Here is a 43,473-nt window from a genome sequence, read left to right on the forward strand (position 1 = left end):
CGCATCCGGTCGCTGCTGCACTGTGGATCTCTTGCACTCTAAATCCGGAAGAGCCCCTGAAAACCCTGATAGGTGAAAACCATCATCGTCCCGTTGCTTACACGGGAATCGTGACAGGCTCGCGCCGACGGGGGACGGTCGCTTCACGATTGCTCGGCGGACGGCAGGTCGACTCCATTCCTGATCACCTCACCCAGTCGGGGGTGAGGGCTCAGGCCTGTGTTGCCGGGCACGGCGCGGCCTGTTCCCCGACCCGCTCGTCACGGCGCCACCCACACCTTCGCCTGGTCGAGCTGGTCGAGCGGGAACGCCCGAGCTGTCCCGGAACGAGCGCGGAGAGCACCCGCAGCGCCGGCCGCAGCCAGTCCTGATCGCTGACCACTGCGACACGCTCCTAGGACGTGGCGTGACGCGCCGCGAACTTCAGCTCCTCGGCCAGCGCGTCGCCCTCGTACTCGCGCAGTTCGGGACCGAGCAGGTAGAGCATCCGGATCGCCCTGCCGGCGGCGATCTCGCGGCGAAGGACGGGCTCCACGACGTCCTCGAAGTCGTCGTCGTCGAATGTGCCGACCGCCTCGAACCCCAGCGCGCCGGCCGGCATGATCCCGATCTGCCGAAGCATCAGCCGGCCACCTTCAGGCCGGCACCGATCTCGCTGACAACGCGGTTGTCGCGGTTGCGGGCCATGACGTGACCGAGTCCCAACAGCCCCGCGATCGGCAACGGGATCACCTCGAAGGCGGCGAGCGCACCGACGGTGATCAGGTAGCTCAGGCTGCCGGTAAGAGGCCAGCCCACGGGTCCGATGTAAGGAATCTCGACGTGCCACTCCCAGCTGTGGTCCTCGGCCTGGTCCACGGGGCCGGGGGAGGTCGCGGGTGGTTCGGCATCAGACGTCATCATCGCTCCCAAGCGCGCTCGGCCCTCGTCGTCAGACACCGTGAGGCCCGTGGCCGCGGCCGGTCCTCACCCACCACGGATGACCGCCGGGTGATCTCCGGTCCGGCTCGGACCGACGCCGCGTGCGACCTGCCTCCGGACCTCACCCGCTCCGGGGGAAACTCATGAGTTCGTGTCCGTCCGCGATCACGCTCGATCTCCAGTCGATCCCGCGCCGATAGTGCCGGCACGTCGTCGAGCGCCGAGCGCGAGGTCGCCCTGTCGCGAGCCGCACTCGGCGACGAGGCAGTGACTCCGGTCACGAGCTGCTCCAGGCGGATCAGCCCCGACATCACCAGGATGACGGTCGGCGGCAGGAGGAGCGGCACCCAGATCAGGTCGGTCACGGATGCCCCTCGATCCCGCGGTCCTCGCGGTGCCCGCCGCGTCCCGTCGGCCGGACCTGTGCGCGTTCCCGCTCGACGTCGGGTGTCGTCGGGGGTGGCACCTGCACCTCGCGCGGTCCACCGCCGTCGGCGTCCCGGAACGAGTGCGCGTCGGCGCCCGGGATGTTGTCTGTGCTCTGCCGCCGTACCGTGTCGAGGTCGATGGCGGCGAGCAGCTCTTTCCATCCGAGAAGAGACATGCCGCTGCCGCCCGGGGTCGCTCAGGCCGCGCGACGCGGTCGTCGTGACCACCCGGTGCGGCGCCGGAGGGCGAGCGCGGGCCAGACCGCGAGGACGAGGACGACCAGCGACTGGCCCAGGAGCCCCAGCACCACCAGCACCGCCGCCGCCGCCACGAGGAACCCGACGCACACCACGAGCGCCCACACCGCGAGACCCCGGCCCAGCCGCGGGCCACGCGAGGCCAATCGGCGAAGGTGCGGGTCGTCGAGGAGGCCCTGCTCGATCTCGTGCAGGAGGCGCTGCTCCCGATCATCCAGCATGGCGGCACGCCTCCGGAGTCCGCGATGGTCCGGCCCGAGCCTGATCGACTCCTCTCCCGGTGGCATCCCCTCCCGCGGGTGATCCCCGTTCGGATCAGACGGGGGTGGAGAGCAGGCCGGCGCGACGGGCGCGGGCGACGGCGTCACGCCGGTTCGTGGCGCCGAGCTTGTGATAGATGGACCGGGTGTGGGTCTTGACGGTGTTCGCCGAGACCGTCAGTTCCGCGGCGATCTCCTCGATCGACTGAAGCGTCGGCAGGAGCTCGAGGACCTCCCGTTCCCGCTCCGTGAGGGTGTGCGCCGGCAGCGCGGCACCGTCCCGTACGAGCGCCAGGACGCGGGCCACGACCGGTTCCCGGTCACCGAAACTCCCCCGCCCTCTCTCGAGGTACGCGTGCAGCTCCGGTGGCGCGCACAGCAGCGGGCGCACCGTTCCGTGCTCCTCGGCGTCCCGCAGCGCCTCTCGCATGCGCAGACGGGCGACGGGCTGCTGCCCGGCGGCGAGAGCGATCTCGGCGTCGAGCACACGCGCCTCGGTCGCGGCCATCGCGGTGAGGAAGGGGCGGCCGCCGCCGAGTGCGGGCAGGAGCTGACGCCGGCAGGAGGGGTCCCGCGTCGTCGACCAGCGGTGCCGTGTCCGGATCACGTCGCCGTCGCCCGTGCCGTCGAGCCGGTTGTCGACGGCGTGCGCGAGCTCGGCCGCCTCTCGTCCGCGCCCGAGCGCGAGCGCCGCCTGCTGCTCGAGCAGGGCCGCGATCGCGACGTGCCGCTCGTCGAGGCCCTCGGTGAGGACTTGAGTGCGCGCGACACGCAGGAGCTGCCATCCGGCGGTCCGCTGACCGCCGTCGAACTGCGTGGCCCCCTGCACGACGGCCAGGGTGTGCCGGTGGTGCGAGTGGTGCATCGCGGCGACGGCCTCGGCCTGCGTGACGTCGGCGAGGGCCTGGTCCGGGCGGCCACCGAGTAGATCGGCCAGCGCGAGCACGACGAAGGCCTCCGCCGGCCAGGGGGTGTCCTTCCACCCGTGGGTGGCGGCGAGGTCGAGGACCGCGCGGGCGTGCTCCACCGCGGTGGCCACCTGGCCGTCGAGGATCAGGGAGGAGGCGAGCGTGGTCCGGGCCTGGGCGACGAGGTACGGCCACTCGCGGTGCCGCGCCGCGGCCAGGGCCTGCTGCGCGTCCTCACGGGCCCGTTCCGGGTCCGCGGTGGCCGCGGCGTACCCCCGGGTCGCGAGGGCGAGGGTCCTCAGCGGAGGCTCCTCGACCGCCTGCGGCGCCAGACGTCGAGCGACCGTCGCCGCGTCGCGGTGCTGCCCGCGGGCCAGCGCGAGGCGGGTGACCGCGATGTCGCGCAACAGGGCGGTTCCCTGGTCCTCGTCGTCGGCGGCCGGCGGCGCGTTCTCGAGCAGCGCGGCGGCGTGGTCGACCTTGCCCGTCTCGAGCGCCGCGAGGCAGAGGACGATCCGCGCGCGGGCGTCGGCGCCCCGGGCCCACAGGAGCTCGTCGGAGTGCTGCAGCGAGGAGAACGCCCCGACCCCGAGGAGCTCGGCGGCACGGGTGCGGAGCAGTCCCTCGGTCGCGGGGATGTCGCCGCCCAGCGCCGCGAAGCGGACGGCTTGCGGGAGGTCGTCGTGGGCCTCGAACCACGCCGACGCGCGCCGGTACAGGTCCGTGAGGCGATCGGCGTCAGAGCGACGCAGCCGGGCCTGCACGTGCGACCGCAGCAGCTCGTGCGCCTGGTAGGAGTGGCCGCGCCGGTCGGTGGCCCGGACCATGGCCGTGGTCGCCTCCAGGTGCTCGAGGACGTCGGCCGCGGCGTGGTCGTCGGTGAGGGCGCGCGCGAGATCGACCGAGACCGGCGAACATACACACGCGACCTCGACCACCCGCCGCTCCTGGACGCTCAGGGCGGAGAGCACCTCGTCCACCAGGTACTCCGCCACCGAGCGGTCGTCGCCGGCGAAGTCGGCGAGCACCGCCGACCGGTCCGGCGCATCCCGCAGCGACCGGGCGACCAGGCGTAGGGCTGCCGCCCAGCCCTCCGTGCGGTCGACCAGCGTCACGGCCTCGTCCTGGGTGAGGGGCAACGAGGCCAACGTGAACAGCCGGGTCGTGTCCTCGACGGAGAACGCGAGCTCGTCCACCCGCAGCTCACCGAGCCGGCCGTCCAGCCGCAGACGATCGAGGCCGACCGGCGGGTCGAACCGGCTGCACAGGACGAGGGTCAGACCGCGGACGGGGTGCCGCGCGAGAGCGCGAAGTGCCTTCTGGGCGTGGTGGCCGACGATCTCGTGCACGTCGTCGAGGACCAGCCGGACCGGCACCGGGAGCTCGTCCAGTGCCTCGAGCACGGTCGCGGCGAAGGCATCCCGGTCCCACGGCTCCTCGACCGGGACGGTGTACCCGAGACCGTGCAAGGCGCTGTCCTGCGGGACCGACGGGTTCTCGGCCAGGGCGCCGAGGATCGTGCGCCACCAGGCGACCTCGTCGCGGTCCGCGCTGTCCAGGGTGACCCACGTCGTCGGCCGGTCGGGCGTGGCGGTGACCCAGTCGGCGACCGCGACCGTCTTCCCGTACCCGGTCGGGGCGCTGACCAGCACGATGCGGCCCTCGTCGGGCGAAGCGCCGTGCTCGTCGAGGACCGCCCGGATCGGCGCACGATCGACGAAGTGGCGAGGACGCGGAGGCACCACGCCCTTCGAGTGCCTCATGCGATCCCCCCTCCCGAGCCCGTGCGTCTGCGCGCGGGAGGCCGCGGTCCATCAACGGGCCCGGCGGTGGGCCCTCGCTCTCCGCAGCCTCATCACCGTCGGTGTCGTCCGCTGCTCCCTCGTCAGCTGTCCCGGTCGGCGCCGTCCTCGGATCATCGTGAGCGCGCAGTGATCCGGAGTCCTCCTCCTGGCGGGATGAGATCCGGGACGTCGACGTCCGGGGCCTCGCACGGCTCATCGCTACAGCAGGCCGAGGGAGCGGGCGATGCGGAAGGCGTCCCGCCGGCCGGTGGCTCCGAGCTTGCGGTAGACGGACCGCTGGTGCGTCTTCACGGTGTTCACCGAGACGTAGAGCTCGGTGGCGATCTCGGCGTTGCTCAGGGGTCCGGCGAGGTAGTGCAGCGCCGTCAGCTCGCGCTCGGTGAGCGGCCGGACCTGGGCGCGCCGCCGGGCGAGGTCGTGCAGCGGCCCCGGCGCGAGGCGAGCGACGAGGTCCTCGGCGAATCGGCCCGCCACGCCGCCTCGCATGGCCGCCGCGTGGAGCAAGGGGGTGAGGCCGGGTCCGGTCAGGAACGGTCGCTGCAGACCGGTGGCCGCGGCCGTGAGCAACGCCCGGTCGAGCACGCTCGACGCCCGGTGGCCGTGGCCCGCCAGGTCCTCGGCAAGAGCCACGACGATCGCCGCACCGACCGACGTCCGCGGGGCTCCAGCGGTCGCGAGGGGACCGATCGAGGTGGTGATCTCGGTCGGCTCGCACCGCTCGAGGCGGAGCCGCAGCGCGGCGAGCGCGACGCGACCGTCCTCGGTGGCCGCCGGCCCGTGTTCGTCGACGACCGCCCCCGCGGCGCCCGTGTGTCCGTCGAGGGCGAGCAGCGTGGCCTCGGTCAGGGCGCGCCGTTCGGCCAGCGGCGGCGGAGGCACCCACGGGGTGCCGTCGGCGGTGGCGGCACGGAGCTCGGCGAGCGCGCCCGCGAGATCGCCGACCCTCTCGCGGCGGTCGGCGAGGAGCAGTGACCGGGCGAGGCGCACGTGGGGCTCGCGCACCGTCTCCTCCTCGGCCAGGGGCACGAGCCATGCGTCGACCCGCTCGAGGTCATCGCGGTCGAGCGCGACCGTGGCCAGGGTCAGGTAGGCGGGTGCGACCTGGACCGCCCGTGGCCAGCCCTCGGCACGTGCGGCCTCGACGGCGTCGCGGGCGCGGGTCTCGGCGAGGTCGAGCTCTCCGCGGGCGCACGCCAGCAGGGCGAGGTGCGCCATCGCGTTGATCTGCGGCAGGGACGGTCGGCCCAGCTGTGCCTCGGCGGCCTCGTGGAGGTGGGCCGCGGCGGCCGCCGTGTCGCCGAGCCAGAATTCGGAGGTCCCCAGGTTGTTGATCGCCACGACGGGGACCATGCGGGCGTCCGCGATGCCGCACCGGGCCAGCACCGGGACCTCCACCGGAACGCTCCGGTACGCGCGGGCACATCCGTCAAGGTCGCCCCGGGCGCGGGCGTGCGCGCCCTCGACGACGTCGAGCAGGATGTGCAACCGGGCGCGCCGCATCGGGCCGAGCTCGGTGCTGCGCACGCGGGCCCCGTCGAGCAGAACGCGGACGCCGGTGCGGCGTCCCTGGGCGGCGACCGCACCGGCGAGGGCGACGGCCAGCTCGGGACGCTCGAGCAGCACGGGGTACGGCACGTCGGCGAGCACCCGTTCGACCGCGCGCGGGGAGCCGCGCAGCACGATCGTGATCAGCTGGCCCGCGACCACGTCGGCCGCGAGTGCCCACAGCTGCCCACGGACGGCCGCGCGCAGCGCCTCGAGTTGCGAGTCGTTGTGTCGGAGCCACTCGGCGGCCCGCCGGTAGCGGTCACGCCGCACGCGCTCGGCGACCGGCCGGGCCCGCAGCAGGTCGAGCATGAGGGGATGGATCCGGAACCAGCACGAGCCCCGGTGGTCGAGAGCCTCGACGAAGAGGTGCGACGCCGCGAGCTCGGCGAGCGTCCGCGCTCCGTCGTCCCGGCCGGTGAGGGCGTCGGCCAGCTCCGCGCAGACGATGTCGCTGACACTGATCGTCTCCAGGAAGCGCACGAACTCCGCCGGGAGGACGTCGAGCACCTCGGAGGCGAGGTATTCGGACACCGCGTGGGCGACGCCGGAGAACGCGTCGACCGCGGCCTGCACGTCGCTGGTGGTCCCGAGATCGAGAGCGGCCAGGCGCAGGCCCGCCGGCCACCCCCCGGTCCGCACGACCATCTCCCTGACCTGGTCGGTGGTGGTGTCGACGCCGAGCTGCGTGAAGAGTTCGGCGGCCTCGGCGTCGTCGAACGCGAGGTCGCGTGGTGCGAGCTCGCCCAGGAGGCCGGCAAGGCGCAAGCGCGCCAGCGGCCACGGCGGGTCGTGGCGGGTGGTCGCCACGACCGTCAGGGGCGGAGGGGGGCGCGAGATGAGGCGGCACAGGCCCTCGTGCACCTCGGTGGACGTCACCTCGTGGAGATCGTCGAGGACCAGCACGACACGGCGGTCCGCGCGCCACAGGGCCTGGGCGAACGCTCCCGCCAGCTCTCCTTCGGTGAGGGTCTGTCCGCCGAGGGCTTGCAGTCCGCGAGCGCTCTCTGCGTCGACGTGGGGTGCGACCGCCTGCGCGAGGATCGACCAGAACCCGCGGGGCTCGTCGTCGTGTCCTCGCAGGTTGACCCAGGCGGTCGCGTGGTCGGCCGTGAGGCCGGCGAGCCACGAGCCCACGAGCAGGGTCTTGCCCCAGCCGGCCGGACCGCAGACGAGTGTGGCCGGGCGAGCGCTCAGGGTCTGCAAGGCGGCGTGGAGCCGCGGTCGCTCCACCACGTGGGTCGCGACCGGCGCGGCGAACATCGGCTCGGTCGCCCCATCGGACGTGCGACGTTCGCCGTGGCCCGACCACGGCCCCGCGACGACTGACCCGTCGCCGGACCGGGAACGCCCTGTGCTCATGACGAGGTCGTGCCCATGTCGAGGCCGCACCGGATGGTCGAACTATCAACCACGTATCGGGGTCGCGGGGGCACAACGCCTCTCGAGTGCCTCATGCGATCACCCCGCGCCGGCTGCCCGTGCTGGACACCCTCGATGTCGTTCTAGCGGAAGTGAGCGCGTCGGGGAACCACCCGGGGTGCGAAGCGAACACGGTGTGTACCAGCCGTTGGGCCGACCGGAGGATGTTGCTAGGACCGGGCGCGGCGGTGCTCACTCCTCCGTTGAGTGCACACGGGCCATGCCACGGCGCGCGGCCCCGACGACGGCCTGCAGCACGAAGCCGAGGATCACCAGGTCGGCCAGCATCTGCACGGCGACGACGATCCGCGTACCCGCCGAGACGGGGCTGATGTCCCCGAACCCCACGGTGGCGAAGACCGTGATCGTGAAGTAGAGCGCGTCGACGCGGTCCAGCAGCTCCGAGAACGATCCGGGTTGCGCCTGTGAGGCTAGGTAGTAGCCGGTGGCGAAGAGCAGCAGGAACGCGGTGATCACGATCGTCAACGTCTGCAGCGCCCGCACGCCGGGGTGCCGGGCCCGGTCGATCACCCGCACCTGCCAGACGATGAGCACGCCGAGCGCCACGAGCCCGACCGCCAACAGGACGAGCGTCACCGTGTCCGGCCGCGAGCTCAAGGGCAGCAGGAAGTAGGCGAGCACGAGGACCGCCGACGTTGCAACCGCCCTCAGCGCGACCAGGACCAGGCGGCCGCGCGAGGGCCGCACGCTCGGGTATGGGTGGAGGAACGACGCCATCAGGGCTCCCGCGGGGCGTCGTCGTGGTCGCCGGACTCGGCGCCGGTGTCGGCGTCGCCCTCGGCCGTCGTCGACGCCGGGCGAGGCCGCTGGGCGAGCGCGGCCCCGAGGAGCGCCCCGCCGAGCAGCACGATGCTGAGGGCGATTAGCCAGGAGAGCATCATGAAGACAACCCCGATCGGCCCGTACTCGTCGTGCTGGGTGGTGATCGAGGTGGACAGCAGGAGCCCGGCCCCCACCCCGAGCGCGACGAGGCCGAGGGCGATCGTCACGGCTCCGGGCAGCAGGGGCCGCCAGGCGATCCGGCCGCTGAGCAGGAAGTGCTGGGTCCACCAGGCCCACACGAAGAGGACGGGAACCCCCAGCACCACCACGGCGACGCGTCCCGCCACCGAGGTCACCACCCAGGAGCGCGACGACGACGATGATCGCGACGACGCTGCCCGCCCAGACCACCGGCCGCCACAGCTGCCGCAGCCCGGCACGGGGCAGCCCCCAGACGAGCTCGTAGCCCTTCTGCAGGGTCAGCGGCCAGGAGAACGCGCAGAGCACGGACAGGACCACCCCACCCCAGGTGGCGCCGCTGTGCGCGGTGGCCTCGGACGAGAAGAGCTGCTGCAGGTCGTGCGTGGCCTCCGGCGTCAGGCCGACCCGGGCGGCGAAACCGGCCGCCACACCGCCGTCGTCGCCGAGGGGCACCAGCGCCGCGAGGCTGATGAGGATCGGCACGACGAGGAGGAACCCCAGCGCCGCGAAGACGAGCGCCTGGTGCAGGACGTCGACCTCAACGGCGCGGCGGGCCACGTGGACCGCGGTCGTGCCCTCGAGCCGCCGGCGGGTCTCCTCGTAGCGCGCGCCGACCCGGGTGGGTCGCACCCGAGCGGGCTCCGGCTGCTCCCCCTCGGCCGCCTCGGTCATCGGGTCACGTCCGCGGCGGCGTGACGCTGTCCTCCGCGGTCGGCCGATGGCCGTTGCCGATGTGGCGGGCGCGCTTGGGCTTTTCGGTCTTGGGCTTGGGAGGATCGGCGCCGAGCAGTGCCTCCACCCACCGGGCCCGGGGATCCGAGTCGACGAGGACGGCCTTGACCAGCAGCGTCACCGGGATGGCCAGCAGCGCCCCGAGCGGGCCGAGCACCCAGGCCCAGAACAGCAGGGCCAGGAATGTCACCGTCGCCGAGAGCCCGACAGAGTCGCCGATGAAGCGGGGCTGGATCAGCGACTGGATCACCATGTTCAGCACGCAGTAGACGACCACCACGGCCAGGGCCAGCTGCCAGCCGCCGGTGAGCAGCGCGAGCAGCGCCGGCGGCACCAGCCCGATGATGAAGCCGATGTTGGGGATGAAGTTGGTGATGAAGGCGAGCACCGCCCACAGCAGCACCAGCGGGATGCCCATGATCCACAGTGCGATGCCGTCGAGCACCGCGACGATGCCACCGAAGACGGCGGTGACGACCAGGTAGTTGCGGGTGCCCCGCACGAACCCGTCGAGGGCGGCGATCATGTGGGGCCGCTCGTCCGCGATCATGGCCATCCGGCGCGCGGTTCCGCTGGACTCCGCAGTCAGGAAGAGCAGCAGCGCGAGGATGAACACCAGGCTGCTCAGCAGCGACCCCAGCCCCGAGAGCAGGCTGCCGAGCGAGGCCGCGAGCTTGCTCAGGTCCGCCGAGCCGGCCGTGTTCCGGGCCTGGGTGGGGTCGACGCCCAGTTTGGCCAGCGCGGCGGTCAGCGACGCCACCAGCTGCTGGGCCTTCGCCTCGTTCTGCGCCAGCAGCGCGGAGAGCTGGCTGACCGACGCGACGAGGAACGCCGTCAGGACGAGCAAGGTGCCGTAGATGACGACGACCAGCGAGAGCGTGGCCGCCCAGGCCGGCCAGCCCACACGGCGCAGCCAGGTCTGCAACGGGCTCACCGCGATCACGATGACCAGCGCCAGCAGCAGCGGCCCGAGCAACCACGACCCCGCGTACATCCCCACTACGACGACCACCGCCGCAGCCGCCCCGAGGAGGATCACCACACCACGCGGCACCCCGGCAAGCGCTCCGCCCGGACTGCCCGTGGCGGACGGATCGGCCACCGTCGCGCCGTCCACCCCGTCGGCCGAGGGCTCGACGTCATCACCGGCCATGGTCCCCCTCCTCCTCATTCCGGCAGGCTGCGCAGGGAGACGACCTGGAGGCCGAACGCCTGGAGGCGCGCGAGGACCCCGTGGAGGTGGGCCTCGTCGACGACGTCCCCGAGCATGATCGTCTCGACCGGGGCCTCGCTCAGGTCGAACTCCTCGAAGTCCTCACGGACGTCCGGGGACAGCCGTCCCTTGATGCGGAGCTCGTAGCGGGTTGGCGGCATAACGTTCCTCGTCGTCCTGCGCATGGTCATCGCCGCCGGCGTCCGACGGGCAGCCCGACGACGAGCCCGATGACCAGGGTGATGGTCAGTGCCGCCCACAACGGCATGAACACGACCGGGATCAGCAGCCGGATCTCGGTCAGCTGGCGGTTCTCCAGCACGAACACCACGGCGAGCGCCAGGAGCACCACCGGGACGAGCCACCGGGATGCCAGGACGCCCCCGCGCTGTCCGGAGGTGGGTCCGGAGGCCGGGGCGCGGCCTCCGGACGGTGTCGAGCCCTGGGTGGTCATCGTCGGTCCTCCCTGCTCCCGGCGCGCGGCGCGGCGATCGGTCAGGCGAAGACCTCGCGCAGGGCCTTCTCCTGCTCGTCGGACAGGTTGGTCTGGATGAGCTCGGCCTGATGGCCGGCGAACGCGTCGTGGACCTTGTCCAGAACGGCGCCGGAGGTCATGGCGAACAGCGCCGAGGTGCCGGGCGTGACCTCGTTGCGGATCCGCTTGATGAAGTCGTCGTCGATCCCGACGTCGGCGAGCGACCCGCTCGCGGCGCCCATCGCGGCCCCCAGTGCGGCACCCAGCAACGGGACCAAGAAGATCAGTCCGAAGAGCATGCCCCAGAACATGCCGCCCATGGCGCCCGCGCCGACCGTGTTGTGCAGCTGATTCGTCTTGGGCTTCTTCGCGCCCGGCTCCCACGACACCGTCGCCGCGTCGTGCAGGCTGATCAGCTGCTGCTTCTCCAGGGACTGGAGCGTGCTCACCGCGGCGTCGGCACCGTCGACGGTCGGGAACTTCCACACGGTCAGAGTCGCCATCGGGCGCACATCCCTTCGACTGGAGCGGTCCTGGGGAGCATGTGGTCTCGGTGGACGTGCGGTCCTCCCCCACAGCGGGTGACCCGTGCGTCCGAGGACGTCGGCGCGGCTCACCAGGGCGTGGTCCCTCCGCCGACGCCGGTGCCTGCGGCCGAATTCCATGTCCGCGGCGCTCCAGGGGGCACGGCCTCATCCGCTGTGGGTGAGGACCCGACCTGACCGCCGACGGCAGCGTGGACGGATCACCCCGTTCCGTGTCCGTTCGAGGAGACGACGATGACCAACGACCAGGCCTCCACCACGTCCGGCGGGTCCACCCCGTACTCCCGCGGGGCTGCCCCCCGTCCATCGGGTGCGTGGACCGGTTGGGTGCAGTTCGGCGGCATCCTCATGACCATCGTCGGGGCGTTCGCCGTGATCGAGGGCTTCCTCGCCCTCTTCCTGCCCACGACCTACGTGACCACGGACGCGGTGGCGCTGACCCTCACCTTCGTCGGGTGGGGCTGGCTGCACATCATCCTCGGCGCCCTCGTCCTCGTCGTGGGCCTCAGCCTGCTGCGCGACGAGATTCCCGGCTGGGCCCGCGGCGTCGCCATCGTGCTCGTCGCGCTCAACACGCTCGTCCAGCTCGCGTGGCTGCCCGCCTACCCGATCTGGTCGATCCTGATGATCGTGCTGGACGTCGTGATCATCGCTGCGCTCGTCGCCGTCGGCGACCGTCAGGCCTGGTCTGCCTGAGGCCCCGACGCCCGCTCCGGAGCCGATGATGTCGAGTCACTCCGCGATGGCCGCACCCCGGGTGCGGCCATCGCGTCACCCCGCCGAGGTCCCGTTCTTCGTCCTCATGGTGGTCCTCAACCTCGCGATCGTCGTAGCGATCGTGCGCGCCGCGATCGTCGTGCCGTTCCTGCCCGAGTCGCTGCAGTCCTCGCCCGGGGCCAACGCGATCCGCGCCGCCCTCGTGGCGCTGCTGCTGTTCGTCCCGGCCCTGGTCGTGGTGCGCGAGGTGCAGCGGGCCACGGTGCGGGGCACCGCGGTGCTCCTCTCGGACCAGCAGTTCCCGGAGCTCTACCGCACCGCCGAGGACTTCGCCGCCGCCCTGGGGCTGTCCCGCCGGCCGGACATCTTCGTCGCCAATGGCAACGGCACCCTCAACGCGTTCGCCGCCCAGGCCGCCGGCCACGACTACGTGGTCCTCAACAGCGAGCTCTTCGCCAACCTCTACGCCCACAACCGGGAGGGCCTGCGGTTCGTGCTCGGCCACGAACTGGGGCACATCCGGCTCCACCATGTGTCGCTCTGGTACCAGCTCGCGGTGGCCTACTCGTCCCGCATCCCGATCCTCGGGCCGACCCTCTCCCGGCTGCGCGAGTACTCCTGCGACCGCCACGGCGCCGCGGTGGCACCCACCGGCGCCACCGGACTGGTCCTGCTCACCTCCGGTCGCCACACCGAGGCCGTCGTCGACGTCGACCGGCTCCTCGAGCAGGGCCGCCACCTGCGCGGCTTCTGGGTCGGCCTGGCCCAGCTGCCCCGCTCCCACCCGTTCACCGTCCGGCGGCTGGAACGCCTGGTCGGCCTGGGCCTCCTGCGCCCCCCGCTGACCGTCGTGGACGGGCCACACGCCTCGGCGGGATGACAACGGCGGCGAGCAGGAGCTCACCCACGGAGGACGACGCGCCGGCGCCCGGCTCCCCGGTGAGCTGAGCGGCACGGGAGACGGAGGGCGAGAAATGGTCGAGCACCGGGACATCGGAGCGGTCGAGCGCCGGGACGCCCGGCGGGACCGGCGGCGCGACGACGCCTGGGTACGTTTCGGCGGGGTGATGATGACCGTCGTCGGGGCGTTCTCCGCGATCGAGGGCGTGCTGGCGCTCGCCGCGCCCACGACCTACCGGTCGACCGGCGGGACGGTCCTCGCGATCGACCTCGTCGGGTGGGGTTGGATCCACCTCGTCCTCGGCGTCGTCGTGCTGGGCATCGGACTGCTGCTGCTCCGGACGGACCCGCCCGGCTGGGCACGCATCGTCGGCATGCTGGTGGTCGGACTCGGCATCGTGGTCCAGCTGGCCTGGCTGCCCGCGCAGCCGATCTGGGCAATCGTCGTGGTCGCCCTCGACGTCCTCGTGCTCCGCGCGCTCGCGCTCACCTGGAGTGAGGACTACGTGGGCGCGAGATGAGCGCCGACGTCCGGCACCGGCCACGCCGCCTGACCCTGCCGGGCTGCTGGGGAGCGCTGCTGGTCGGGTGCCTCTCCTTCACGCCGCTACGGGCTGGGGGTGCTCGCGGCCGCGATCTGGCGCGGGTTCGCCGACCGCGACGCCCGCGAGCCGAGCCGCACGGCGTGTGTTGACGGTGGCCGCCGTGGTGTGCGTCGTCGCGTCCGTGGCGCTCAGCCAGTACTCGCAGGCCGAGATCCGCCGCCTCGTCGAGGCCGGCCCGGTCGACGTCGCGACCCTCGCGGCGATGCCGGTCGTCGCGGCGCTCACCTTCGGGGTGCTCCTCGCGATCGCCGGGGGCTTCCGGTGGACGCCGGATCGCCGCGCTGCTCGCCCGTCGGATCGGCCCGCGGGCGGCCGCCACCCTCAGGTGGCTCGCGGCCGCGGCGCTGACCTACGCGGTGGTCAGCGGCCTGCTGCTCGACGGGTCGTCGCCGCGGCCAACAACGCGTTCTCGCAGAACGAGGACTCGGCGACGGTCGCCCTTCAGTACTCCTACCTGCCGTCCTGGCTGTCCTTCCTCGTCGACCGTTCCGCGGCCCGCCAGGCGGGCCGGGCGATCGTCGACGCGGTGTACGGGGTCTGGTCCACCTTGCCACCGAACGCCCGACCGCGCCTGTACTTCGCCGGCGAGAGCCTCGGGTCGTTCGGCGCCGAGGCCGTCTCCAGCGGGGAGTACAACCTGGCCAACCGCTCCGACGGGGTGCTCTTCGCCGGACCACCCAACTTCAACCCGCTCTACCGCGAGTTCACCGACGGCCGGGAGCCGGGCGGTCCCGAGGTGGCGCCGGTCTACCGGCAGGGCCGGATCGTGCGCGTCGCCGCCGACCCGAGCGTCGCTGCCCCGCCGGCCGACCGGCCGTAGCCCGGCCCGCGCGTGCTGTACATGGTCAACCCATCGGACCCGATCGTCTGGTGGAGCCCGCGGCTGATCCTCCACGAGCCCGACTGGATCGCCGAACCACCGGGCCGCGACGTCCTCGAGGGTGTCGTCTGGCTCCCCTTCGTCACCTTCTGGCAGGTCACCGCGGACCTCCCCTTCGCCATGGACGTCCCCGGCGGGCACGGGCACAACTACGTCTCGCGTACGTGGACGGCTGGACCGCCGTGCTGCCGCCGACCGGCTACGGCCCCGACCAGCTCGCCGCGCTGCGCGCGGTGATCGGGTGACGACCTCACCTGCCGTGGGTGACGCCGCCCGCCGTCCGGCCGGGGCAGGGTCCCGGCGTCGGCAAAACGTCGCCCCGCGGCGCGGGCAGGGAGGAGTGGCCGTGACAGCGTCAGCCGTCCCAGATGAGCTCGGCCGACCACCGGCCCCGGCGCGCCGCGCCGAGGCCGTGGCCGCCCACATCCGGGAGCTGCACGAGCGGCACCGCTCGGCGCCCGTCGATGTCGTCTCCTACTACCCGCCCGACGCCCGGTCGTCCGGAGGTGTTCGGCCTGACCGGGGTGCACGTCTCGGGGGTGCGCGTCTCGTTCGGGGAGAGCGAGGAGCGGTTCCCGCTGCAATCGATCTCCAAGGTCTTCACCTACGCGCTCGCCCTCGAGGACAACGGGCGCGCCGGCACCCAGGCCCGGGTAGGTGTGGAGCCCTCGGGCGACCCCTACAACGCGGTCACCTTCGACGAGGCGCACCACCGTCCCCACAACCCGATGATCAACTCGGGTGCTCTCGTGGCCTCCGCCCTCGTCAACGGGGGTGACCGCGAGGAGCGCGTCGCGCGCCTCGTCGAACGCGCCCGCGTGTTCGCGGGCGACCCCACGGTCGACGTCGACGCCACGGTGCTCGAGGACCAACTGCGGCACACCGACCACAACCTCGGTCTGGCCTATCTCATGCGGGCCGCGGGCATGCTCGACGGGGATGTCGAAGACACCCTGGTGGTCTACCTGTCAGCCTGCTCGATCACCGTCTCCACTGACCAGCTCGCGCTCATGGGCGCGACGCTCGCCAACGGCGGCGTCAACCCGGTCACCGGCTCCCGGGCGATGCCGGCCCCGTACGTCCGGGACGTCATCAGCGTGATGCTCACCTGCGGCATGTACGACGGCGCGGGCCAGTGGTTCCACGACGTCGGCATCCCCGCGAAGAGCGGCGTCAGCGGCGGCATCGTCGCCGCCATCCCCGAACGGATCGGCATCGCGGTCTACTCCCCCGGGCTCGACGCCCACGGCAATTCCGTCCGCGGGGTCAACATCTGCCGTGACCTGTCCGACCACTACGGGCTGCACGTCTTCGCCGGCCCCGACCAGAGGGCCTTCTCGTGACCCGGGCCCGCGTCCACGGCGACCTCGGCCTCGTCGTCCGCGCTTACGTCCGGACGGCGCTGACGGGGTCGATCTTCGCCATGTCCGTCCTGGCCTACCTGGGCGACCACGAGACGACCCTGGCCACCGCGGTGCTGACGGTGATCGGCACCGGGCTCGTCATCTTCTTCGGCGAGGCCTACGCGGGTCTGCTCTCGATGGCCCTGTCCTCGGAGCAGGCGTTGCCGCGCGGCGAGGTCCTCCACGAGCTCGGCGCGTCCGCCACGGCGGCCGCCCCCGGGATCGTCGCCGGCCTCTTCCTGCTGGGCGCCGACCTGGCCGGGCTGACGGTCGCGACCGCCATCGACATCGCCCTCTGGCTGGGCGCCCTGACCTTGCTCCTCTGCAGCGTGGTCGAGGCGCGGGGCTCACACCGATCCCTCCCGATTCGCGTCGCGTCGGTCGTCGGCTCGGTCGTGGTCGGCGTCGGGATCATCATCCTCAAGGCCAAGCTCCACTGACACCCCGACCGCCCTGAACGAGCTTGTGCCCGCCCCGGCACCCCGGGGCTCGTCAATCGCCCGCGTGATCAGCCGTTCTCCCCGCCGCCCGAAGATGCTCTACAGTTCCGCGAGTTCTCGGGCGACGAGCAGTCCCGGTTGCGCCGCCCTGTGTCCACTCCTGCCTTGTATGGAACGAGAGCCCGACCCGTAGTAGTACCGAAGGAGACGGGCGGTGTCTCCACTGCTGGCCGACTCGCGTCGTTCAGGTGGCCCGACTGCGACACCCGCGGAGCGCGCCGCGGCGACTCATCCGCGACGGATGAGGTCCCGCTGGGGCGCCAGGGGGATGGTGACGACCTGACGCCGGAAGGCGGATGGGGCGCTTCGCACACGCGATGCCCCGAGCCGGGCCCGCAGATGGGATGGACCTGATGCCCCACACACGCTACGAGCTGCGGATCAAGGGGCGGCTGTCCGAGGAGGTCTCCCAGGACTTCGAGGAGTTCGTCGTCCACGAGGCGCCGCCCGAGACGGTGATGTATGGGGAGATCATCGACGACGCGCACCTGCACGGGGTCCTGGCGCGGCTACAGGCGCTGGGCCTGCAGGTGACCGCCCTGCGGACGGTGCCGGAGTAGATGACGTCGCAGCCCGCGTCGCGGCGACTGGTTCCGGACTGGCAGCGCACTACCGAAGCCGTTGGCTGGTGACCGATGTCATCGGCGGTCTCACTGCCGCGGCGGTGGTCGTCCCGCAAAGCGCTGGTCTCACGATCGCAGGCCTCCCGGGCCTCTGCACTGCATGGTCCCCACGGTCGTGGACGTCGTGCTGGGTGGATCACGGACGCTCTCGGTGAGCACGACCTCCACCGGGGCGGTGCTGTCAGGGTCGGCGTTGCTGGCCGCCCGCGTGGCCGCTGGCAGGCCGAATCCCTACGGCACCCGTGCCGTGGGGATCGGGCTGCTCGCGGCCCGGCGGCTAGACGAGCGTCCAAGTCCCGAGTGACAGGCGCGCGACCTGCGTGTCGCGCGACCTCGGCGCGGCTCCGGGGCATCACACCGCTCTCGGCGACCTCGTCTCCTCCCCCTAGTCGGCTTCAACTGCCACCCTTGGGCTCATGACGCTCGTCGAATCGGACGTCGCGTGCATCCCACCGGGAAACGTGCGTGTGCCAAAGATCGCCTTCGTTGAGCTCTGGCAACTCGCGAACGACCGCGCGGCCGAGCAGGGGGAACGTGGCGTCACTGACTGGTATGTCGGCGCGATCGCGCTTACGTGTCGGTGGTTGGCGACAGCGCCGGTACGGACCTCCCGTGGTGGTGGTTTGGTTAGTTCGCCTGCGACGAGGAGGCGGTCCCTCGCCTACGAGGAGTTGATCGAGGAGGAGTACCTCGCAGCGCAGGACCTTGAGATGCGGCGACCTGACCTCGCTGCTCGTCCTGGTTGGTGCGAGGGGGTGCGGGAGACGCTTCAGTGGGCATGGCGTGCGGAGGGTCCTCCCCCGCTCGAGCTGCCACCGGCAGCCGAGCCCGACGTTTCGGCTCACACCCCATCCTGATCGAACACGCCGACGTCATCTTGGTCGGCGCCCTCGTCGGTGCCCGTCCCGTCGCCATGGTCGGTCTCATCGTGCGCTCGCCACTCAGCGAGCTGGTCGGCGCGGTGTTGCTCTTCCTCGCGTCCGTCCATCTCGTTCCGAGACCGCATCTCGGCGAGAGCTCGATTGGCGCGCTCGATGGCTGCTGATGTCTCGTCGGCAGTTGGGACTCGAACGTTGTCCTCGGCCACCTGAGGCGGCTCCGCCTTCGCGATTTCGCGGATGTCAGGCCCGGGCGGGGTGTGGCCACCCGGCTCTTCATCGGTAGCCGGCTGGTCGTCAAGGACCTCGTTGGCGTCGGGCTGCTGCCGCGCGGCTTTGCCCTCGCTCTCCGTGTCGATGACCGCGATGTCCGCGGGTCGGTCTGTGACGTCGGCCCCGGTCACTTCGCGATGGGTCTCCTCGTCCGCGACGGCCTGGCAGTGCGCTGCAAGCCACTCCTCCGCGGTGACCTCGGGTTCGGGCGCGACATCGTCGGCGTGGCGGGCGGCCAGCTCGGCCTTCGCGCGTTCGGCCGCGGCGCGAGTCCCGGCCGTGTGCGCGAGCCAGTGCGAGCGCGCCTCATCGATCTCGGCGAGCTCGCTGGCGCGCGCTGTCAACGTCCCGGCTAGCGCCTCAGTCGCGTCGGCCGTCTCGCGCAGGCGGGTCTGCTCGGCTTCGTCGGCGACGGCCCGCGCTTCGACGCGGCGGAGCTCGGCGTCCTGGCGGGCCCGGTCGGCTGCCTGGTGGGTGCCAGCGAGCTCGTTGGCGACGTAGCGGGGCGCCCAGGCGGCTTCGCGCTCGTGCGCGCGCACGCGGACCCGGAGTTGGCCGTCGGAGAGCTCGAGCTCTTCGCGGTCGATCTCAGGTCGGCCGAGGGCCCGCCACGCGGCGCGGTAGGAGGCGTAGGCCTCGACCTTGCCTGGTGCGGGCGCGGGACCGAGGGCGTCGTCGGGATCGTCGTAGCCCTGCAGCTCGCGCCAGTTGGCGACGGTGCCGGCCGCGGCGAGCCACTCCTCTCGTTCCTGCGGCTCGGCGGGGGCTGGTCCAAGCGCATCGATCAACCAAGGCGGAGGTCCATCGGCGAGCTGCTCGGCCAGCTCGGCGGTGCGCTGGTCGGCGGCGTCGGCGAGGGTCTCCAGGTATCGATTCCAGTCGGCGCGTCCAGTGGCGGGGCTCCATTCGCACCAGGTCGTGCCCTGCGGGTCGAAGGTGTGGGCGTCGCGGATGCGGGCGTGGATGACGTTGGTGAGGTTGCGGGCGCCTTCGAGGGGTCGGTCGGTGACCGAGTCGCGGAGAACCTGCTCGGCGTCCTTCCCAGAGATCTCGGCTCGCCGCAGGACGCGGGTGAGGCTGGCGGCGCCGTCCTCGGCGGCGAGCCGGGATCGGTCCTCGCCGGTGATCACTCCGTCGGCGGCGAGGCTGTCGAGCCAGCGACCGGTGCGTTCGGTCGCGGCCAGGGTCGCGGCGTCGGCGAACAGCTCGCCTGCGGTGCGAGTGGTGACCGCGTCGGCGGCGGACTCGGTGGCGATGGCCAGCGCGGACTTCGCCTCGAGCCCGTCGTCCTTGGCCATGACCGCTGCGAGCACGGCGATGGGGTCGCGGTGGACGGAGTGGTCGGCGGCGAGGCCGCGGGCGGGGTCGGTCGGGCCGGTGATGGTGGCGACGTGGGCAGTGTTGGCTTGCTGGCCGCGGCTAAGCCCGACGTAGGCGGCGGCGCGGCCGGTGGCCGGGGTGATGACCTGGTGGCTGGTGTCGACGTTGGCGCCCTGCGCGGAGTGGACGGTGCCGGAGTAGGCGAGGGAGACGTCCGCGTCGACGTACTCGGCAGGGAGCACGATCGGTCGCGCCGACGACGGTTCGAGCGCGGCCTCCTCGTCGGTGCGGAGGACGGTGAGGGAGCCGTCGTCGCCGACGGCGGTGACGCGGTAGGTCTCGCGGTTGATGGGTCCGCGGTGGTTGCCGGCGTGGCCGGTGAGCTCCCAGCCGTTGCGGCGGGCGGCGACGAGGTCGCCGACGCCGGCGTAGGTGCCGTCGCGCCCGAGGAATGCGCCGTGTTCGGCGACGCGTCCGAGGCGGACGAGGTCGGCCCGGAGGGAGGCGTTGAGTCGGGCGGCCTGGTCGTTGGTGTCGACGATCAGCAGTGAGCGGCGGCCGGCGAGGGTGTCGGCCAGCCAGGCACGCGAGGCGGAGGCCTCGGCGTCCTCGAGGCGGCCGCCGTCGATGAGTCGCCCGTGGCGGTGGTAGTCGCGCAGCACGGTCTCGTCGCCATCGCGAAGCCGGAGGGACGCGGGGCCTTCCCACTCGCTGGCGAAGCGGCGGGCTTCGGCGAGCTCGTAGCGGGTGCCGGTCTGCGCGACGAGGTCCATCGCGCCGCCGGCGCCGACAGCCGCGAGCTGGCGGTGATCTCCGACGAGCAGGAGCTTGGCGCCGCCGGCTTCGGTGTGGGTTCGGACGGCGGTGAGCGCCGAGGTGTCGGACATCGCCGACTCGTCGACGACCACGAGATCACCGGGCGCCAAGGTCCACGAGGCGTCGGCGGGGTGCGGACGGTCGGCCTGCGCGAGGCGTTCTTGTGTCTTGAGCCAGCGCTCGATGTTGCGCGCGGTCAGCCCCTCGTCGGTGAGGACGTCGGTGGCGACCTGGCTGGTCGCCAGACCGAACACGCGACCGGCGGCGGCACCGCGCAGCTCGGGGTCGGACCACGCCTTCGCGATGGTGCCGACGACGAAGCTCTTGCCGGTCCCGGCGGGCCCGACCAGGGTCTCGACCTTCGCTCCGGAGGTGAGGACGCCGCGGACGGCGGCGGCCTGGTCGACGCCGAGTTCGACTCCGGCTTCGCGTAGCTGAGCGAGGAATTGGTCCGCGGCGAAATGAGGTGCTGCTGCGGCCTCACCGCGCCGAGCGGCGGCGATCATGGCCCGTTCTGTGTGCACATGATCGGGGGTGGCGTACAACCGAGCCCCTGGCGCTTGGTAGGCCGACGAGCCGTCGGCCAGTCGCAGCTCGTCGGGCAGCGCGTCGTCGCCGGGGAGGGCGGCGTCGAGCGGTGTCGCGAGGGCGATGCCCTGGTCGGTGAGTCGGTCGAGCAGGGCGGTGACGTCGTCGCCGTCGGCGACGCCGAGAGTGTCGGGGAGAGCGTCGTTGATCGCGCGGGTGAGGTCGGCGCGGGTCCAGCCGGCCTTCTTGGCCTGGACCTCGGCCAGCGCGGTCTCGAGCACCGCGGTCGGCGACCACGAGTCGACCGCGGGCTGCGCGTCGGTACCGCGTGCGGCGAGGACGTCGTCGGCGACGCCGCGCAGGCCGCCGGCGACCTCGTCGCGCAGCTGGCGGTCGATGCGGTCGAGCAGCTGCTCGCGGGTCTCGCCCTCGTGGGACTTCGCGCGACGGGTGACCATGGTGGCCTGACGCGAGAGCCGGTCACGTTCGAGTCCGTGGGCCTCGCGGTCCTGGCGGGCCTCGAAGTCCGCGATGAGCTCGGCGGCCTTCGCGGTGACCGCGCGCCGGCGTGAGGAGAGCAGGTCGGTGGCGGTCTCGTCGACACCGATGACCTCACGGGCCTTGCCGTCGGGGCGCATCGCGAGCCGAACCCCGAGGGTCTCGGTGAGCCGCTCTTCGGTGGTGCGCTCGCCGACCGCGGCGGCGGCCGGGCGGAGGCGGTAGATGCTGCGCCCATCGAGGGTGCGCCACTGCCCGTCCGGGCCCTCGACGCGGTTGAGGATCGGGTTGTGGATGTGCAGTTGCGGGTCGTGGTCGCGGGAGTCGTGCTGGAAGAACGACGTGACGACCCAGTCGTGGGCGTCGACGTAGCGCCCGGCCGCGCCCCCGTGGTGCCCGACGCGGGCGTAACCGGCCTTCTCCGAGAGGTAGGACAGGGCGGCGTTGTTGCCGGCCCAGATGGCGTCCTCGACGGCCTGCCGGTACTCGCCCCACGCCGCCGCGGCCTCGGCGTCGCCCGCGGCCCGTGCCGCGACTTCCTGCGCTTCGAACGCGGTGTGCAGCACGGTGACGCTCTTCTGAACGCTGAACGTGGCGTCCAGGAAGGCGACGTTGTGGCGGGCCTGCTTGCCCGCCTCGACCTGGAGTTCAGCGCGGCGTTCAGCCGACGCGTCCGGCTCGCGTTCAAGCGCCGCGGCGTACAACTCGTCCTCGCTGGCATACCGACGGCCGCGATGACCCAGGGTCGGGACCTCGTCCCACCGGTCCGGGTCACGAAAGGCCTCGTGGCGCGGGTCGAGGAAGTGCTCGTACACCGCGCGCATGTCCTGGGGATCGACCAGGCCCGTGAGGCCGAGCTTCTCCGCGCCTCTCCCCCACCAGCGGCCGGGCGGTTCGCCGTCGGTGACCGCACCGGTGTAGTAGTTCTCGCGGCCAGTGGCCACTTCCTTGAGCAGGTAGTCCGGCGAGTAGCCCGACGCGACGCTCAGCATTCGGACGACCTTCTCCGCGGCACCTCTGGCCGCTGCTGAAGATCAAGAAGTCGGGATGGTCGCCGACGGCGTGTTTGGGGCCGGCCGGAGGCCGGCCGGTGCCCGAGGATCGTGATGCATAGGTGTGCGGCTCTTGATCTTTCCCTTGATCTTTTCGTCCTTCGGTCCTGTTGCTCGTGTCTTGTCGTCTGTTCGGCGTAGTGATCGGTGTCGGTAAGTGGTCTTGCTCTTGGCTCTTGTTCTTGTCCTGGTTCTTGGGTCGGGTCGGTTCTCGTGGTCGCGGTGATCGGCGCTTCGGTGGTCACGTGTGGGCCTCGTCGGTGGCGTCGGGGTCGGCGGTGTTGATCAGGTGCAGGGGCAGCGGTCGGTCGCGCAACGCCTTGAGCGCAGCCGAGGCGGTGCCGCGCGAGACGCCGGCGGCGGCCTCGAGCTCGCTGACGGTCGGCCAGGCGCCGTGGCGCTGCGCGTGCCACGACGCAGCCGCCTCGGCGCGGTCGCGGGCCGGTGACGACGCCGGCCGGGATGCCTGAGCGTCCGTCGCCCTGTCCTCGGTGGGTGCCGTAGCCGTCGGATCGCCCTGGTCCGACAGCCCCGGCTGAACAGTTGCCCCCGGCGGCTCGGGCTGAACGCTGAACGCGCTGAACGGCGGACGTTGAATGCCGCCGCGCTGAACGGCCGACGGGCCGAACTCGCCGATGAGCGCCGCACCTGAGTGAACAGAGTCGGCCTGGGCGGGTTCGGCGGTGGCGAGCAGGTAGAGCAAGTGGGCCACGACGGCAGCGGCGACAGCGGGCCAGGCGCCGACCCCGAACCGCAGAGCAGGCGCGACCTCGACCGCTGGGCCGCCGGCGAGATACGTGGCTTGCGCGAGTCCGGAGAGCCCCGCGGCGACGACGACGACGGCCCAGGCGTAGCGAGCCGCGCCGTCGCGAAGGCGGGCGGTGGCGCTGTATGCCACCAGTGCGAGCCCGTCGGTGATGAGCGGATAGAGCCAGGCGATCCCGACCGGCACCCGTGCAGCGACCGCGACCTCGTAGAGGCCGTGGGCGGTGGCGGCTGCTGCGCCGAGGGCGACCGCCAAGCCGGGCAGCCAGATAGCAGCGCGGACGGCCCGTGCAGCCGGCGGGTTCGTACCGTGGGCGCGGTCAATCATCGACCTCACCGGCTCCGTCGATGTGGACGCGACCGAGCTCCGCACGTGACGCGGCACCATCCGCGCCTTCACCGCAGCCACGGGCGCTCTCGAGGCGCTGCTGAGCACGAGCGACAGCGAGGCGTGCTGCCACTTGCGGGCCGCCGTCCGACGACGCCGACGCTTGAGTTCGGGCAGCGGTCCGCTCCGGAGGCGTGCGCTCGGCGCGGCGTTCGAGGTCGGCGACGGTGCGGCGCAGATCGTCGAGCGTGCCGCAGAAGCATCCGTAGTTAGGCCAGAGCTGCCCGAGGCGCTTGATCAGGGCGTCGTGCTCGGCCCACTCCGCCTTCTCGCGCGCTCGCTGCTCTCGGCGGGAGAGGGTCGGCTCCGCCGACGAGCCAGCGGAGCTCATCGGTGCCCTCCATTGGCTCCGAGGCCAGGGCCGGTCAGCCAGTCGTGGCTCTGGTCGGACCGCCGAGCGGGCTCTGGCCCGGGCTCGTCGCGGGAGTGCGCCCACCACGAGGCGATGGACGCCGCCGCGTCCAGCGAGGGAACGGCGGTGGCGCCGCCGGGTTGGTTATGCCACCCGGGCCGCGTCTGGTGGTTCTCCCGACTGCACGACCCGGCGGCCTGTCGGACCCGGCGGACGACCCCAGGGCGCTGGCGGTCGTGCCAATCCCCCGCGAGCTGCACCGACGCCCCGCGACCTTCGTAAGCGGCGCGCCAGGCCTGCATCAGCCAGAGCAGCTCCTCGACGACGTCGGGATGCCACAGCCAGCACTCCGGTAGGGCCGCAATGCCATCCGGGTAGCGCAGAAACACCGCGTGCAGCCACGCCATGAGCTCCTCGAGAAGCTCGGCGACGGCCTGAGGATCCGCCGGCGCCGCCAGCCAGGACGGTGCGACGGTCGGCCCTGGGCGCGCCGGCACGGCGGCGACCGCGTCGGCGAGCTGGGCGACGGTGCGGGCCAGGTCGTCAACCCTGGTCGGCATACCCGCGACGGCCTCCAGACCACGGCGCAGTCCGTCGACTTCCCGGGCGAGTCCGGCCAGGGCCTCGATGCGCGCAAACTCAGCGTCGCCGCCGGGTTGCTGGGGCGGGCGACGTGTCATCGGTCCTGCCCCGGGCCGCCATCACCTGCTGCAGTCTCATCGCCGGTGTCAGCGTCGACGCGATCAATCTCGCTCGGTTCGAGGGCGCTGCGGTTGAGTCGGCCTGGGGCGCGGTGCCGGGATTGTTCCCGGTCCGTTTCCCCAGGCCGCTCGCCGAACCCGCCGTGCGCGTCTCCACGCAACGGGCTCTCCACGGTTTCTGCCGTATGGGTGTTGACGGATTGGACCCACGGGTTGGGGATCTTGCTGCGGTAGCGGTACCGGGTCACCCACACCGCGCCCATGTCGAACAGCTCGATCCCGTCCGCCGCCGGCCGTCCCCATCGACCGGTGGGGTCGATGAGCCGGCGGCGGAGGTCGACCCGCTGCCAGCGGTGGCGTTTGCGCATCATCGCGACCACCCGTCGCCAGGCGAACACGGCGATCTTGGCGAAGGTGCGCTTGGCCACCGCATGACGGAAGTAGGTCGCCCAGCCGTGCATGATCTGGTTGAGCCGTCTCAGCACTTTTCCGAGGTCCTGCTGGGAATTCCTGTTGGTCAGGGCGCGAATCTTCGCCTTCACCGACCGGACAGGCCGGTCAGCGATGAAGGTGTAGACGTGCCACGTGTTCGCCCCTTTCTTGCGGCGCCACTGGATGCGGAACCCCAAGAAGTCGAACCCCTCGCCCATGTGCACGACCGCGGTCTTGACTGGTGACAGCGCAAGACCCATCGGAGCAAGCACACGCGCGATCTCCTCGCGCACCGTCTCGGTGTCGGTCTGGGTCCCGTGGACCAGAACGACAAAGTCATCGGCATAGCGAACGATCCGCCATACCGGTGACCCCCGATGACGACGCACCATGCGTCGATACTTGGTGGACATGACCCCGCCGGGCTGCCACGGCCGGTGCAAGTGCTCGTCGAGCCCCGACAAGGCAATGTTGGCCAACAGCGGAGAGAGAATGCCCCCTTGCGGCGTGCCGGTCGGGGTGTCGCGTTCCTCGCCGAGCTCGCTGAGCAGCCCAGCCTTGAGGAACCCCTTGACCAGCACCAGGACGCGCTTATCGCTCACCCTCGCCCGCTCCAGCAGCGCGGCGTGGTCGATGGTGTCGAAACACGCCTCGATGTCCGCGTCCAGCACCCACCGGTATCCGTTGGTGCCGAACAGGTGAATCTCGGCGATCGCGTCGTGGGCCCGCCGCTTGGGCCGGAACCCATAGGAGACCGGCATGAAGTCGGCCTCGAAGATCGGTTCCAGCACCAGCTTCAACGCCGCCTGAACGACCCGGTCCGCGACCGTCGGTATCCCGAGGCTGCGGACCTTGCCCGACCCACCCGGCTTGGGGATCTTGCGCTCCCGCACCGGCAGGGCCCGGAACGCACCCGTCTTGAGCTGGGCGCGCACCTCGTCCAGGAACACCTCGGCCCCGATGTTCTGCTCGATGTGGGTGGCCGTGCGGCCATCCACCCCGGCAGTGCGGGCTCCGGTGTTGCTCGCGACCCGGTCGAACGCCACCTTCAACGTCGCCGGGTCATGCACCAGGTTGAAGAGGTCGTCAAACCGGCGACCAGGATCGATCGCCGCCCACTGGTGAAGCTTGGCCTGCATCCCCGATACCCGCGCCCACGACCCCTGGTGGGCCGCTAGAGCTGGAGCGTCGCTGTTCAGCGCCGCGTCTTTCGGCATTACAGCCTCCTCCCTTCTCGAAACCGCTGCCGCCCTTCCCCATGTGCACGGGCTCTCCCCGGCTCGGAGTACTACGGCGGCTCCGCCCCACCCCGGACCGATCAGCGGTCGATGCGCTCAACCCCGCCCGCCGCGTCGGCAACGCGGAAAGAGGGCAAGACCCGGGTGGTTCCCGTGTTCACTGGTGATTCGCTCGATGGACTAGGAGCCCGACTCTGTCCCTGCGGCATCGCCACGAGTACGCCGCAGACATTCCTCGTGGCCTCCCGGCTGGAGACGACAGACCAGCCCAGGAGTTCCCCCAACCCGTCATGAGGGGCGGGGTGCGCACCGCGACCGGCCCATATCCGCCAGGTTTGAGCCGGTGGCACGTTAAGAGACGTAACGCGCCGGTTCCTTGCGTACTCCTTTCCATCACGCTCGCCGAACCCGCACCATCTGGCAGTACCGGCACGTCCCGGCTTTGTCAGGGCTGCTCCCGCCATTCCCGGCATCACCCGGGTCTGGCTGCCCTCAGCTTCACCGTTCTGCTGCGACAGAATCAGTCGCGGAGGTCTCCCACCTCCGCTCGAATCCCCAGCGCCTCACGGCGCACGTCGTCGTCGTGCCAGCGGTTGAGCTGCGCGCGCCGCTGCTCCGCCTCGGTCTCGTCGGGGCTGGCCGCATCGAGCTCACACGCTGCGAAGCCCGACCGACCCCGAGTGCCATCCACCTCCGGGTGCTCTGCAGTTCGTGGCGCCACCAGGCGGTCGTGGTCGCCGTCGGCGTGGAGATCGTCGAGGGCGTCGCGCTCGTCCGGAAGGGGCGCGAGGCTGTCGAGGGCGAGCAGACGCTCGTACTCGGCCCAGGCGCGAGGGTCGTGATCGTGAGCGCGGTAAGAGAGCACCGCGCGCTCGGCGGCATCCTCGATCGCGTCCTCGACCTGCGTGAGCGGGCGGGGCGACCATCCCGGCGCCGACGGGAAGCTGTCGCGGACGTAAGCGGTGCGGGCCGCAGCCTCCTCGTCGGAGGCCGGCTCCCGCCAGCCGGCGTCGCCGTACTCCGCGGCCGGGTCATAGAGCATCCCCTGCCCGGACGCGGCATCCGGCCGACTATCGAGGTAGGCCACATGCTGGTCCGCGTTCCAAGCGCCTGACCCGCTCGGGCGGGCGTCGTCGACGAGCACCTGGCGTTCGTCAGCGGTCAGGGCGCGGAAGCCTCCCGGGACGGTCGGGTCCAACGCGACGTGTCCGTCGCGTTCGGCGATCGCGGCCGCCGAATCCCAGTCAGCCAAGCCTCGGCCGTCCGGCTTCCCCACCGCGGGCGCCTGCTCGGCGGCGAGATCGAGCGCAGGCGGAACGAGCTGATCGGAGGGGGCATCGAGGACGCGCTCCGCGGGCGGGAGGACGGCGTCGAGCTGGTTCCGCCACGTGGCGGTCTCGGCGGCGAGGGCGTGGTCGTAGTCCTCGCGGACCAGGCCGATGTAGCCGGCAACCTGGGCCGGCAGGCTCGCCGGCGGGTGGTGGGCGGCGCGGTGTTCGGCCTCGTCCCACGCCGCGTCGAGCTCGCGCAGCGCCGACACCCGGTCCACGGGCGTCCCCGTGTGCGCGACCTCGTCGCAGTACTCGGCACGAGCAATGAGCTCCCTGTCGGTGAGCTGCTCGAGCGGCACCGTCGGGTCCGGGGTCGGCCATGGGACGTCGACCTGTTGCGCGACGGAGCCGTGGTCACTGCCGTTGCTGGTGGTGTTCGGTATGAACGGTCCGCCGTCGAAGGCGCGGGCTCTGGTGTTGTCCGGTGCCGTCGCTGCGTCGCGGCCGACCGGGCTCTCGACGGCCGGCACGTTCCACCTCGGCCCGGTCACCGAGACCACCCGTTGTCGCCAGGCCGGTCACGCGGGTCGACACCGATCACGGGCTCCACGACCGGATCGACGTCGATGACCATCGGCGCGTGCGCTCCCGGCCGGGGGCGCGGGACGGGCGAGGTGGTGCGGCGAGGGGTGGTGATGCGCCGCCTAAGGGCGTTGAGACCGACGTCGGCCCAGGCGCGGGCCCGCCGCCACCGGCCTCGCCAGTCGCGCCAGCCTTCAGCGGATCGTTGCTGGTGGGCGCGGACGTCGGCGCGGGTCCAGGCCATGGGGGCCCGCCCGATGACCGGGGCGATGCCGCGGCGGTAGGCCACGACCTTCCCGGCCGGCAGGTTCGCGATCTGCGCCGGCGCGAGCACCGGCACCCTGCGCACCGTCCGCGACGCGACCCGGCCGTGTAGGTCAGTGGTCTTGATGCGCTCGTCGCGATCCCCGGCCAGGGTGGACCAGAAGTGCAGGTCGGCCTGGTCGCGGGTGCCGCCGAACAACAACACCGAGCCGGTGTTGTTGAGGATGGTGGCGGTCTTGTGCTCGCCGTAGCGGGCGAGGAGCTGGGCGCGGGACTGGAACGGCGCGATGATCGTGACCCCGCGCCCGCCCATGTCCGCGGTCCAGTTCTCCAACGGCACCGGCGAGATGAGCGCCGCCTCGTCGAGCGCCACCAGCAACGGCGGGTCCAGCCGCCCCGCCGGCTTGGCCACCGCCAGTCGGCGAGCTTCTCGAGCGATGTGCCCGGTCAGCGCGCACACCAGCGGCCCGGTGTCGGCCTCCTCGGCGCCGAGCAGGAATACCGTGGCCCGCGCCTCGAGCAGATCCTCCACGTCGAAGCCGGAGCCCGAGGCGGCGGCCGCGGCCGCGGGATGGTTGAGCCAACCCAATGCAGGCATGATCGAGTTGGTGATCGAGGTGCGGGTGCGGTCGTTGGTGGTGACGAACTGCTCGGCCGCCTTGTCGAAGGTCTCCACCTGACTGCGCCGCAGCAGCGCTGGGACTTCGCGCGCGGCGCGGTCGTTGTCGGCGACCCAGCCCAGCACGTCGCGCATCGATCCGCCGCCGAGCGCGGCGGCATGCAGGAGGGCCGCGAGGACACGGCGAGCCTGAGCGTCCCACCGCTCGGCGTCCCCGCTGCTCGCTCGCGAGGTCGCCGCGATCATGTCGGTCGCACGCTCCACCGCCGTCACCGGGTCGTAGCAGCCGGTCAGCGGGTCGAAGCTGATCGTGGAGCGCAGTCCGCCGAGCCCGACTGGATTGAACACGAACACTGGGCCGCGGGACTTCTGCCGGATCGGGGCGCAGAGCTCGAGCAGGTCCGTGCGGGTGGAGGTCACGACCGCGGCCCCCGGCGCGTCGAGGACTCGGCCGGCGAGCCAGCCGGTCTTGCCGGTACGTGGACCACCGAAGACCAGGGTCACGTCCTCGATCGACGACCACACCCGCTGCACCCCGACGCGGCACAGCTCCACCCCGACCGCGCTGGTCGGCACCCCGAGTCGCTCCCGCCGCGTGAGCCGAGCCAGCGAGGGACGCACCGTGCACGCACGGCGGCGCGTCGCGACGGTGCCGGCGTGCCGAGCCACGTCGAGGGTGGACGCGACGCCGGCGCGACGCCGCGAGCGCGACGACCAGCGGCTGACGATGGACCGCGAGCGAGACCAGCGATGCCACCCGACCAGGCCGAGCACGAGCGCCGCCAGGAGCAGTGTCGGCCACGACAGGGCCTGAAGCAGCGTCGTCGCCGGCAACGTCGCCAGCGCCCCGCACACGACCGCGTGACGGATCGCGCCCCGCATCACGAACAGGGCCGTCGCCCCGAGCAGCAGCACCAGGACCAGCAGCGTGACGATCACCGCGACCACCCGCCGCCGCCTGGTCGCGGACCCGTGAGCTCACCCTGTTTGGCAGCCTCGGCGAGCCAGTAGCCACCTCCGCGGTGGGCGAGCTGGAAGCGCACGCCGTCGCCGAGCATCCGCCGGGCCCACGCCTGCGCCGCCTCGTCGGTCAGCGCCTCGTCGGTGCGCCCGACGAGCACGGCATCGACGAACAGGGCCCACGTGACGGGCCCGCCACACGGCACATCGCCCAGCGCCAACCCCAGCACGGTGGTGGCTACGTCGGATCGCACCAGCTCGGTGCCGAGCAGCAACGGCGCCGTCTGCCCCAGCCCGACCGTCGACACCGTCGTGGTGCTCCGGTTCCTAGACATCCGTGTCCCCCTCCATCTCGCGTCTCCAGGCCTTGAGGGAGCCGAGGCGGCGGGTGCAGTCGTCGAGGTGGCCGTTCTCGCGGTCGTCCGGATGTGACGCGAACGGGCCGGTGTCGCGGACCCGCGCTCGGCAGGTCGTGCACGTCCAGACCGCCGACCCTGGTCGACCGACCTCGCGGGCCGGAGCCGGCGGCCGGTGCTCGACCAGCCACTCCCACGCCGCCTCCGCGCGGGTCGAGCCGTCCGACGGCCCGGGCAGCTCGAGAGCCGCACCGACGGCGTCCCAGCTCCAGCCGTAACCCCCAGGCCGCAGCGCCCACTCGCGGACCGCGCCCGCGGCGACGTCCGCCACCAGTCGCCCTGCCCGAACACCGGCCAGCGGGTCGTCGAGCACCGACCGCGACAAGCCGTGGAACCCCTCGATCGGCTCCTGGGCCTCGGTCGCGCCGTAGGCGGCGACCGCCACCCGACGCACGTGCTCGCGCGTCGACGTTGCCGCCTGCGTCCGGCGACTCACCTCGAGCGCGCTCACCGGGAACCATCGCCGACGCCTGCAGTTCCGTGGTCCTGCTGCCGAGCGACCCATCGCTCGACGGTCCGGATGCTCACGCCGCACTCGTGGGCGACCTCGCGATGCGAGCAGCCGGCCTCGAGCAGCACGAGCCAGCGGGGCCTGCGGCCCATGCCCATCCCCCGCACCGTCCGCAGTCGACGACGGTCCTGCTCGGTCAACCCGCCTGCAATGCCGTGCGGCAACCGCTTCATCGCGTCAACCAGGCACCGCTCGCGCACCGGGCACGGCCGGCACACCGCCTTCGCCGCCGCTACCTGGGCCTTGACCAGCGGCTCGTCCGACGGCTCGGGGAAGAACAGCTCCGGGTCCACGCCCCGGCACGCCGCCCGGGCACGCCAGTCCCGCACCGCGCCCTCGTCGAGGTCGTGCGCGCTCACCGCGGGCCGCCTTCGGCACCCGGCGTGCCGGCCAGTGCCGGCGTCGTCGCCTGGTCCACCGCAGACATGAAGGCCGAGATGGCGTCCGGCAGGCCCTGCCCCACCGGTGTGCCGATGAACAGCACCAGCGCGACCAACGAGAACGCGACGGCGCCGGCCGCCGACCTCGTCTTGGCGCAGATGAAGGCACCGAGGATGGCTCCCAGGATGAGGAGTCCGACGCTGCCCATCACCGACCCACCCCTCGCGTCTGCGAGGTCCACTCGGCCGCGTCGACGAGCGAGCCGTGGGAGACGGTCGTCGCCGACATCGCCTCGAGTGCGCTGGCGGGGACGATGAGTCGACCGCGAATTCGAACGGCGGGAAACTCGCCGGCGCGAATTGCGCGATACAGCGTCACCGGTGCGGCGCCCAGGATTCGAGCTGCTTCGGCCACGCTGTAGAACCGCGGGACTGAGGCTTCATCGGTCGTAGCCATGCTTGATCCCTCCTCGCCCCGCGCGGTTCGGCCTCGCGGGAAGTCGTGGGATCGAGTAGAGCTAGAGGGAGCCCTCCGGACCCGAGTCCTATGCAGAGCTGAATAACGCCACGACGGTCTGCATAGCCGCGCTACTCTCATCACGGCTCGCGCGAGAGCGGCAGGGGGCGCCATGGACGACGAGAAGGCCATTGTTGCGCAAGCGTTACTTGATCAGAGCAATCGCGCCGCAACCGCAGCAGGACACGTCGGCGCCATCATCCGTGCTGCCCGCCTCGCCCTCGGCCTGAGCCAAGCCGGTCTGGCGGCACGCGTCGGACACGTCTCGCAGGCGACGATCTCGAGGATCGAACGGGCCTCGACGCGGGCCGCCAAGGACGCCAGCGTCCTCGGCGACCTCGCGCGCGTCCTCCACGTACCGCCCGGAACTCTCGGCGTCAGCCCACCGCCATCACCCACCGCTGGCAGTACGCTCGACGACGTGAGGCGGCGTGACTTCCTCGGCGGCGCGGCGGCTCTCACGGCGGCCGCGCTCCTCCCGGGGAGCATCGCGTCGCTGTCGGCCATCGGCCAGCCGGACGTGGACCAGGCCTGGCGCGCCCTCGAGCGTCTCTTCGAGCTGGACGATGTCCAGGGTGGCGTCCAGCTGTACGAGGTCGCCGACGCGATGTCTCGGAGACTGGGCGACGCGCTGCGGTCGGGTCGCTACGGCGAGGACGTCGGTGCTGGTCTACGCGCCGTCACCGCGACCACGATGGAGCACGCCGGATGGCTCGCCTACGACGCTGGTCAGGGCGCAGTGGCCCGGACCTGGTGGCTGGAGACGATCCACCTCGCCCGCGACGTGGGCCGCGTCCCCACGGCGCACGTTGCAGCGCTGGCGTCGATGTCCCTGCACGCGAGCGGCAGCCTCAGCCACGTGCGCGAGGCGGCGCCCCTCGCCGAGGCCGCCCGTCGAGCCGCGCAGGAGAGCCCTTCCAGCCCGACCCTGCTCTCCGTCCTGGCTGCTCGAGAGGCGGTCGGGCACGCACAGACCGGAGACCGAACCGCAGCACGGGAAGCGCTCATCCAGTCGCGGAAGCAGCTCGAGCGTGGCCCGCGCGCGTACGACCCGCTCTGGCTCCAGTTCTGGAGCCCCGCAGACTTCGCGTGTCACGAGACCCGTGTTGCCCTCGCCTTCGGCGATGGCAGGCTCGCAGAGCGATCGGCCAGAGCCGCCCTGGCCTCGGCGGACGAGGCCCGCTTCCCGCGTAACCACGCCATCTACTCGGCTCGTCTCGGCGCCGTCCTCGCTCGCACCCGTCAGCTGGACGAAGCGATTGCCGTCACCAGCGCAGCGGTGAAGCGCATCAACGACCTCAACGGGTCGAAACGCATTCTGGTCGATCTAGCCGCGACCGTCGATCACCTCGCTGCACAGTCGTATCCACCCGCTCGGCAATTCGCGAGTGCTGCCCGCAGATTGATCTCGGCCGCATGACCGCGTCGACGGAAGCGGTCATCACCACGTATGGCGCGGAGGAGAGCGCGCAGACGTTCGACGTCGTCACCTCGATCTACAGCGAGGTCTACGCCGAGGCGCCTTACCACGAAGGACCTGACGATTTCGCTGGCTTTGCAGAATCGTTGCCGCATCGCGCGAAGGCTCCGAGCTTTCGCGTCGTCATCGCGGCCGTCGCGGGCGAGGCAGTCGGCTTCGCGCTCGGGCACCAACTCACCCCGAACACGAAGTGGTGGGACGGCGCGCTCCAGCCTCTGCCGAGAGACCTCACGACGGAGTGGCCGGGCCGGACCTTCGCAGTAATCGAGATCGCGGTGCGCGGACAGTCGCGTCGGCGGGGCTACGCCGCCCAGCTCCATGCCCATCTCATCGCAGGGCTGGCCGAGGAGCGGTTGACTCTCCTCGTACGTCCCGACGCCGAGCCCGCTCACCGGGCATACACGTCGTGGGGCTACGAGCGGGTCGGGCAGATTCAGCCGTTCGACGACGCTCCGGTCTACGACGCGATGATCCGCCCGTTGAGAGATGCGCCCTGCTGAGCTGCGAGACCACGATCACCTCACTCGCGGGCGTGACGTCGCGGGCCGTCGACCCGTTGTTGTCGGGGTGCCTGCCTAGCGTGGGCGGGTGCCTGACGATGAGCTCGAGGACCGCGCTGGTCGCCCCGTGACCGTGCTCGACCGCCTCCTCGGCGCTGGGCTCTCCGAGGACCGCGCGCGGGAATGGATCACCTCCGGTGGGGCGAGGGTCGACGGCGAGGTGGTCGTCGACCCGAAGGCACCCGCCTCCTCTCCGAGCCGCGTGGTGCTGTTTCCCGCCTGAGGTCTACCTCCCTCGAGGTCTCGACCTTCCGGCGGCATGTAGCTCTCCGATGAAGCGATCGAACCCGAGCCGGGCGTAGACGTCCCTCGTGTCGTCACCGCGCAGCCCGAGGAGCACCCGCGCCTCGGGTAGCACCTCGAGGAGGCGATCAAGGCAGGCGAGTCCGGCCTCGTCGTTATCGGGCACGATCACCACGTCCACCCCGGCGAGAACCCGGGCGAGGATCTCCAGAGGCGGGCTGCCGGCACCGCCTGCCCACGTAGTCACGTACAGGCCGCGGAGGGCGTCACACGAGGACTCGCTCTCGCAAAGGACGACCGTTTCTCCGGCCGCCGCAGCGATCCGCACCTCGTCCTCGCGGTATAGCGGCAGGTCGGCCTCGCGGGTGCCGAGGAGACCGGGGACCCACTCTCCGCGCGCGTTGCGGGATTCCCAGTGGATGGCCTTCGACCCGTCGGGCCGTCGGAGACGCTGCTTTGCGTGGTCGGCGCCGTAGGAGTGCCAGGCCTCGTGACGGTAGCCGGCGCCCTCGGCACGTCCAGCCGGGTTCTTCAGGGCAGGCCACTCCTGGTGCAGGCCCTTCAACCGGACGTACCGGGACGGTGTGACCCGAGGCGGGCGCTGCAGGTGATTACCGCGCAGTCCAAGGACGCGCAGGACGGCGGCGACGGTGCAACCCGCGTGGCAGTGCAGCCACGCCCCCTGCCTGTCGTCGCGGCGTCCAATCGCCAGGGACGCGGAGTGGACCTCCGTGTGTGCGTGGGCTGGGCACTGCCATTTGCGACCCGATCGCCGACATCCCATCGCGGCCAGCACCTCCGCCAGCCATTGATCAGCGAACGGCGTCGGGGTGTCAGGACCGCCACGAGGGTTCGGGACCCGCTGGCCCACCTCGGTCGTGCTGTTGGCCTCGTAATCGGCCATGTGGCTCTCCTCCGCTTCGCTCCTGGAGTTCCCCGGTGTGGGGTGTTCAGACCGGCGGGCGGGACGGCCACGCCGCCCGCCCGCCATCCGCCGTTCAGCCGGGATCGAGGGCTGTGGTGATCAGCCCGCCGCGCGAGACCGCGGCGGCCATCTGCGTGCGGGCGCGAGCGCATCGGCTCTTGATCGTGCCGATCGCAACGCCGAGGACATCTGCCGCTTCCTGGACGGACAGTCCGCGCAGCCACACCAGGGTGATCGCCTCGCGGTGCTGCGCGGGCAGCGCGTCGAGCAGCCCGGCTAGCACCAGGCGCGCGTCGGCGGCCGAGTAGTCGTTGATGCTGATCGCCGGGTCGAGGCCGCGCGGCATGCCGGTGGTGGGGCGGCAACGGGCTCGTCGCAGCCGGTCGATCGCCTCGTTGCGGGCGATGCTCCACAGCCAGCCCCGGACGATGCCGTGGACCTCGTGCTCGGGTCGTCCCAGAGCGGTCAGGACGCGGACCCAGGTGGTCTGCGCGACGTCGGCGGCGTCCTCGTCGTGGCGCAGGATCCGGCGAACCATCATGCGCAGATCCGCGTCATAGCGGCGGACGAGGGCGGTGATCGCTCCGAGGTCGTCGTGGTGACGGTAGAGCTCGATCAGCTCGAGGTCGGTCAACTCGCGGTGACGGTCCTCGTCGGTGGAGGGGTCGGTCATCTCTGCTGTCCTCCCGGACGCGACGTGAGCCGGGGCGAGAAGCCAGCACCAGCCGCCCTTCCCAGGCCGCCGCTGCCATTTCCTTCGCCCCGTGGGGCGCGAGTCGCGAAGAGGGGTCCGGGGCAGGTCCCGGAGGGACCGTCGGGGGTTCGGCCTCCTCCGACCCGGTGGGCCCGCCATCGGAAGGCGGCCGGCAGGCCACAGCCGAGCTACTCGGCGCGGGAGGGCTGCGGCGGGGTCACCGGGTCGGTGCGGGGCCGGCTCATCGACGGCTTGCCTGCTCCGGGCCCCTCAGACTCGGGACGCCCCACGGGGAGAAGAAAGGCACTTGAGCAGCGCCGCGAAGCGGCTCCGTTCAGGGCCGAAGGCCCACGGCCGCCCGGCCTTGAGGAGCCCTGACCCGGCCGACCCGTCGTCGCCCGGAGCTCGGACCTACGTGCGCCGAGCTCTACAGAGGACGGCCTCGAGCACGGCAGCGATCACCTGGTCGGTGGCGGCGACGTCCGCAGGGCGCGGAGCACCGGTGTGCACGGGCATATCGCTACAGGCCAGAACGCAGAGGAGTTCCGCGGCTCCGTCATGGTGCACGGCGAGCTCTCTCAGCTCGTCCTCGGCGCGGCCGTGCCCGCCGAGAGCCAGAGCGAAGAGAGCGCAGACATGGTCGCGGTGCAAGTAACCGGGTTCCAAGGTGGTCATGCAGGGCTCGACGCACCCGGTCTTGTCCCGGTTCCCCCGACTTCTCGCTGAGCCCCGCTCAGCGCCCGCCGCCGTCGGCGGCGGCCAGCTCGTCGGGGTCGCGGTCGGGGCGCAGGCCTCGCCAGCTCGGGTGGCGCAGGTGGCCATCGTCGGTCCAACTGCGAAAGCGGGCTTCTCCGACGAGCCGAGGTGCGCACCACCGTGCCGCTCGCTCCTCGGGCACGGGGCCGGCGAACGGGCTGTTGGTGACCGCCTCGGTGACGAGCTGGTCGCGTAGCCGGTCGCGGGTGGCGTGGGTGAAGCCGGTACCCACGTGGCCGATGTACCGCAGGCGTCCATCGGCGTCGGGGAGCCCGAGCAAGACCGCACCGAGGCTTCCGTGGTTGCGCCCGCGGCCTGGGGCCCATCCGCCGATGACTGCTTCGACCGAGCGCCAGATCGGGGTCTTGATCCAGGTATGCGAGCGGCCTGACCGATACGGCGCGTCGCGGCGCTTGGCCACGACGCCTTCCATGCCGTGTTTCTCAGCCAGCGCGAGGGCCGCCGCCGGCTCGATGCCCTCAAGCCACGGGGAGGTCGTCAGCCGCGGGTGGGCGTCCAGACCCAGCCCGTCGAGTAGCCGGCGGCGTTCCTCCCACGGCTGGTCGCTCACCGACTCGCCGTCGAGAGCGAGCACGTCGAAGGCCACGAGGGTCACCGGCACCTCCGCGCGCAGCGCTGCCGATGGCCGGACCACGCCCATGCGCAGCTGCAGCCGGTCAAAGCTCGGCTTGGCCAGCGATCCGGTCGCAGGTACCGACAGGGCCACGACCTCACCGTCCAGCGCGACCTGCCGGGTGCCGACGGTGTCAGCCAGCGCCGCCGCAAGCTCCGGGTAGGAGCCGGTGACCGCCCGCTGGTTGCGGCTGACCAACGTCACTGACTCGAGCTCCGGGCTCTCGACGTAGGCGAGGGCCCGCATCCCGTCCCACTTGAGCTCCAACGCCCACCCCGGCCCCGTCGGCACCTCCCCTGCGGTCGCCAACATCGGGGCGACGCGCGCCAGCCCCGATGACGAGCTGAGCCGAGGACGGGACACCACACCGGGTCTACCACCACCTCGGCCAGACCGGCGGAGCCTCGGAGACCGTCTCACGGTGTCGGGGAGGGCGGCTACAACTCGTGTGCGGCGCCGCGGCTGCGGCGCTGTGCGATCCTGGTGCTGCTGCGCTCCCCCCCGCGGCAGACGCCCGACGTCTGCCCGAAGGGAGTGCACGCCTTGGTCACCCACCACGACGTACAACGACGAGCAGAACGCGAAGCCCAGGCAGCTGAGATGTACCAGGCGGCCGAGAAGGTTCGCGTGCGCGGACCGGGCGGCTTCGCTGGCCTTGACCGAGTATCCGCAGCGGCCGTGTCCGAGTTGCTCGAAGAACTGGCCTCGGGTTGGCGCGATACGCCAGCTGCACCCCGCATATGAGAAGCTGCCTCGCGCGTGGCGGAGCGGGTGCTCGGCCCGGAGCACGACCCGGCGCCACGTTTTCCAGGCCCCGCTCCAGCCGGCCACGAGAACCCGAACATCAGGCGGGGCCTGCTGGACGGCTGACCGTCCCGTGCCTCCGAACCTTGTCGAAGTCGCCCCGTCATGTTGTGTCAACGGCGGCTGAACCTGGACTGGCGACGGCCGAAAATGGACCCCCTGCCTGGTTGTTGATCTCTTTAGTCGTCGGTCTTGCCGGCGGCGGGGACGCGGCCGAGGTCGCGGTCCTTGAGTCGGTAGCTGTCGCCCTTGAGGGAGACGACCTCGGCGTGGTGCACGAGGCGGTCGATCATCGCTGCGCCACCGGCTTCGCGTGGATCTCAGTGCGGACGCGGGCGCGCTGCCCTGGCTTCTCGCCGATGCGGGCGCGCGCCTGCTGACCGGCACCATGACCGACCGCCTCCGTCGCTGCGCCAACCACGACGCTTGCGTCCTGGTCTTCCTCGACACCTCCCGCAATCGCGCTCGCCGTTGGTGCTCCATGGAGATGTGTGGCAACCGCAGCAAGGTCGCGGCCCACGAGTCGCGAGCCCGGCAGCGGCGCGCCCAAGGGGCGCGGGCGACCGAGTGACGAGCGACGGGCTGGAGACCTTCCACCGGCAACCACCCGCGAAAGACCCGCTACGCGCCGAACAGTCCCACCAGCTCCTTTCCACTCCGTACCGAAGTCCGGACGCCGGGGTCCGGCGAGCGCCTCGAAGGTCGCCCCACGGTCAGGAGTGAGCGGCTGACCGAGCTGAGTTTTCGGTCGGACCTGCCGTTCGAGAGCGTAGGTGCGCGGGATGACCATCGACCAACAAGCCACCAGCGCTCACGGAGCCACGCCCGGCCGCGAACCCGACCCTCGAGCGGCAACGTCGTCCTGCTCGGCGCACGTCGAAAACTTCCCTGTCAGCTTCGGGCGGACCGGGCGGGGGCCTTGACGTCCAAGCTCAACCAGTAAGGCCAGGCGCTTGCACAGCGAGAAGGGTCGGTGGTAGCGGCGACCCGTGCCGCAGCTCGCGAGAACCATGACTCATGGTCGCCGTGGCACGGGACATGGCACGAACTACGGGACCCCGGGGGTCACGGGAGGCACTTGGCGCGAAGACGCGGCCGCCAGAGGACCAGGTAGGACGCCTGAGAAGTCAAGGTCGCCCGGCCTCCGGAGGCGGGAGCGCAGGTTCGAATCCTGCCGGGGGCACCACTCGCTGACCAGCGGAAACGTCGCCGGGCCGTTACTGGCCCGAGTCCGCGTGGGACGAGTCGTGGGACGAACGCTTCCTAATCTCGCCCCATGCCACCTCGCACACGCCGTCGCCGCGGCTGGATCGAACAGCTGCCGAGCGGCTCGCACCGCGCGTGGGTCTACGCCGGCACCGACCCGTTGACGGGTCGCCCGCGTCGCCTGCGCAAAACGGTGGGCACCTACGCCGAGGCCGAGAAGGCGCTGACGCGGCTGCAGCGCCAGGTCGACGAGGACCAGCACCCCAAGTCCGAGATCACGGTGCGCCGAGCCGTGGAGCAGTGGCTCGAGGTCGTCGAGCTCGAGGACACCACCCGCGAGCGCTATGACGACCTCATCCGCCTCTACGTGCTGCCGACCCGCCTGATCAACCAGCTCCACAACCTGGGCTACCGAGTCACCCTCGACAAGGTCGCGTAGGTCAGCTGCGGTCAATTCTCTTCACAGCACCGACGCCTTCGTCTTCTCCCCCGCACCCGACGGCGCGACGCCCTACGACGACTCCGCGGTCTGCTCGACGCCGTCGCCAAGATTACCGCCGGACTCGAGCTCGACGAGCTCATCCAGCGCATCGCCGAGAGCACGAAGGCGTTGGTCGCGGCGCGGTACGCCGCGCTCGGCGTCGTGCGTGACGGGCAGCTCATCCGCTTCGTGCACGTCGGCATGGACGAGGCGACCGTCGCGCGCATCGGCGAGCTCCCGCAGGGCAAAGGAGTCCTGGGATGCCTCATCGATGACCCGCGAGCGTTGCGTCTGGAAGACCTGTCTACACACCCGGGGGCGGTGGGCTTCCCCGACCACCACCCGCCGATGCACCCGAGAGCGAGCACGACGGCGGCTTCAATGCCGACGACGAGCAGCTGCTGACCGCCCTGGCCGGCGCCGCCGGCATCGCCGTCGAGAACGCCCTGCTCCTCGACGCCTCCCGCCGTCGCGAGCGCTGGCAGGCGGCGTCTGCGTACCTCGCAAGTGGGCTGCTGTCCGGAGAGCTCGCACCGCAGGGCGAGTTGCAGCACGTGCTGGACACCGCCGTCGATGTTGCCCAGGCGCGCGGCGCGGCGATGACCGAGGTCGCCGACGCCGAGCCCGCCACCGCCACCGCCACAGTGACCGCCGCAGCCGGTGACCTCGTCGACTGGGTCGGTCGGACGGCCGCGACCAGCGGGTCGATCACCCACACCGCGCTGGACGAAGACGGGGCGGTGCTCGTTTCGGACGCCACCGCGGATCCGCGCACGACCGGGGTGGTGGAGCGGGCGCCTGAGGTGCGCTCGGTCCTCGCCGTGCCGGTCGCGGCGTCGACCGGCGGTCCGGGAACGCGGTCGGTAATCTCCCTGACCCGCGGCGCCGCGGACGAGGTGTTCGACTCGGTCGAGGCGGAGATGCTGCTGGGGTTCGCGGCCGACGCCACCACCGCGATCGAGCTGGCGCGGGGCCGCCGCGACCGGGAGGCCGTCCGGGTCCTGGAAGACCGCGAGCAACTCGTGCTGTCGCTGTCGCAACAGGTGCTCCAACGGATACAGCGCGTCGGACTCGCGTTGACAAGCATGGCTTCGACCGCCGTGCCCGCCGTGCCCGACCGGCTGCTCGCCGAGGTCTCCGAGCTCGACGAGGTCACCCGGTCGGTGCGCGATACCGTGTTCCGCGCTGAGCTGGCCGACCGAGCGCGTCCAAGAACAGCCCGCCCCCGACCGAGCACGGGTGGCTGGTGGGTTGCCCGTGGAGTCGGAAGAGTCCGAGGCGGCCTGCTGTGCCTCCGTGCCCGCGGGTGACCGTGGCTCGCGGTGGCCGCCCCGTTACCGATCCATCGAGGGGTCGCGCCGCGTCGGCCGGGTCCTTACTCCTTCGCGACGGTGATCGGCTCGGGGACGACCGTGACCGGGCAGGTCGCGTGCAGCACGCAGCCCAGACCCACCGATCCGAGCATGACGCTGCCGAACGCCCCGCGCCCACGGTGCCCGACGACGAGCTGGTCGGCGTCGCGGGCGACGTCCACCAGCACGTCCGCCGCTCGGCCGGGCCGCGCCTCGACGGTGATCTCGGGCAGCGTCAGGTCGGCGGCCATCGACTGGGTCACCTCGTCGACCAGCCCCTGGGCGCCCTCGAGCCCGTGCCGGTGCAGGGTCTCGGCGTCCGGGATCGGCAGGTCCCCGACGGCGCCCCAGCTCATCGCCGCCCACATCTCCGGCGGCTCGTACACGGCCACCACCCGGACCCGGGCACCACGGCGAACCGCCGACCGGATCGCCTCCCGCAAGACATACCGCGACCCCGTCGAGCCGTCGACGCCACAGACGACTACACCCCGCGCCGCGTCCTCGGTCATGTCCGCTCCCTCCGCCGCCGTGTCGCATCGACCCTGCCGCACCGCTCTGCGCCCTGGGAGGGCTGGATGTCCCCGCCAGGCACCCTGACCGGGCCGGCCCTTCCCTGAGGGCCTCTGGACCGCCGCGCAGGGCGGTTCGGCCCTGCCCCGCCGACCGTCACAGGCATGACCCTAGGGAGGTGCGCAGGGAGACGACGAGCTCGGTGTGGGGCCCTTGGTTGCTGGGTTGGTGCGGCGTGCTCGTGCTGGCGCTGGCCAACGGCACGCTGCGCGCGCTGGTGACCCAGCCCTGGCTGGGTGAGACCGCCGCACGGGCACTCGCGACCGTCATCCTGCTCGTGGCACTCACGGCCCTGGTGTGGTGGCTGCACTGGCGGCGCCCGATCCCGACGGCCCGGCAGGCGTGGGCGATCGGGGCCGCGTGGGTGGTGCTGACGCTGGCGTTCGAGTTCGGCTGGGGCGGTCTGGTCGCCGGGCTGCCGTGGTCGACGGTGCTCGCGGACTACGACGTGACCGCGGGGCGCATCTGGATCCTCGTCCCGATCTGGACCGCGCTGGCGCCGGCGGTCGTGCGCCGGGCGCAGCACCGCGCGCCGGCGACCACGGCGTGACCAGCTCCTCCGTCCGCACGGCTCTCCCGCGACGGCGCTGGACCCGGTCCGCGATCGTCGTCGCGGTTGCCGGGCTCGCTGGCTGGCTGACCGCCCTGGCGATGCCGCGGGGACCGATCCACGCCGGTGGGCGTGGTGACGGCGATGGCGGTCGCTCTCGCGGTCGGCGTGCTCGCCGGGTTCGTCCTGCGATCGCGCTGGGCGATGCTCGTGGCGCCGGTGGTGTTCGCCGTGACCGTCGAGATCGGTCGGATCGGCGTCGTTGGCCCGACGGTCGACCGCCCCCAGGTCTCGACGTTCTTCGGGGTGCTCGTCCTGGTCCTCGGGCGCGGGTTCCACGCTCTGGTCCAGCTGATGCCGCTCGTGCTGGGCGCGGCGGTGGGAGCGGGACTCGCCCGCCGGCGCTCCGGCGCGCCCGTCGCCCGCGGACGGCGCCGGGCGGCGCAGTTGGCCCGCCGGGGAGTCGCCGCGCTGGTCGCGGTCGCCCTCGTCGCCCTGGCCGTCGTGCTGACCCGCCCGGGCACGACGGCGCCGATCGTCGACGCGACCGGCGCGCCGGTGCCGGGCAGCGTCGCGGAGCTGGCCATCGTCCGCCTCGGCGGACACGACCATACGGTCATGATCCGCGGGCGTGATGCCACCGCGCCGGTGGTGCTCTACCTCGCCGGCGGACCCGGACAGAGCGACCTGGGCTACGCCCGGGCCTACATGACCGAGCTCGAGGACGACGTCGTGCTCGCGGTGGGGACCAGCGCGGCACCGGCACCTCGTACGCCGCGCTCGATCCCACAAGTACCTGGACGCTCGACCGCGCGGTCGACGACACCGTCGAGCTCGCGACCTACCTGCGCGACCGGTTCCATCAGCAGAAGATCACCGTGGTGGGCAACTCCTGGGACAGCACGCTCGGCGTGCTGGCCGTCCAGCGCCACCCGAGCTGTTCGCCGCCTACGTCGGTACCGGACAGGTGGCCAGCCAGCTCGAGGCCGACCGGATCATCTACGGCCAGGTGCTCGACCTCGCCGCCCGCACCGGCGATGCGGCGCTGGCCGAGCGGACGCGGGCCGCGGGGCCACCGCCCTACCGCGACATCTACGTCAACGCGATGCTCATCGACTACTACGACGCCATCGGCCCCTACCCCCGCACCGAGTACTTCCTGACCCACGGACCTCCCGGCATCGACGGCACCGGCGCCGAGGAGTACGGCCCGCTCGACAAGGTCAACAAGCTCAAGGCCGTGATCGACATGGGGTCGGTGATGTACCCGCAGCTTGAGGTTCCCCCGTTAGCTCGGAGACCGACGATCATGGCCGTAGGCCGTGAAGGG

44 protein-coding genes and 2 pseudogenes are annotated in these 43,473 nt (G+C 72.0%); 16 read left to right on the plus strand and 30 right to left on the minus strand.

Features of this window, described 5'->3' with window-relative positions:
• Window positions 1-394: 394 nt before the first annotated feature.
• From PHK61_RS29105 to PHK61_RS29140, 8 genes are all read right to left on the minus strand, one after another.
• Window positions 395-622, minus strand: a complete 228-nt coding sequence (locus PHK61_RS29105; protein ID WP_274284530.1) for an STAS/SEC14 domain-containing protein — start codon at window positions 620-622, stop codon at window positions 395-397.
• Window positions 622-858, minus strand: a complete 237-nt coding sequence (locus PHK61_RS29110; RefSeq protein ID WP_274284531.1) for a hypothetical protein — start codon at window positions 856-858, stop codon at window positions 622-624. Before PHK61_RS29110 ends, PHK61_RS29105 begins: the two co-directional genes overlap by 1 nt.
• 424 nt (window positions 859-1,282) lie before the next feature.
• Window positions 1,283-1,525 (minus strand): hypothetical protein, encoded by a 243-nt coding sequence (locus PHK61_RS29115; protein ID WP_274284532.1) that lies wholly within the window; start codon window positions 1,523-1,525, stop codon window positions 1,283-1,285.
• Between the two features lie 21 nt (window positions 1,526-1,546).
• On the minus strand, window positions 1,547-1,828 hold the full coding sequence (locus tag PHK61_RS29120; protein ID WP_274284533.1) for a DUF3040 domain-containing protein: 282 nt from the start codon (window positions 1,826-1,828) through the stop codon (window positions 1,547-1,549).
• 94 nt (window positions 1,829-1,922) lie between these two features.
• A complete protein-coding gene (locus PHK61_RS29125) occupies window positions 1,923-4,538 on the minus strand; it encodes a LuxR C-terminal-related transcriptional regulator (protein ID WP_274284534.1) in 2,616 nt (871 codons plus the stop codon).
• A 240-nt stretch (window positions 4,539-4,778) separates the two neighbouring features.
• Entirely contained in the window at window positions 4,779-7,388 is a 2,610-nt protein-coding gene (locus PHK61_RS29130; protein WP_274284535.1) for a winged helix-turn-helix domain-containing protein, read from the minus strand.
• Window positions 7,389-7,739: 351 nt separating this feature from the next.
• Entirely contained in the window at window positions 7,740-8,285 is a 546-nt protein-coding gene (locus PHK61_RS29135) for a potassium channel family protein (protein WP_274284536.1), read from the minus strand.
• Window positions 8,285-8,677, minus strand: coding sequence for a hypothetical protein (locus PHK61_RS29140; RefSeq protein ID WP_274284537.1), 393 nt, complete (start codon window positions 8,675-8,677; stop codon window positions 8,285-8,287). Before PHK61_RS29140 ends, PHK61_RS29135 begins: the two co-directional genes overlap by 1 nt.
• Window positions 8,678-8,870: 193 nt before the next feature.
• On the opposite strand from PHK61_RS29140, the gene PHK61_RS29145 reads away from it, so the two are divergent.
• Window positions 8,871-9,227, plus strand: a complete 357-nt coding sequence (locus PHK61_RS29145) for a hypothetical protein (protein ID WP_274284538.1) — start codon at window positions 8,871-8,873, stop codon at window positions 9,225-9,227.
• Here PHK61_RS29145 and PHK61_RS29150 read toward each other — a convergent pair.
• The 4 genes from PHK61_RS29150 to PHK61_RS29165 are packed head-to-tail and all read right to left on the minus strand — an operon-like array spanning window position 9,208 to window position 11,454.
• Window positions 9,208-10,380, minus strand: coding sequence for an AI-2E family transporter (locus tag PHK61_RS29150; protein ID WP_274284539.1), 1,173 nt, complete (start codon window positions 10,378-10,380; stop codon window positions 9,208-9,210). The genes PHK61_RS29145 and PHK61_RS29150 overlap by 20 nt on opposite strands.
• 50 nt (window positions 10,381-10,430) lie before the next feature.
• Window positions 10,431-10,637 carry a hypothetical protein gene (locus tag PHK61_RS29155; RefSeq protein WP_274284540.1) on the minus strand — a complete coding sequence of 69 codons (207 nt, stop codon included), beginning with the start codon at window positions 10,635-10,637 and terminating at the stop codon, window positions 10,431-10,433.
• Between the two features lie 26 nt (window positions 10,638-10,663).
• The gene (locus PHK61_RS29160; RefSeq protein WP_274284541.1) at window positions 10,664-10,930 is read right to left on the minus strand and encodes a DUF1049 domain-containing protein; all 267 of its coding nucleotides are present in this window, start codon (window positions 10,928-10,930) and stop codon (window positions 10,664-10,666) included.
• A gap of 41 nt (window positions 10,931-10,971) precedes the next feature.
• Window positions 10,972-11,454, minus strand: a complete 483-nt coding sequence (locus tag PHK61_RS29165; RefSeq protein ID WP_274284542.1) for a DUF1269 domain-containing protein — start codon at window positions 11,452-11,454, stop codon at window positions 10,972-10,974.
• 276 nt (window positions 11,455-11,730) lie between these two features.
• Between PHK61_RS29165 and PHK61_RS29170 the strand changes: the two genes are divergently transcribed.
• The 7 genes and pseudogenes from PHK61_RS29170 to PHK61_RS29200 all read left to right on the plus strand — a co-directional run bounded on the left by PHK61_RS29170 (window position 11,731) and on the right by PHK61_RS29200 (window position 17,061).
• Window positions 11,731-12,192: a DUF7144 family membrane protein gene (locus PHK61_RS29170; protein ID WP_274284543.1), complete on the plus strand. Its 462-nt coding sequence runs from the start codon at window positions 11,731-11,733 to the stop codon at window positions 12,190-12,192.
• A 46-nt stretch (window positions 12,193-12,238) separates the two neighbouring features.
• Window positions 12,239-13,093, plus strand: a complete 855-nt coding sequence (locus tag PHK61_RS29175; protein ID WP_274284544.1) for a M48 family metallopeptidase — start codon at window positions 12,239-12,241, stop codon at window positions 13,091-13,093.
• Between the two features lie 94 nt (window positions 13,094-13,187).
• Entirely contained in the window at window positions 13,188-13,634 is a 447-nt protein-coding gene (locus tag PHK61_RS29180) for a DUF7144 family membrane protein (protein WP_274284545.1), read from the plus strand.
• Window positions 13,635-13,701: 67 nt separating this feature from the next.
• Window positions 13,702-14,835: pseudogene (locus PHK61_RS29185) on the plus strand (alpha/beta-hydrolase family protein).
• Window positions 14,836-15,104: 269 nt separating this feature from the next.
• Window positions 15,105-15,941 carry a glutaminase A gene (glsA, locus tag PHK61_RS29190; protein WP_274284546.1) on the plus strand — a complete coding sequence of 279 codons (837 nt, stop codon included), beginning with the start codon at window positions 15,105-15,107 and terminating at the stop codon, window positions 15,939-15,941.
• Complete coding sequence (locus PHK61_RS29195; RefSeq protein ID WP_274284547.1) at window positions 15,938-16,441, plus strand: hypothetical protein; 504 nt, start codon at window positions 15,938-15,940, stop codon at window positions 16,439-16,441. The genes glsA and PHK61_RS29195 overlap by 4 nt, the downstream gene beginning before the upstream one ends.
• 413 nt (window positions 16,442-16,854) lie before the next feature.
• The gene (locus tag PHK61_RS29200; RefSeq protein WP_274284548.1) at window positions 16,855-17,061 is read left to right on the plus strand and encodes a hypothetical protein; all 207 of its coding nucleotides are present in this window, start codon (window positions 16,855-16,857) and stop codon (window positions 17,059-17,061) included.
• A gap of 904 nt (window positions 17,062-17,965) precedes the next feature.
• Here PHK61_RS29200 and mobF read toward each other — a convergent pair.
• The 12 genes from mobF to PHK61_RS29265 form a co-directional block, all read right to left on the minus strand.
• Window positions 17,966-22,429: a MobF family relaxase gene (gene mobF, locus PHK61_RS29205; protein WP_274284549.1), complete on the minus strand. Its 4,464-nt coding sequence runs from the start codon at window positions 22,427-22,429 to the stop codon at window positions 17,966-17,968.
• Window positions 22,430-22,730: 301 nt separating this feature from the next.
• The gene (locus PHK61_RS29210) at window positions 22,731-23,582 is read right to left on the minus strand and encodes a hypothetical protein (protein WP_274284550.1); all 852 of its coding nucleotides are present in this window, start codon (window positions 23,580-23,582) and stop codon (window positions 22,731-22,733) included.
• On the minus strand, window positions 23,575-23,973 hold the full coding sequence (locus PHK61_RS29215) for a hypothetical protein (RefSeq protein WP_274284551.1): 399 nt from the start codon (window positions 23,971-23,973) through the stop codon (window positions 23,575-23,577). The genes PHK61_RS29210 and PHK61_RS29215 overlap by 8 nt, the downstream gene beginning before the upstream one ends.
• The gene (locus PHK61_RS29220; RefSeq protein ID WP_274284552.1) at window positions 23,970-24,674 is read right to left on the minus strand and encodes a hypothetical protein; all 705 of its coding nucleotides are present in this window, start codon (window positions 24,672-24,674) and stop codon (window positions 23,970-23,972) included. The genes PHK61_RS29215 and PHK61_RS29220 overlap by 4 nt, the downstream gene beginning before the upstream one ends.
• Window positions 24,671-26,344, minus strand: coding sequence for a group II intron reverse transcriptase/maturase (ltrA, locus tag PHK61_RS29225; protein WP_274284553.1), 1,674 nt, complete (start codon window positions 26,342-26,344; stop codon window positions 24,671-24,673). Before ltrA ends, PHK61_RS29220 begins: the two co-directional genes overlap by 4 nt.
• 541 nt (window positions 26,345-26,885) lie before the next feature.
• A complete protein-coding gene (locus tag PHK61_RS29230; RefSeq protein WP_274284554.1) occupies window positions 26,886-28,166 on the minus strand; it encodes a hypothetical protein in 1,281 nt (426 codons plus the stop codon).
• 17 nt (window positions 28,167-28,183) lie between these two features.
• Window positions 28,184-30,040, minus strand: a complete 1,857-nt coding sequence (locus PHK61_RS29235) for a type IV secretory system conjugative DNA transfer family protein (protein ID WP_274284555.1) — start codon at window positions 30,038-30,040, stop codon at window positions 28,184-28,186.
• Complete coding sequence (locus PHK61_RS29240; protein WP_274284556.1) at window positions 30,037-30,396, minus strand: hypothetical protein; 360 nt, start codon at window positions 30,394-30,396, stop codon at window positions 30,037-30,039. Before PHK61_RS29240 ends, PHK61_RS29235 begins: the two co-directional genes overlap by 4 nt.
• Window positions 30,389-30,928 carry a hypothetical protein gene (locus PHK61_RS29245; RefSeq protein WP_274284557.1) on the minus strand — a complete coding sequence of 180 codons (540 nt, stop codon included), beginning with the start codon at window positions 30,926-30,928 and terminating at the stop codon, window positions 30,389-30,391. Before PHK61_RS29245 ends, PHK61_RS29240 begins: the two co-directional genes overlap by 8 nt.
• Window positions 30,925-31,347 carry a WhiB family transcriptional regulator gene (locus tag PHK61_RS31965; RefSeq protein ID WP_337994012.1) on the minus strand — a complete coding sequence of 141 codons (423 nt, stop codon included), beginning with the start codon at window positions 31,345-31,347 and terminating at the stop codon, window positions 30,925-30,927. The genes PHK61_RS29245 and PHK61_RS31965 overlap by 4 nt, the downstream gene beginning before the upstream one ends.
• Window positions 31,344-31,577 (minus strand): hypothetical protein, encoded by a 234-nt coding sequence (locus PHK61_RS29260; protein WP_274284573.1) that lies wholly within the window; start codon window positions 31,575-31,577, stop codon window positions 31,344-31,346. The genes PHK61_RS31965 and PHK61_RS29260 overlap by 4 nt, the downstream gene beginning before the upstream one ends.
• The gene (locus tag PHK61_RS29265; protein WP_274284558.1) at window positions 31,577-31,825 is read right to left on the minus strand and encodes a helix-turn-helix domain-containing protein; all 249 of its coding nucleotides are present in this window, start codon (window positions 31,823-31,825) and stop codon (window positions 31,577-31,579) included. Before PHK61_RS29265 ends, PHK61_RS29260 begins: the two co-directional genes overlap by 1 nt.
• A gap of 172 nt (window positions 31,826-31,997) precedes the next feature.
• Here PHK61_RS29265 and PHK61_RS29270 point away from each other — a divergent pair, with 172 nt between their 5' ends.
• The 3 genes from PHK61_RS29270 to PHK61_RS29280 all read left to right on the plus strand — a co-directional run bounded on the left by PHK61_RS29270 (window position 31,998) and on the right by PHK61_RS29280 (window position 34,148).
• Window positions 31,998-33,305 carry a helix-turn-helix domain-containing protein gene (locus tag PHK61_RS29270; protein WP_274284559.1) on the plus strand — a complete coding sequence of 436 codons (1,308 nt, stop codon included), beginning with the start codon at window positions 31,998-32,000 and terminating at the stop codon, window positions 33,303-33,305.
• Window positions 33,302-33,865 carry a GNAT family N-acetyltransferase gene (locus PHK61_RS29275; protein ID WP_274284560.1) on the plus strand — a complete coding sequence of 188 codons (564 nt, stop codon included), beginning with the start codon at window positions 33,302-33,304 and terminating at the stop codon, window positions 33,863-33,865. The genes PHK61_RS29270 and PHK61_RS29275 overlap by 4 nt, the downstream gene beginning before the upstream one ends.
• Window positions 33,866-33,992: 127 nt before the next feature.
• Entirely contained in the window at window positions 33,993-34,148 is a 156-nt protein-coding gene (locus tag PHK61_RS29280) for a hypothetical protein (RefSeq protein WP_274284561.1), read from the plus strand.
• A 3-nt stretch (window positions 34,149-34,151) separates the two neighbouring features.
• Here PHK61_RS29280 and PHK61_RS29285 read toward each other — a convergent pair whose 3' ends face one another.
• The 4 genes and pseudogenes from PHK61_RS29285 to PHK61_RS29300 all read right to left on the minus strand — a co-directional run.
• Window positions 34,152-35,072: a toprim domain-containing protein gene (locus PHK61_RS29285; RefSeq protein ID WP_274284562.1), complete on the minus strand. Its 921-nt coding sequence runs from the start codon at window positions 35,070-35,072 to the stop codon at window positions 34,152-34,154.
• A 94-nt stretch (window positions 35,073-35,166) separates the two neighbouring features.
• Entirely contained in the window at window positions 35,167-35,727 is a 561-nt protein-coding gene (locus PHK61_RS29290; protein WP_274284563.1) for an RNA polymerase sigma factor, read from the minus strand.
• Between the two features lie 793 nt (window positions 35,728-36,520).
• A complete protein-coding gene (gene ligD, locus PHK61_RS29295) occupies window positions 36,521-37,489 on the minus strand; it encodes a non-homologous end-joining DNA ligase (RefSeq protein WP_274284564.1) in 969 nt (322 codons plus the stop codon).
• Window positions 37,490-38,160: 671 nt separating this feature from the next.
• Window positions 38,161-38,280 (minus strand): annotated as a pseudogene (locus tag PHK61_RS29300) (ATP-binding protein); the annotation flags it as partial.
• A 14-nt stretch (window positions 38,281-38,294) separates the two neighbouring features.
• On the opposite strand from PHK61_RS29300, the gene PHK61_RS29305 reads away from it, so the two are divergent.
• The gene (locus tag PHK61_RS29305) at window positions 38,295-38,552 is read left to right on the plus strand and encodes a CGNR zinc finger domain-containing protein (protein ID WP_274284565.1); all 258 of its coding nucleotides are present in this window, start codon (window positions 38,295-38,297) and stop codon (window positions 38,550-38,552) included.
• A 705-nt stretch (window positions 38,553-39,257) separates the two neighbouring features.
• Window positions 39,258-39,626, plus strand: a complete 369-nt coding sequence (locus tag PHK61_RS29310; RefSeq protein ID WP_274284566.1) for a hypothetical protein — start codon at window positions 39,258-39,260, stop codon at window positions 39,624-39,626.
• 72 nt (window positions 39,627-39,698) lie between these two features.
• Here PHK61_RS29310 and PHK61_RS29315 read toward each other — a convergent pair whose 3' ends face one another.
• A complete protein-coding gene (locus tag PHK61_RS29315; protein ID WP_274284567.1) occupies window positions 39,699-40,010 on the minus strand; it encodes a hypothetical protein in 312 nt (103 codons plus the stop codon).
• 212 nt (window positions 40,011-40,222) lie between these two features.
• Here PHK61_RS29315 and PHK61_RS29320 point away from each other — a divergent pair, with 212 nt between their 5' ends.
• On the plus strand, window positions 40,223-40,978 hold the full coding sequence (locus tag PHK61_RS29320) for a hypothetical protein (RefSeq protein WP_274284568.1): 756 nt from the start codon (window positions 40,223-40,225) through the stop codon (window positions 40,976-40,978).
• Between the two features lie 65 nt (window positions 40,979-41,043).
• Here the strand turns inward: PHK61_RS29320 and PHK61_RS29325 are convergent, their stop codons facing one another.
• Entirely contained in the window at window positions 41,044-41,532 is a 489-nt protein-coding gene (locus tag PHK61_RS29325; RefSeq protein ID WP_274284569.1) for a universal stress protein, read from the minus strand.
• A gap of 179 nt (window positions 41,533-41,711) precedes the next feature.
• Between PHK61_RS29325 and PHK61_RS29330 the strand changes: the two genes are divergently transcribed.
• The gene (locus PHK61_RS29330) at window positions 41,712-42,143 is read left to right on the plus strand and encodes a hypothetical protein (RefSeq protein WP_274284570.1); all 432 of its coding nucleotides are present in this window, start codon (window positions 41,712-41,714) and stop codon (window positions 42,141-42,143) included.
• Between the two features lie 967 nt (window positions 42,144-43,110).
• The coding region (locus tag PHK61_RS29335) for a hypothetical protein (RefSeq protein ID WP_274284571.1) at window positions 43,111-43,473 on the plus strand (363 nt) is incomplete at its 3' end.

The sequence above is a fragment of the Actinomycetospora lutea genome, assembly GCF_028737205.1.
In the GTDB taxonomy this organism is placed as follows: Bacteria; Actinomycetota; Actinomycetes; order Mycobacteriales; family Pseudonocardiaceae; genus Actinomycetospora; species Actinomycetospora lutea.

Coding starts and splice junctions, on each gene's coding strand:
- PHK61_RS29105 (WP_274284530.1), bottom strand. CDS start 622: ATGCTTCGGCAGATCGGGATCATGCCGGCCGGCGCGCTGGGGTTCGAG.
- PHK61_RS29115 (WP_274284532.1), bottom strand. CDS start 1,525: ATGTCTCTTCTCGGATGGAAAGAGCTGCTCGCCGCCATCGACCTCGAC.
- PHK61_RS29120 (WP_274284533.1), bottom strand. CDS start 1,828: ATGCTGGATGATCGGGAGCAGCGCCTCCTGCACGAGATCGAGCAGGGC.
- PHK61_RS29125 (WP_274284534.1), bottom strand. CDS start 4,538: ATGAGGCACTCGAAGGGCGTGGTGCCTCCGCGTCCTCGCCACTTCGTC.
- PHK61_RS29130 (WP_274284535.1), bottom strand. CDS start 7,388: ATGTTCGCCGCGCCGGTCGCGACCCACGTGGTGGAGCGACCGCGGCTC.
- PHK61_RS29135 (WP_274284536.1), bottom strand. CDS start 8,285: ATGGCGTCGTTCCTCCACCCATACCCGAGCGTGCGGCCCTCGCGCGGC.
- PHK61_RS29155 (WP_274284540.1), bottom strand. CDS start 10,637: ATGCCGCCAACCCGCTACGAGCTCCGCATCAAGGGACGGCTGTCCCCG.
- PHK61_RS29160 (WP_274284541.1), bottom strand. CDS start 10,930: ATGACCACCCAGGGCTCGACACCGTCCGGAGGCCGCGCCCCGGCCTCC.
- PHK61_RS29165 (WP_274284542.1), bottom strand. CDS start 11,454: ATGGCGACTCTGACCGTGTGGAAGTTCCCGACCGTCGACGGTGCCGAC.
- PHK61_RS29170 (WP_274284543.1), top strand. CDS start 11,731: ATGACCAACGACCAGGCCTCCACCACGTCCGGCGGGTCCACCCCGTAC.
- PHK61_RS29175 (WP_274284544.1), top strand. CDS start 12,239: ATGGCCGCACCCCGGGTGCGGCCATCGCGTCACCCCGCCGAGGTCCCG.
- PHK61_RS29180 (WP_274284545.1), top strand. CDS start 13,188: ATGGTCGAGCACCGGGACATCGGAGCGGTCGAGCGCCGGGACGCCCGG.
- PHK61_RS29200 (WP_274284548.1), top strand. CDS start 16,855: ATGCCCCACACACGCTACGAGCTGCGGATCAAGGGGCGGCTGTCCGAG.
- mobF (WP_274284549.1), bottom strand. CDS start 22,429: ATGCTGAGCGTCGCGTCGGGCTACTCGCCGGACTACCTGCTCAAGGAA.
- PHK61_RS29210 (WP_274284550.1), bottom strand. CDS start 23,582: ATGATTGACCGCGCCCACGGTACGAACCCGCCGGCTGCACGGGCCGTC.
- PHK61_RS29215 (WP_274284551.1), bottom strand. CDS start 23,973: ATGAGCTCCGCTGGCTCGTCGGCGGAGCCGACCCTCTCCCGCCGAGAG.
- PHK61_RS29220 (WP_274284552.1), bottom strand. CDS start 24,674: ATGACACGTCGCCCGCCCCAGCAACCCGGCGGCGACGCTGAGTTTGCG.
- ltrA (WP_274284553.1), bottom strand. CDS start 26,344: ATGCCGAAAGACGCGGCGCTGAACAGCGACGCTCCAGCTCTAGCGGCC.
- PHK61_RS29240 (WP_274284556.1), bottom strand. CDS start 30,396: ATGTCTAGGAACCGGAGCACCACGACGGTGTCGACGGTCGGGCTGGGG.
- PHK61_RS29260 (WP_274284573.1), bottom strand. CDS start 31,577: ATGGGCAGCGTCGGACTCCTCATCCTGGGAGCCATCCTCGGTGCCTTC.
- PHK61_RS29265 (WP_274284558.1), bottom strand. CDS start 31,825: ATGGCTACGACCGATGAAGCCTCAGTCCCGCGGTTCTACAGCGTGGCC.
- PHK61_RS29270 (WP_274284559.1), top strand. CDS start 31,998: ATGGACGACGAGAAGGCCATTGTTGCGCAAGCGTTACTTGATCAGAGC.
- PHK61_RS29275 (WP_274284560.1), top strand. CDS start 33,302: ATGACCGCGTCGACGGAAGCGGTCATCACCACGTATGGCGCGGAGGAG.
- PHK61_RS29285 (WP_274284562.1), bottom strand. CDS start 35,072: ATGGCCGATTACGAGGCCAACAGCACGACCGAGGTGGGCCAGCGGGTC.
- ligD (WP_274284564.1), bottom strand. CDS start 37,489: ATGTTGGCGACCGCAGGGGAGGTGCCGACGGGGCCGGGGTGGGCGTTG.
- PHK61_RS29310 (WP_274284566.1), top strand. CDS start 39,258: ATGCCACCTCGCACACGCCGTCGCCGCGGCTGGATCGAACAGCTGCCG.
- PHK61_RS29325 (WP_274284569.1), bottom strand. CDS start 41,532: ATGACCGAGGACGCGGCGCGGGGTGTAGTCGTCTGTGGCGTCGACGGC.